Here is a 57,501-nt window from a genome sequence, read left to right as displayed (position 1 = left end):
TGGCGTGTCGCGCTTTTCTCGCGCACGTGTTCGGTGGCACTGCGCAGTACCGCGAATGCCGAGCGAATCGCCCGGTAGTACTCGCGGCCTTCTTCGGTCAGGCCCAGGTTGCGGCCTTTGCGCATCGTCAGCGGCTGTTGCAGGAAGCTCTCGAGTAAGTGCAACTGATGGCTGACAGCCGAGGGCGACACCCCAAGCTCGCGGGCGGCGGCATTGACACCACCGTGGCGGGCAAAGGCCTCGAAAGTACGCACGGCCCGTAGAGGCGGATCGTTGGCTAACTGTTCTAAATTATTCATGTATTGAATTAAATACTAAGTAAAAAGATAAATAAAGCGCAAAAAGATCCCGTGTATAGGGGGTTTTGTATTTGGTATAACCATATTCCCTTCAGATATTTGATAAAAACAGAATAAATAACTAGTGTTCCGCGCTCGGGCTTTTTAGTCGGCGCGCCTTGGCCACGACGTTTTTTGTAAAGGGAGTTGATGGTTCTCATGGATGCGTTTATCCAGCAACTGCTTAACGGCTTGCTGTCGGGCAGTCTCTACGCGCTGGTCGCCTTGGGTTACACCATGGTCTACGGCATTTTGCGCATCATCAACTTTGCCCATGGCGATGTGTTGATGATCGGCGCACTGGTGGGCCTGTCGGTGATCCGCGTGCTGCAGGCAGCCTGGCCGGATATGCCGCCGGTGCTGTTGCTGCTGACGGCGGCGATGATCGCCATGGCCTTTTGTGCGGTGCTGGCGGTGGTGATCGAGCGTGTTGCCTATCGGCGCTTGCGCAACGCGCCGCGCCTGGCACCGTTGATCAGTGGGATCGGCGTGTCGCTGTTGTTGCAGACCGTGGCGATGCTGGTCTGGACCCGTAACCCGCAGATGTTCCCGCAATTGCTGCCCCTGGAACCTATCGAAGTACTCGCTGGCGATGCCACCCACGCTGCCGTGACCAATGCCACCGCACTGACCACCATTGGCGTGGCGTTAAGCCTGATGCTCGGTTTGCTGCTGTTGGTAGAGCGCACGCGCTTTGGCCGGGCCATGCGCGCCGTGGCCGAGAACCCGCAAGTGGCGAGCCTGATGGGCATCAACCCGAACCGCATCATCGTCATGACCTTCGCCATCGGCGGCGCCCTGGCCGCGCTGGCGGGCATCATGATGGCCAGCAACTATGGCAGCGCGCATTTCTACATGGGCTTTTTGCCCGGGATCAAAGCGTTTACCGCGGCGGTGCTGGGCGGCATCGGCAACCTCAAGGGCGCGATGCTCGGCGGCCTGCTGCTGGGGCTGATCGAAGCCCTCGGCACCGGCTACCTGGGGGCTGCCACCAACGGTGTGTTCGGCAGCAACTACCAGGACGTGTTCGCGTTTATCGTGTTGATCGCGGTGCTGGTGTTGCGGCCCCAGGGGTTGTTGGGCGAACGATTGGCGACCCGCGCATGAGCCTGGCAACCGCTATGAGCCCTTCGAGCAAACGCGCCAGCCTGGGGCTGCTGCTGTTCGCCCTGGCCCTGGTCTTGGCCCCCTGGATTGTCGGGCATGCCGGCGGCAATACCTGGGTGCGCACCCTGGACTTTGCCCTGCTGTACATCATGTTGGCCCTGGGCCTGAATATCGTGGTGGGTTATGCCGGTTTGCTGGACATGGGCTTTATCGCTTTCTACGCGGTGGGCGCCTACCTGGCGGCCTTGCTGTCATCGCCCCATCTGGTGCAACAGTTCCCGGCCTTGCTGGCGCTGCTGCCGGAGGGCATGCACACCTCGATCTGGCTGATCTTGCCGCTGGCCGCGCTGCTGGCGGCCGGGTTCGGCGTGATTCTGGGGGCGCCGACCCTGCGCCTGCGCGGCGACTACCTGGCCATCGTCACCCTGGGGTTTGGCGAAATCATCCGCATCCTGCTGCGCAACCTCGACCGCCCGGTGAACCTCACCAATGGCCCCAAGGGCATCGCCCAGGTCGACCCGGTGACGCTACTGGGGGTCAACCTGGGGCGTACCCAGGAACTGTTCGGCCTGCGCTTGCCCTCGGTCTACCTCTATTACTACCTGTTCGCCGCGCTGGTGGTGCTGATCCTGTTTGCCTGCATTCGCCTTGAGCGCTCGCGCATCGGCCGCGCCTGGATGGCGATCCGCGAGGATGAAGAGGCGGCCCAGGCCATGGGCCTCAATACCTTGCGCCTGAAGCTGCTGGCATTTGCCATCGGCGCGGCGTTCGGCGGTATCAGCGGGGCGCTGTTTGCCTCGTTCCAAGGCTTTGTTTCACCGGAATCCTTCACCCTCAACGAGTCCATCGCCGTGCTGGCCATGGTGGTGCTCGGCGGCATGGGGCATATCCCCGGGGTGATTCTGGGCTGCGTGTTGCTCGCAGCCTTGCCCGAAGCGTTACGCGCCAGCATGGGCCCCTTGCAGCAGGCGCTGTTTGGCCAAGTGCTGGTGGACCCGGAGATTATTCGCCAGCTGTTTTACGGCCTGGCGCTGATTCTGGCGATGCTGTATCGACCCGCCGGCCTCTGGCCGAGCCGCACAGGAGGTGCACCTTGAATCATCCGTTATTGCAGATCGAGAAGGTCAATAAACAGTTTGGCGGCGTGGCTGCGCTCGATGACGTGAGCCTGAGTATCGAGGCCGGGGAAATCTACGGCCTGATCGGGCCCAATGGCGCCGGCAAGACCACCTTCTTTAATGTGATGACGGGGCTGTACACCCCGGATTCCGGGCGCTTTCAACTCGACGGCCAGGAGTACCAGCCCACGGCGGTGCACCAGGTGGCCCGCGCCGGCATTGCGCGTACGTTCCAGAATATCCGCCTGTTCAACGCCATGAGCGCCTTGGAAAACGTCATGGTCGGGCGCCATGTGCGCACCCATAACGGCGTGTGGGCGGCCTTGAGCGGGCACTCGCGTGGGCGCGAGGAAGAGGCGCAGACCCGCGCCCACGCCCACCGCTTGCTGGCCTATGTCGGCCTCGCCGGGTTTGCCCACTACCGCGCCGACAGCCTGTCCTACGGCCATCAGCGGCGCCTGGAAATTGCCCGCGCCCTGGCCACCGAGCCGCGCCTGTTGGCCCTCGACGAGCCGGCTGCCGGGATGAATGCCAGCGAGAAAGTGCAACTGCGCAGCCTGCTGGAAAAGATCCGCGACGACGGCCACACTCTGCTGCTGATTGAGCATGACGTGAAGCTGGTAATGGGCGTGTGCGACCGCATCAGCGTGCTGGACTACGGCCGCGTGATCGCCGTGGGCGCGCCTGCCGAAGTGCGCCGCCACCCGCAAGTGATCCAGGCTTACCTGGGAGCCGGCGCCCATGTCTGAAGCGTTGTTACAGATTGACGGCCTGAAGGTGCGCTACGGCGCCATCGAGGCGGTCAAGTCCCTGGACCTGCATATCAATGAAGGCGAACGGGTGACGCTGATCGGTGCCAATGGCGCCGGCAAAAGCTCCAGCCTCAAGGCCCTGACCGGGTTGCTGCCGGCCGCTGCGGGGCAGATCCGCTTTGCCGGGCGCTCGATCCTCAGCCTGGCGCCCCATGAGCGCCTGACCCTGGGCATCGCCATGGTGCCCGAAGGGCGCGGCATTTTTGCGCGCATGAGCGTGCTGGAAAACCTTCAGGCCGGGGCGTTCCTGCGCCGCGACCCGCACCAGGTGAACCTGGAAATCCGCCAGTTGTTCGAGCACTTCCCGCGCCTGGAGGAACGCTTGCAGCAATCGGCCGGCTTGCTCTCCGGGGGCGAGCAGCAGATGCTCGCCCTGGCCCGTGCGCTGCTGTCCAAGCCGCGGTTGCTGGTGCTCGACGAGCCATCCATGGGCCTGGCGCCGATCATGGTCGAAAAGCTGTTCCAGGTGATTGATGATGTCTGCCGCCAGGGCATGACCCTGCTGCTGGTGGAGCAGAATGCGCGCCTTGCGCTGCAAGTGACTGACCGCGCCTACGTGATGGACACCGGGCGCATCAGCCTCAGCGGCGCCAGCGCGCAATTGCTCGACCACCCCGAGGTGCGCAGTGCCTACCTCGGTGAATAACCCCATAACAAACGCCACCGGACGCCCGGCGTGTTTCGCCCACCCCACAGGCCATGAGGGCCTGATGAGAAACAGGAAAAACTGATGAACAAGACTGCCCCCTTCAAACGCGTACTGTTGTTGAGCCTGGCCCTGAGCGGTGTGGCCCAGGCCGATCAGACGGTCCTGATCGGCCTGGCCGGGCCCTTGACCGGCCCGTCGGCGCGGATCGGCAAAGACTTGGAAAACGGTGCGCAACTGGCGATTGACCAGGCCAACGCCAAGCATCCGAAAATCAACGGCGAAGCGGTCACGTACAAACTGGTTTCCGAAGACGACCAGTCCGACCCACGCACCGCCGTCACCGTGGCCCAGCGCCTGGTGGACGAAGGCGTAGTTGGCGTGGTCGGTCACTGGAACACCGGCACCAGCATCCCGGCCGCGCGGGTCTACCATGACGCCGGGATTGCCCAGGTCGCGCCAGTGGCCACCGGTCACGCCTATACCCAGCAAGGTTTCGACACCAGTTTCCGGATCATGGGCCATGACGATGACGGCGGCCAGGTCGCCGGCGACTACGCGCTCAAGACCCTCAAGGCGCAGCGTATCGCCGTGATCGACGACCGCACCGCATTCGGCCAGGGCCTGGCGGACCAGTTCGTCAAATCCATCGAGGCCGGTGGCGCCAAGGTGGTTGCCCGTGAATACGTGGACGACAAGACCATCGACTTCAGTGCGGTGCTGACCAATATCCGTGGGCAAAACCCCGACCTGATCTTCTTTGGCGGCGTCGACTCCCAGGCTGCACCGCTGGCCCGACGCATCAAGCAGTTGGGGATCAAGGCACCGTTGATGGGCGCGGGCGGCTTTGTCAGCCAGACCTTCCTGCAACTGGCGCAGAACGAAGGCGAGGGCGTAATCGCCCTGGAGCCGGGCCTGGCCGTGGCACAGATGCCGGGTGGCAAGGCCTTTGAAGACGCCTACAAGGCGCGTTTCAAGAGCAATATCGAGCTGCATGCGCCGTTTGCCTATGACGGTGTCGGCGTGCTGATCGCCGCCATCGAACAGGCCAACTCCACCGACCCGCAGAAGTACCTGCCGGTCCTACGCGCCATCAGCTATCCGGGCGTGACCGGGACCCTCGCGTTCGATGCCCAGGGCAATCTACAGAACCCGTCGTTCACCGTTTACCAGGTCAAGGCCAATCAATGGCAGCCGGTAAGCGTGGCTGGCGGCAAAAAGTAACGCGCTGGATCTAAGCGTAGGAGCGTCCCAAGTGGGAGCTGTCTCACCCGGCGAGACAGCTCCCCCATGTGGAGCACCAACATTGGATCTTCGTAGCCATTTGAATGAGGCACGCAATGAGCAAACTCGAAGGTGAACTGGGCATCCTGGCCCGCCGGCGCATCGAAGCCGAGATCATCAAGCCGATCTACGAAATCCTCGTGCGCGAGCAGGGCAAGGCCTTTGCCGCAGCGGTGATTGGCGAAGCGGTGGGCAACGCCGCGATCCAGGCCGGCAAGCATTTTGCCGCCCAGGAAGAGCAGGGCGCCGACCTCAAGAGCTTCGTTGAGCTGCAAGTGCTGTGGGAAAAGGACGACGCGCTGAAAGTCGAGGTCATCGCCAGCGACGCCGAGCATTACGACTATGACGTCAAGCGCTGCCGCTATGCCGAGATGTACCACGAGATGGGCCTGGGCGAGATCGGCCACCTGTTGTCGTGCAACCGCGACGAGCTGTTTATCGTCGGCTACAACCCCAATATTGAATTGACGCGCACCCAGACCATCATGGGCGGCGCGCCAAGCTGTGACTTCCGCTACCACGCCAAGCCCCGGGAGCCGCGCTCGTGAGCGCCCTGGCCCGGGTCAACGGCGAGCGCCTGTGGGACTCGCTGATGGAAATGGCGCAGATCGGCGGCACGCCCAAGGGCGGCGTCTCGCGCCTGGCCCTGACCGACGAAGACCGGCGCGGCCGCGACCTGTTCGTGGCCTGGTGCACGGCGGCCGGGTGCAGCATCCGTGTGGACGCCATGGGCAATATCTTCGCCCGCCGCGCCGGCCGGCATGACCACCTGGCCCCGGTGCTGACCGGCTCCCACGGTGACTCGCAACCGGCGGGCGGCAAGTTCGATGGCATCTACGGCGTACTCGCCGGCCTGGAAGTGCTGCGCACCTTGAACGACCTGGGCATCGAGACCGACCGGCCGATCGAGGTGGTCAACTGGACCAACGAAGAAGGCTCGCGCTTTGCCCCGGCGATGATTGCTTCGGGGGTGTATGCCGGGGTGTTCGACCTGGAGTACGGCTTGTCCCGCGAAGACAAGGCCGGTGTAAGCATCGGCCAGGCACTGCAACAGATCGGCTACGCCGGCCCGCACCCCGTGGGCGGCCAGGCGGTGCATGCGGCGTATGAACTGCATATTGAGCAAGGCCCGATCCTTGAGGCCCAGGACCTGACCATCGGTGTGGTCACCGGCGCCCAGGGCCAGCGCTGGTATGAAGTCGAGCTGAGCGGGCGCAGTGCCCATGCCGGCACCACGCCCATGGATCACCGCCTGGATGCTCTGCTGGGTTTTGCCCGGGTGGTGGAGGCGGTCAACCAGATCGGCCTGGCCCAAGGCGCCGAGGGGCGGGCGACGGTGGGCATGGCCAATATCTTCCCCAACTCGCGCAACGTGGTGCCGGGGCGGGTGTTTTTCAGCGTCGAGTTCCGCCATCCCGATGAAGCGGTGCTGGCCGTGCAGGATCAGCAACTGCACGCAGCAGTGGCGCGCATCGCCGAGGGGATTGGCTTGCAGGCCAGCGTCAAGCAGATCTTCCAGTACGCACCGATTGCCTTCGACAAAGACTGCGTGGACGTGGTGCAGGTTGCGGCCGAGGCCTTGGGCTATAGCCATCGGCGCATGATTTCCGGAGCCGGGCATGATGCCTGCTACCTGAACCAGGTCGCGCCGACGGCGATGATTTTTGTGCCGTGTGTGGATGGCTTGAGCCATAACGAGGCGGAAGAGATCCACCCGCACTGGTCCACAGCGGGGGCGGATGTGTTGTTGCAGGCGATTCTGGCTTCGTCAGGCGAATAGGCTGAAGACCTGATCCCACATTCAACCTGTGGGGTCTTGCCCTCACTCCCGCACAAACAGCCTGCTCATCACCTGCAACAGCTGATCATCCGCGCCAGCGGCGCCAATCACCTGCAACCCCACCGGCATGCCCCTCACGTGCCCCACCGGCAGGCTGAGCGCGGGGAGGCCGGTGAGGTTCCAGGCACTGGTATAGCTGAGCACGGCGGCGCGTACATCAATGTCCTGTTCGCCCACCCGCACCTTGCGTGCATTTACCTCAGTCGCGGTAATCGGCACGCTGGGCGAAACCAGCAAGTCATAGTGTTCGAACAGGCGCGCCATCGCCGCTTTGTACTGCGCCTGGCTGGCCTGTGCGCGAATGTATTGCCAGCCTCTGACTTCCTCCGATACCTCAAGACGCTCGCGTACCTCCTGTTCAAACTTATGCGGCGCATCCCGCATGCGTTCGGCATGCACCTCGAAGGCCTCGGCACGTTGCAGTGTCAGCAGGGTATCTTTCATGCCCGCCGCCAGGTGGTGCAGTTCGTCGGTCTCCTGCAGTGCGTCGCCAAACAGCTGCTGCGCCGCACCATAGATCTGCTGATGCACATCGGCGTCGACCGGGCCGAAGCTGGGGCAAGTCATCCAGCCAACCCGCAGCGGCTGCGGGTTGGTTGCAGGCGTACCGGCGCGTCCGGCCAACACCTCGAACAACAGGCGCGCATCTTCGACATGGTTGGCGATGGGGCCTACGTGGTCGAGACTCGATGACAGCGGGAACACCCCGTCCACCGGCACGCAGGCAAACGAGGGCTTGAAGCCGACCGTGCCGCACAAGGCCGAAGGGATCCGGATCGAGCCGCCGGTGTCGGTACCCAGGGCCAGCGGCACCATGCCGCTGGCCACCGCCGCGGCACTGCCGGCGCTGGAGCCGCCAGTGATGCAACGGGCATCCCACGGGTTGCGTGCAGCACCTTGCAACGAGCGGTCGCCGGTCGGGCCGTAGGCGAATTCGTGGGTCAGGGTCTTGCCGATAATCACCGCCCCGGCTTCGCGCACCCGGTGTACGCACAGGGCATCGCGGTCCGGCTGGAAACCCTCGAAATGCGCGGAGCCGTAGGTGGTGATGTAGTCAAACGTGTCGATGTTATCTTTGACCGCGACCGGCATGCCGTGCAGCGGGCCCAGGTCCAGGCCTTGGGCCAACAGCGCGTCGGCCTTGCGCGCCTGGGCCAGGGCGACGCAGGCATCGACTTGAACGAACGCATTTAATCGCGGATTCAAGCGCTCGATGCTGTCCAGGGCGGCTTGCGTCAGCTCGACACTGGTCACGCTGCCAGCCCGCAGGCGCTCGGCCAGCGTGATGATCGACTGACCGCAAAAATATCCAGCGTGGGTAGGCTTCACCAGGCTCATATAAACAACTCCATCAAACAGCTGCGGGTACAGAGGGTGGGGCGACCTGGCGACCGCCTGGGCGCACCATCAGCATTGCGCTCATGCCCAGCGCCGTGGCCACTGCGGCGGCCACGAACATCGACGAATAGCCGTAATGCACGGTCAGGTAGCCCGTGAGCATCGGGGCGATAAACGAAGCGGTGTTGGCGATAAAGTGCGTCATGCCGCTGTAGGCGCCAACCCGATTGGACGGCGCAGTGTCGATCACCACGGCCCAGTAGACGGAGTTGGGCAGGGCGTTTAAGGCGTTGGCCAACGTCATCAAGGCAATCACGCCCCAGACGGTCTGGGCCTGGGACACCATGATGAAACACAGGGTTGTCAGCAGCAGGCAGGTCGCGGCCAGCCAACTGCGGGCGACTTTCAGGTTGCCGGTGCGGCGCAGCAGCCAGTCCGATATTTTGCCGCCCAGCAGCACGGTGAAGCAGGCGCCGGTCCACGGGATCATGCCCATGTACCACAGCGACGATAGGTTGTAGTGGAACTCATCCTGCAGGTATTTGGGGGTCCAGGTCAGCAGCAGGAACGTCACGTACACAAACGAGAAGTAACCGATGGCATTGAGCAGCAGGTCCTTGTTCTTGAAGAAGTGCCAGACCGGCGCGACGCTGGTGGTGGGGGTCGAGGCATTGGCGGCTTCGGCGCGCTCTTTACGCAGGAAGTCGAGTTCGGCCTTGGACACCCGCGGGTTTTCATCCGGGGTGTTGGTGAAACGGGTCATGAAATAGATCAGTAGCGCCAGACTGGCCACGCCCAGCACCACGAACATGCTGCGCCAGCTGCCGGTCAGGGTTTGCAGGCCCACGGCCACTGGTGCGGTGAGCAGTGCCCCCAAGGGGGTGCTGAGCAGGCCGACCGAAACCACAAAACCGCGCTCCTTGGGCGTGGCCCAGTTGGCCACGCTCTTGTTGATCACCGAGTACGCCGGACCTTCGGCAAACCCGAACATTACGCGGATCGTGGCGAAACCGGCCATGGCCGAGCCGCCGAGGAACGCCAGCCCGAAGTCACCGGCAAAGGCCGTGGCAATTTCAAAGATCGACCACGTGGCGCCGGCGATCAGCCAGATGCGCTTGGCACCAAAACGGTCGGCCAGAATGCCACCGACCAATGCCCCCAGGATGTAGCCGTAGCCGAAGTAACCCAGCACGTTGCCCCAGTCGGCCTTGTCGAAACCGTACTCGGGCAGAATGCTCGCCGACGCATAGGCAATCGCGCCGCGGTCGATGTAGTTGAGCAGTGCCATCAGCATGATGAGGAAGAAAATCTGGTAGCGGAAAGACGGGATAGCGGGGCTGTTCATAGGGATCTGACTCTTCAAAATGATGGCAGAAGTCAAAAAGTCGGCCGCGTCCGGCGTATTTTTTATTGTTTGCCCAAACGTTTGGGTTGGCGAAATGTAAGGCGCGTAAAAATTTTAGTCAAACGTTTGGGTAAAAATTTACCTGCGGCTGCGACACGCCCGTTCGGGTAGAATCTGCGCGCTAAATATCAGACAGTTGGAAGCCTCTCCACCATGCCGAGCCCATCTCGCCCTGCCACCCTGAAATCCATGGCGACCGCACTGGGTGTGCATGTGTCCACGGTGTCCCGGGTACTCAATGGCGACCCGGCCGGGGTCGAGCGAGCGGCCTCGGCCGAAGTGGTGGCGCGCATTCGTGCATTGGCCAAAGAGCTGGATTACCGGCCGAACACCCAGGCATCGAGCCTGAAGTTGCGCAAAAGCCAGGAAATCTGTGTGCTCATGCCCAGGCTCACCGACCTGGTGATGGCGACCATTTATGACAGCATCGACAGTGCCGCCGAACAGGCCGGCTACCTCACCTTCGTTTCCAATACCGACGACCAGCAGCCACGCCAGATGGCGCGTGCCGAGCACGCCTTGCGCCGCTCGGTGGCCGGGCTGATCGTCGGCGACTCCCATGTGGGCGAAAGCCAGCCGCTGCTCGACCTGTTGGCGCGCAAGCACATCCCCTACGTGTTGGTCAGCCGGCAGATTGCCGGGCATCTGGCGGCGTGCAGTGACGATGAGTTGGGCGGTTGGTTGGCGGCCGAGCACTTGTACCAATTGGGCTGTCGCGATGTGGCCATTCTGGCGGGTGAGCGGCACGCCTCGACCGGGGCGGATCGCACCCGTGGGTTTACCCGCTATTACCGTGAGCAAGGCATCACGCTACGCCCGGAGTGGACGCTCAATGGTCCTTTCGACAGCCTGACCGGGCATCGCCAGGGCGAGTATCTGCTGAGCCTGAACCCACGGCCCCAGGCGTTTTTTGCGGTCAATGACTTCCTGGCCATCGGCCTGATGGGTGCTGCGCGTGACAAGGGCTTGATGCCGGGCAAGGACATTGCCGTGGTGGGCTTCAATGACATACCGCTGGCCAACGAACTGATGGTTCCCCTGACCAGCGTGCGCCTGCCCTTGGCAGAGATGGGCCGCCATGCGGTTGAACTGCTGCTCAAGCGCATCGAGGGCGAGGCTGTCGAGTCGATCAAGGTGGCGCCGCAGCTGCAGGTGCGTGCGAGCTCGTCTTTGTTGCGCTGACGTCAAAAATGTGGGAACGGGCTTGCCCGCGATTCAGCGGTGGTCCAGTCACTCTCTTTGATGACAGGTACACCGCCATCGCAGGCAAGCCAGCTCCCACATTTGATGGGTGGTGTGGCCAAAACGCTGTGCCCGGCCAAGATCCCCTGTGGGAGCGGGGCTTGCCCGCGATAGCGGTGGTCCAGTCACTCTCATTGATGACAGGTACACCGCCATCGCAGGCAAGCCAGCTCCCACATTTGATGGGGGGTGTGGCCAAAACGCTGTGCCCGGCCAAGATCCCCTGTGGGAGCGGGCTTGCCCGCGATAGCGGTGGTCCAGTCACTCTCATTGATGACAGGTACACCGCCATCGCAGGCAAGCCAGCTCCCACATTTGAAGGGGGGTGTGGCCAAAATACTGTGCCCGGCCAAGATCCCCTGTGGGAGCGGGCTTGCCCGCGAAGGCGGTGGTTCAGTCACTGAATTTATCGACTGACACACCGTCTTCGCGAGCAAGCCCGCTCCCACAGGGGGATTGTGGACGGTCAAAAGCCGCGGTATTCAATCAGCGAAAAAACTCCCCTGGCGTCGCATCAAACTGCTGGCGAAACGCCGCGATAAACGCCGAAACCGACTCATACCCACAGCCCAGCGCTACATCCGTCACCCGTTCCCCGCGTTCCAGGTCGGGCAGGGCGCTGAGCAGTCGCAGCCGTTGGCGCCAGGCGCGATAGGTCAGGCCGGTATCGCGCAAGAACAACCGGCTCAAGGTTTTCTCACTGACCCCCAACTTCTGGCTCCACTGCCCCAGGGTGGTTGCCTGTTCCGGGTGCAGGCTCAAGCTGCGATAGATCTGTCGCAGCCGGCTGTCCACAGGCAGGGGCAGCATCAGGTCAACCTGCGGCGCGGCGGCCAACTGGTCCAGCAGCACCAGGGCCAGGCGCCCGTCCGGGCCGTCTTCGGCATATTCCACCGGCAGTTCGCTGAAACGGCGGATCAACTCGCGCAGCAGGTCGCTTACCGCCAGGACCTGGCAACGTTCCACGGCCCAGCTCGTCACGCTGCAGTCCAGGTACAGGCTGCGCATTTCGGTGTGGGGCGAGCTGAACACGCGGTGGGGCACCCCCGCCGGGATCCACACCGCGCGCTGCGGCGGGGCGACAAAGCGCCCGGCACTGGTGTGGATCTCCAGCACCCCGCAAATCGCATACGACAACTGCACCCACGGGTGGCTATGGCGGCGGGTCAGGGCGCGGTTGGGCAGGGATTCGGTGCGGCCATACACCGGGCGCGGCAGGCTGGCGAGCCCGGGGATGCTGCGGCGAACGGCCTTTTCATGTCCTTTTGGCGGCATTTACTGGCTCATTGGCGTTAGTCGGTAGGCAGCCGTTACGTTAGAGTCGCCACGACGCCCTGGCAACCCCTGGAAGAACAGCTAATGAAACGCCCCCGGTTTTTACCCGATAACTTCACCATGATCCTGATTGCCACGGTGGTCCTCGCCTCCTTGTTGCCGGTCAGCGGCCAGGCCGCCGTGGCGTTTGGCTGGGTGACTAACCTGGCCATCGCGCTGCTGTTTTTCCTGCATGGCGCCAAGCTGTCGCGCCAGGCCATCGTCGCCGGTGCCGGGCACTGGCGTTTGCATCTGCTGGTGTTCAGCCTGACCTTCGTGCTGTTCCCGCTGCTGGGCCTGGCGCTCAAGCCGCTGTTGTCGCCGATGATCGGCAAAGACCTGTACATGGGCATGCTCTACTTATGTGCGTTGCCGGCCACGGTGCAGTCGGCGATTGCCTTTACTTCCCTGGCGCGGGGCAATATCCCGGCGGCGATTTGCAGCGCGGCGGCGTCCAGCCTGTTCGGTATCTTCCTTACGCCGTTGCTGGTGGCCTTGTTGCTCAATGTGCATGGCGACGGCGGCTCCACGGTGGATGCGATTCTCAAGATCAGCGTGCAATTGCTGCTGCCGTTTATTGCCGGGCAGATCGCCCGACGCTGGATCGGTGCGTGGGTGGGGCGCAATAAAAACTGGCTGAAATTCGTCGATCAGGGTTCGATCCTGCTGGTGGTCTACGGCGCCTTCAGCGAGGCGGTCAACGAAGGCATCTGGCACCAGATCCCCCTGTGGGAGCTGGGCGGCCTGGTGGTGGCCTGCTGCATCCTGCTGGCGCTGGTGCTGATGGCTTCCGCGCTCTTGGGCAAGGCGTTCGGTTTTAACCAGGAAGACCGCATCACCATCCTGTTCTGCGGCTCGAAAAAAAGCCTGGCCACCGGGGTGCCAATGGCCCAGGTGTTGTTTGCCGGCAGCACCATGGGCGTGTTGATCCTGCCGCTGATGCTGTTCCACCAGATCCAGTTGATGGTCTGCGCGGTACTGGCCCAGCGCTATGCCAAGCGCCCGGAGTCGATTCCCGAGATCATGGCGCAAGTCGATCCCTGAGCCATCGTGTTACTATTTTTCGGCGCCGCTCAAGGGCAGGCATCGGGCCGTCAGGATCGGCGCGCAACTGAGTAAAACGACCTGTCGATGAGTACTTCCACCACCACACCTCAAGCCAACTGGCAGCCGGTCATCGCCCTTGCGCTGGCGGCCTTTGTGTTCAACACCACTGAGTTCGTCCCGGTCGGCCTGCTCAGTGCCATCGGCGCCAGCTTCGACATGCCGATCGCCCGGGTCGGCCTGATGCTCACCATCTATGCCTGGGTGGTGTCATTGACGTCGCTGCCGGTGATGTTGCTGACCCGCAACGTCGAGCGGCGCAAGTTGCTGATTGTGCTGTTCGGCATGTTTATCGCCAGCCATATCCTCTCCAGCGTGGCCAACAGTTTTGGCTTGTTGATGGTCAGTCGCATCGGCATTGCCTTGTCCCATGCGCTGTTCTGGTCGATCACCGCCTCCCTGGCGGTACGCCTGGCGCCGCCGGGCAAGCAGGTGCAGGCGCTGGGCTTGTTGGCCACGGGCACCTCACTGGCGATGGTCCTGGGCATTCCTTTGGGCCGCCTGCTGGGCGAGGCCATGGGCTGGCGCACCACCTTTATTGTGATCGCCGGATTCGCCGCTGTGCTGGTGTTCTGGCTGGCGCGCACCTTGCCGCTGTTGCCGAGCCAGAACTCCGGCTCGCTGCGCAGCCTGCCGATGCTGTTCAAGCGCCCGGCGCTGGTGGCCCTGTACGTGTTGACGGCCATGGTGGTCACGGCCCAGTTCACCGCCTATAGCTATATCGAACCCTTCGTCGAACGCGTCGCGGGCCTGGGGGGCAATGCGGTGACCCTGGTGCTGCTGGTGTTTGGCGGGGCGGGCATCATGGGGTCGTTACTGTTCAGCTTGCTGCACCGTTTCAACCCTTACCGCTTTTTGCTGGTGGCCGTGTCGGTGCTGGCGCTGTGCCTGGGGCTGTTGTTGCCGTTGAGTGGTGACGTTTCGTACCTGGTGGTGCTGAGCGTGTTCTGGGGCATGGCGATCATGGCTTTTGGCTTGGCGCTGCAGTCCAAGGTCCTGGTGCTGGCACCGGACGCGACCGATGTGGCGATGGCGATGTTTTCCGGGATCTACAACATCGGCATCGGCGGCGGCGCGCTGTTGGGCAGTTGGGTCGGCGGGCATTTCGGCTTTGCCTGGATCGGCGCGGCGGGGGGCTTGCTGGCGGTGGCGGCGCTGGGGTTGTACTGCCTGTCGATCTATCGGTTTGGGCAGGGTGGACCACGCGAATAAGGTGAGCGGCGTTCGCAGCAGCCAGCTCGCCAGCGATGGCGTCCACAGGAGCGCCATCGCTGTTTCAGTCCATCAGAACTGCGGCGTGTACTTCACACTGAACATCACATTGCGCGGATCACCGTAGAAGTTGTTGCCATTCAACTGGTTGTACCCTGAGGCGTAGTAGGTCTTGTCGAACAGGTTGTTGGCATTGACCGCCAAGCCCACCTCCGGCGTCATTTGATACGCCAGCCGCGCGTTCCAGACCGTGTAGCCCGCCACGTCATAGTTGTACTCATACCCCAGGGTATGGCTCTGGGTGGTAAAGCCCAACCCGGCGCTGACCTTGCTCCAGTCGCCACTGAACTGGTAGTCGCCCCACACCCGCAACATATGCTTGGGCGTCCACTGGCTGAATACCTTGCCCTTGTTATCCCGGTCCTCAAGGTACTTGGTGGTGTTGTAGGTATAGCCGGCAAACAGTTGCAGGCCGCTCAACACTTCACCGCTGATTTCAGCTTCCAGGCCCTGGCTGCGGACTTTGCCTGAGCTGGTGGCGCAGTAACTGTTGCCGCAGGCAGGGACTTCGCCCAGCGCGAAGTCGGTGATCGCACGGTTTTCCTGGTCGTAGCGGAACAGCGCCAGGGAGGTATTGACCCGCCCGTCCAGCAATTCGCCCTTGAGCCCGACTTCGTAGTTGCTGCCAATCACCGGCTTGACCACCGCACCGCTGAGGTTGCGCTGGGTCTGTGGCTCGAACACGTCGGTGTAGCTGGCGTACACCGCCCACTCGCGGCTCAGGTCGTAGACGATCCCGGCGTAGGGCGTGACTTCGCCGGTTTCGTTGGTGGTGCTGGGGTCGTTGACGGTGGTGGCGTGGGTTACCGCCGCGATGCCCGAGGAGGTATAGCTGTAGTCATACCAACTGACACGGGCGCCGAGTACCAGGGTCAACGGGTCGATGGGCTTGACGCGCCAACTGCCATACAGGCCTTTTTGGCGGATGTCGTATTTGCTCGGTGTTGCACTGCCGCCGGGGGTGTTCATCAGACCCTCGTAGCTGATTTCGGGGCGGTTGTTGTCGATGTCGAAGATGTTGTCGGTGCTTTTGTTAAAGGTCCGGGCAATGATGTCGTTGGACGTGTATTTGGAATAGTTGCCGCCCAGCGTAATTTCCTGGGCCATGGACAGTGCTTCGAAACGCCCGGTGAGGTGGGTGTCCAGGCCGATCTTGGTGCCGTCGAAATCGGTGTACCAATCGGCATAGGTCAACCCGGTGCCGTCGGCGTTGATGCCGTTGCCGGTACTCTGCACGCGCTGGTGGGTGGAGGTGTTTTCTTCGCTCATGCGCACCGCGCCGACCTTGAACTTCCAGTCGTCGTTGAAGCGGTGCTCCAGGTCGGCATACAGGGTGGTGACGTCGATCTGCGAGTGGTTCCAGCGCGAGCCGCTGAAGGTGGAGCGTGACAGGTCAATCGACTTGCCCGTGCTGTAGCGCGGCAGGCCCCGCAGCATCGGCCGGGATTCGGCATTGGTGCGGCTGACGGCCAGGCCCAGGGTGGTGTCTTCCTGCAGGTCGAAGTCCAGGGCGCCGTACAGCGAGTGGGTCTTGCTCCATTCGTAGTCGATGAACGAATCGCTCTGGTCTTCATCGGCCACCATCCGCCCACGGATCGTGCCGCTCTGGTTCAGCGGGCCGCCGGCGTCCAGTTGCAGGCCGTAGTGGTCCCAACTGCCGGCCTTGGCGGTAAGGGCCACGGTGGGCGCCGTCTGCCCGCGCTTGCGCACCAGGTTGATTGCGCCACCGGGGCTGCCGGTGCCCTGCAGCAGGCCGGAGGCGCCGCGCAGTACTTCCAGGCGGTCGAAGAAAATCATGTCCTGGGTCGCCCAGTTGCCCAGGGCGTAGGTATTGCGCGGGATCGGCACGCCGTCGTACTGCCAGTCGTCGATCTGGAAGCCGCGGGAGGTGATGATCATGCCTTTGCCCACGCCTTGCACGCCCACCAGGCCGGTGGTGTGGTTGACGGCGTCCTTGAGGTCGACCAGGTCCTGGTCATCCATTTGCTTGCGGGTCATCACCGTGATCGACTGGGGGATTTCCTTGAGGGTGTGGGTGCCCTTGCCGATTGTCACCGCGCGTGCGGCGTAGGAACCGCTGCCTTCGGTGGTGGTGGGGTCGATGCTGTGCTCGACAATCGAGGTCACGCCCAATTGCAGCGCGCTGCCCGTGTCAGTGGCAGGCTCGACGCTGAAATTACCTTGCTCGGTGATGCGCAACTGCAAGCCGCTGCCCGACAACGCACGGTCCATGGCCTGTTCGGCCGGCATCTGGCCAATCACGGCATTGGCCTGCTTGCCCTGCACCAGCACCGGGTCCAGGGACACAATGCGCCCGCTCTGGCTGGCAATGGCGTTCAGCGTTTGCGCCAGCGGGCCGGCCGGCAGGTTGAAAGACAGGCTTTGCGCCTGCACCAGGGCAGGGCTCGCCAGGGTTGCCAGGGCAACGGCGACAGAAAGGGCGTGGGGCCAAGGGTTGAGCACAGCATTCTCCTGAAGGTGTGGACGTGTCAGGAGATAGGTGGGACGAAAAATGAAAACCGGACACAAATAAGAGTTATTTGCATAAAAAATGTTGCCCGGGTTATTTGGCGCGAATCAGGGTCAGCCACGGGCTGTAGTGATCGACCCGGATCGGCAGGGTTTCGGCCAGGGCGCCGAAGGCGCGGTGCGGGTCGTTGAGGGGGAACACCCCCTGCACACGCAAGTCGCGCACCTGAGGATCGACGCGCACAAAACCACGGCTGTACGGGCGCAGGGCGTTGACCACCTGTTCCAGGGAGTCGTCCAGCACACTCAGGTGCCCGGCGAGCCAGTCGGCCCGGAAGCCTTGGTTGCCGGCCAGCGGCTCGATCCGATCGGCCTGCAGCATTACGGCTTGGCCCTCCAGCACGGTGCGCTGCACGCCGTTGCGCAGGGTCGCCTGCACCGAGTGTTCCAGCACCACCAGCCGTGTAGCCTGCGGCTCCTGGCTCACCAGGAAGCGCGTGCCGAGGGCCTGGATGCTGCCCTGGGCAGTGCGCACGCGCAGCGGCCGTTGCGCATCGGCCGCCACCTGAATCACCAGTTCGCCGTGGCGCAGGATGATCAGGCGCTGGTGTTGGTCGAATTGCACATCCACCGCGCTCTGCGCATTCAGGCTCAGGCGGCTGCCATCGGCCAGGGTGAATGTCTGGCGCTGGCCGCGCGCGGTGTGCAGGTCGGCCAACAGGTTGTCGCCCAGCGGGCTGCGCGCCGCCAGCCACAGGCCGCCGCCCAGCAATCCCAGGCCGCCGATGGCGCGCAGCATGTCACGCCGCGAACCATGGGGCTGCAACAGCACTTGTCGCGCTTCACCGGGCAGGCGTTTTTCGAGGGTGCGCAGGGTGTTCCACGAGCCGCCCAGGCGCTCCTGCAAACGGGCCCAGGCTTGGGCGTGAGCCGGGTCCAGGGCCAGCCAGGCATTGAAGCGCTCCTGCATCCGCGCATCCGGTTTGCCGGCGCGCAGGCGCACCATCCAGTCGATGGCCTGCTCGCTGACCGGGTCCAGGCGCGCCTTGCTCACGGGGCCAGCTCGGCCAGGTAGCACTGGCGCAGGGCCTGTTTCATGTAGCGGCTGACGGTGCGCTCGGACAACTGCAACTTGTGCGCAATCGCCACGTAGCTCATGCCGTCCAGCTGGCTATAAAGGAACGTGGCCTTGACGATCAGCGGCAAGCCGTCGAGGGCACGGTCAATCGCCACCAGGGCCTGGATCAGTTGCAATTGGTCTTCGGGGGAGGGCGCCAAGGCTTCGGGGGCAGCGGCCAGGCGCTCCAGGTAGGCGGTTTCCAGACGGCTGCGGCGGTAGCGATCAAAAATCAGCCGGCGTGCAATGGTCGAGAGATAGGCCCGGGGTTGCTCGATGCTGTCGGGGTCGACCCGGGCGGCGAGCATCTGGCAGAAGGTATCGGCGGCGGTGTCTTCGGCATCGGCATGGTTACGCACGCGATGCTGGATATGTTGCAGCAGCCAACGGTGATGGTCGTTGAAAAAGAAGCCCAGCTTGCGGATTGGAGGTGACTGCACGGGTCGACTTTCTCAGGGTGGTATTGTAAATCGTTCTCAATACTACCTTTTGTGCGAGGGGGGGGCAACAACCGGTAATTGTAGGAGCGAGCTCGCTCCTACATAAAACGGCATTCCAGCTCTACAGGGCCGGTTGTGCGCAGCCATCCAGCGCCTGGTCGACCAGCAGCTGCACGCCTTCGAGCATCCGGCAAAGGCCCAGCGCCACGCTGCGGTGCGTACCGTCGACTTCAAAGGCCAGGTGCGTGGCGATCACGTTGATCGACGCCAGGTCTTGCGAGGCATTGATCAGCAGGGTTTCGGCGTCCAGGTCGGTGCGCACGGTAAATAATGCTGCTGACGCCGGGTCGCTGGGTTGAGCGGTTGGGGTGGGGGGCTCGGGGTGCAGATAGTGGTTGATCGCACGATCCGCCGCATCGCGCAGAAGACTGGCATCGTAGCTGGGTGGGGGGTTGGGGCTGTGTTTGATCATGGTGAAGCTCCTGGTAGGTGGAGCTGCCACCGTTCGCGGTCAAACGAGTAGGGTGGCAGCTGTACGCGGGTTGACCGACCGGAAACCAGTGATTCCGGCATACCCGAAGGTATCCCGCGCACAGCTGCCGCGACACGATACATCAGACATAAGAAAAACGCCTGAAATAGGTCTGGGGTGCTGTAGCGTACTGGTTTGGTCGGACGGTCAAATCCGGCCGCTGATTTGGCAGCGGCAACGGGAAGGTTAGTCAGCACCTTTCCGAGGGACAACCTGAAACGGATGTAGGAAGCATCTGGTGCGCCAGCGTTAAGGTGCGCAGATCCCACAAACACCGACAAACCTTGTGGGAGTTGTCGAGCTTTAGCGAGGCTACGATAGCGGTGGGTCAGCCAGCATCAATGCCAGCAGTACCGCCGCCATCGCAGCCTCGCTGGTGCTCGACAGCTCCCACATTAATTTGGGTCAGATGGCATTGCGTGTTCGCTGTAGGACGCCCGCGTTAAGGTGCGTAGATCTCGCAAACACCGATAAACCCTGTGGGAGTTGTCGAGCTTTAGCGAGGCTACGATAGCGGTGGGTCAGCCAATATCAATGCCAGCAATACTGCCGCCATCGCAGCCTCGCTGGGGCTCGACAGCTCCCACATTAATTTGGGCCAGTTGGCATTGCGTGTTCGCTGTAGGACGCCCACGTTAAGGTGCGCAGATCCTGCAAACACCGATAAACCCTGTGGGAGGTGTCGAGCTTTAGCGAGGCTACGATAGCGGTTGGTCAACCAATATCAATGCCAGCAGTACCGCCGCCATCGCAGCCTCGCTGGGGCTCGACAGCTCCCACATTATTTGGGCCAGATGGCATTGCGTGTTCGCTGTAGGACGCCAGCATTAAGGTGTGCAGATCCCACAAACACCGACAAACCTTGTGGGAGTTGTCGAGCTTTAGCGAGGCTACGATAGCGGTGGGTCAGCCAATATCAATGCCAGCAGTACCGCCGCCATCGCAGCCTCGCTGGGGCTCGACAGCTCCCACATTAATTTGGGCCAGCTGGCATAACGAGTTCGCTGTAGGACGCCCACGTTAAGGTGCGCAGATCCCGCAACCACCGATAAACCCTGTGGGAGCTGGCTTGCCTGCGATAGCTTAGGCACTGGCAACATTGATATCCGCCCATGCAACGATCCGGGCAATGTTTTTGATCGCTCCCACAGGACGTGGGAGCGATCCGTCAATCAAGACGCTATCAGGCGATAGCATCCCAGGCGCGGTCGCCTTTTTCGTCCTTGATACGGGTCGGCAGGCCCATCACGTCCAGTGCCTTGAGGAACGGCTCGGCTGGCAGTTCTTCAACGTTGGCCATGCGTTGCACGTCCCACTCGCCACGGGCCACCAGCAGCGCAGCGGCTACCGGTGGTACGCCGGCGGTGTAGGAGATGCCCTGGCTTTCGGTTTCGGCAAAGGCGTCTTCGTGGTCGGCCACGTTGTAGATGAACAGCTCGCGTGGCTGGCCATCCTTGGTGCCCTTGACCAGGTCGCCGATGCAGGTCTTGCCGGTGTAGCCCGGTGCCAGCGAGGACGGGTCAGGCAGCACGGCCTTGACCAGTTTCAAAGGCACCACTTCCAGGCCTTCGGCGGTGGTGACCGGTTTCTCGGAGAGCAGGCCGAGGTTGTTCAGTACGGTGAACACATTGATGTAGTGTTCGCCAAAGCTCATCCAGAACCGCACGTTGGGCACGTCGAGGTTTTTCGACAACGAGTGCACTTCATCGTGGCCGGTCAGGTACAGGTTCTGTGAACCCACTACCGGCAGGTCGTCGGTACGTTTTACTTCGAACATGGTGTTGCTGGTCCACTGGCTGTTCTGCCAGCTCCACACCTGCCCGGTGAATTCGCGGAAGTTGATTTCCGGGTCGAAATTGGTGGCGAAATATTTGCCGTGGCTGCCGGCATTGACGTCGAGAATGTCGATCGAATCAATGCGGTCAAAATGCTGTTGTTGCGCCAGCGCCGCATAGGCGTTGACCACACCTGGGTCAAAACCCACACCGAGGATCGCAGTGATGTTTTTCTGCTTGCATTCCTCCAGGTGGTTCCACTCGTAGTTGCCGTACCACGGCGGGGTCTCGCAGACCTTGCCCGGCTCTTCGTGGATGGCGGTGTCGAGGTAAGCCACGCCGGTATCGATGCAGGCACGCAGTACCGACATGTTGAGGAAGGCGGAGCCGACGTTGATGACGATCTGCGATTCGGTTTCGCGGATCAGTGCCTTGGTCGCTTCCACGTCCAGGGCGTTCAGGGCAAAGGCCTGGATCTGGGCGGGTACCTTGAGGCTACCCTTGGCCTTGACGCTGTCGATGATGGCCTGGCATTTGGAGATGTTGCGCGACGCGATAGCAATACGACCGAGTTCGTCGTTGTGCTGCGCGCACTTGTGGGCCACCACCTTGGCGACACCTCCTGCACCAATGATAAGAACGTTCTTTTTCAATTGCTTTATCTCTCCTTTATCTGTCCGCTTTACGAAAGGCTGGACAGGTAGTCGTCGTAACCAAATTCACGAACCACTTCGACTGTACCGTCGAGTTGTTTCACTACGATGGACGGCATTTTCAGGCCGTTGAACCAGTTTTTCTTGACCATGGTGTAGCCTGCCGTGTCGATGAACGACAGTCGATCGCCGATGGCCAGCGGCTGATCAAATTGATATTCGCCGAAGATATCACCGGCCAGGCACGACTTGCCGCACACCATGTAGGTGTGTTCGCCATCGCTCGGCGCCAGTTTGGCATTGAGGCGATAGATCAGCAGGTCCAGCAGGTGGGCTTCGATGGAGCTGTCGACCACGGCGAGGTTTTTGCCGTTGTACAGGGTGTCGAGCACGGTCACTTCCAGGGAGGCGCTGTTGGTGATCGCCGCTTCGCCGGGTTCCAGGTACACCTGCACGTCGTACTTCTGCGAGAACGCCTTGAGGCGCTGGCAGAACGCGTCGATGGCATAGCCTTCGCCGGTAAAGTGGATGCCGCCGCCGAGGCTGACCCAGTTGACCTTGTGCAGCAGTGCGCCGAAACGCTCTTCGATGGTGTTCAGCATCTGGTCGAACAGGTTGAAGTCACCGTTCTCGCAGTTGTTGTGGAACATGAAGCCGGAGATCTGCTCGATCACGCCTTCGATCTTCACCGGATCCCACTCGCCCAGACGGCTGAAGGGACGCGCCGGGTCGGCCAGCAGGTAGTCGGAGCTGCTCACTTGCGGGTTGACGCGCAGGCCGCGGGTCTTGCCCTCGCTGCGCTCGGCAAAGCGCTGCAGCTGGCTGATGGAGTTGAAGATGATCTTGTCGCAGTTGTCGAGCATCTCCTCGATCTCATCGTCGGCCCAGGCCACGCTATAGGCGTGGGCTTCACCTTCGAACTTCTGGCGACCGAGCTTGAGCTCGTACAGCGACGAGGACGTGGTGCCGTCCATGTATTCCTGCATCAGGTCGAACACCGACCAGGTGGCAAAGCACTTGAGCGCCAGCAGCGCCTTGGCGCCGGACTGCTCACGCACGTAGGCGATCTTCTGCATGTTGACCAGAAGCTTCTGTTTGTCGATGAGGTAATACGGGGTTTTGATCATTTTTCAGAGCCTGCGGCGGAGCCTGCCAAAAAAGGACAGGCATTGTGCCCGCACTTGCTCAGGATCGAAAGGTTAGTCAGCGGAATTTGCAGGCTTGGGCCTACAGGCCACTCAGGTATTGGTCATCAAATGGGTGCATAACCGTGTGGCCAGGCGGTCAGGCAGTGGTTTAGTCGCCAGGCGCACGCTTGATCGTCACGTGTAAACCCTTGTCATGGCCCCAGTGGAACCTATAGCGCCGAATTACGACGTAATGGGAAATACATCGCTGCTGGAGCTACGACTTTGACTGTCCAACTGAACGCTCACTCATCTGTCTATCCACCGAACTACCTGGCCAACGAGAACGCCGATCAAACTGCCAAGGGGGAGGTTGCTGCGTCTTCCAGGCAAAAGCGTGGGGTGGCGTCAGCTTCGGCGTTATGGCCACAACACTCAGTCATAAGAATTTCCCTGATGGGCATGAGTAAAGAGCAAGAAGAATTTACCAAAGCCAACATCAATAAATGGGCGCCTCACGTCAATCTGCACTTTGAGTTCACTGACGCCGCCGACGGGGATATCCGGATTGCCGCAGACAACGATATTTCCGGTGGGCATTCGTACTTGGGTACCCGCTCGCTCTATGTACCGCCCGACAAACCTACAATGGTCATCGGCCTCAAGGGTGGGCCGAATGCTTATAACGCCGGTACGATCCAGCATGAGTTCGGTCATGTTTTGGGGTTGCAACATGAACATCAGCACGAAAACAATGATTTGGATATCAATTGGTCCGAAGTCAAGAAAACCTACATGGATAAAGGTGGGGAGAAAGAACTAAAAGCGAATTTTGGGCCGTTGGTTTCCGATGTTGTGTCATCTGACTATGATCGTAAATCCATCATGCATTATGGTTTCAATTCATCCTGGCTCAACAGTGGAGATGCTATTGGGGACAACAATGAGCTCTCCGAGGGTGATATCCACGTTGTCCGCTCGCTCTATCCACCCGAGGTCAAGAAAAAACCAGTTTCTGCCAGTTGGTGGGACTTCCGTCACGTTCAGCCGTCTCCATAAAAAGCCTGGGGTAGGCCGATCATGAGCGAGATTCGTGATCATCTACAGTAAAATGAGTTTGTCTCATTATGACCCGCTGCCGACAATAGCTCCCATACCAACACATTGGAGTTTTTGTCATGGCTGTCGCTCATTCCCTTGGATTTCCGCGCATTGGACGCGATCGTGAACTGAAAAAAGCGCAGGAAGCGTTTTGGAAGGGTGAGCTGGACGAAGCCGGTCTGCGCGCCGTCGGCCGTGAATTGCGGAAGACCCACTGGGACTTGCAGAAACAGGCCGGCATCGAGTTGCTGCCGGCTGGGGATTTTGCCTGGTACGACCAGGTGCTGACCCACTCGCTGATGTTTGGTGTGATCCCCGAGCGTTTCCGCCCGGCTGACGGGCATGCCACCCTCAATACCCTGTTTGCCATGGCCCGTGGCGTCAGCGACAGCTGCTGCGGCGGTGCCCACGCCCAGGAAATGACCAAGTGGTTCGACACCAACTACCACTACCTGGTGCCTGAATTCAGCGCGGACCAGCAGTTCCACCTGGGTTGGGACCAATTGTTCGAAGAAGTCCAGGAGGCCCGCGACCTGGGGCACACCGTCAAGCCGGTGGTGATCGGGCCGCTGACGTACCTGTGGCTGGGCAAGGCCAAGGGCGGTGACTTCGACAAGCTCGACCTGCTTGACCGCCTGCTGCCGCTGTACGGGCAGATCTTTCAGCGCCTGGCGGACCTGGGCGTGGAATGGGTGCAGATCGACGAGCCGATCCTGGTGCTGGATCTGCCCCAGGACTGGAAAAACGCGTTTGAACGCGCCTACAACCTGATCCAGCGTGACCCGCTGAAAAAACTGGTCGCCACTTACTTTGGCGGGCTCGAAGAAAACCTCGGCCTGGCGGCCAACTTGCCGGTCGATGGCCTGCACATTGACCTGGTGCGCGCACCTGACCAATACCCGACGATTCTCGACCGTCTGCCGGCCTATAAGGTGCTGTCCTTGGGGGTGGTCAACGGGCGTAACGTCTGGCGCTGCGACCTGGAAAATGCCCTGGCTACCTTGCAGCACGCCCATGAACGCCTGGGTGATCGCCTGTGGGTTGCGCCGTCCTGTTCGCTGCTGCACAGCCCGGTGGATCTGGGGCGTGAAGACAAGCTCGACGCCGAGCTGAAAAGCTGGCTGGCCTTCGCCGTACAAAAGTGTGAAGAAGTCGCCGTGCTGACCCAGGCCATCAACCAGCCCGAAGCCCCGAAGGTGCTTGCTGCCTTGGCCCAAAGCCGCGCCGTGCAAGCGGCCCGCGGGGCCTCGCCGCGTATCCACAAACCGGCGGTACAAGCTCGCGTGGCGGCTATCACCGCCAAGGACAGCCAGCGCCAGTCGCGGTTTGCCCAGCGCATCGCCCAGCAGCGCGCCGGCCTCGACTTGCCGCTGTTCCCGACCACCACCATTGGTTCGTTCCCGCAGACCGCGTCGATCCGCCTGGCGCGCCAGTCGTTCAAGGCCGGCAAGTTAAGCGAGGCCGAATATGTCGAGGCGATGCACAGCGAGATCAAGCACGCCGTTGAAGTGCAGGAAAACCTTGGCCTGGACGTGCTGGTGCACGGTGAAGCCGAACGTAACGACATGGTCGAGTACTTTGCCGAACAGTTGGACGGCTATGTATTTACCCGCTTTGGCTGGGTGCAGAGCTACGGCTCCCGCTGCGTGAAACCGGCGGTGATCTTCGGCGACCTGAGCCGCCCGAAAGCCATGACCGTGGAGTGGATCCGCTATGCCCAAGGCCTGACCGACAAGGTCATGAAGGGCATGCTGACCGGCCCGGTGACCATGCTGATGTGGTCATTCCCCCGCGAAGACGTGAGCCGCGAAGTGCAGGCCCGGCAACTGGCGCTGGCGATCCGTGACGAAGTGGTGGACCTGGAAGCGGCGGGCATCAAGATCGTACAGATTGATGAAGCTGCGTTCCGTGAAGGCCTGCCCCTGCGCCGGGCCCAGTGGCAGCACTACCTGGACTGGGCCACCGAAGTGTTCCGCCTGTGCGCCTCGGGTGTGCGTGACGCAACCCAGATCCATACCCATATGTGCTACAGCGAATTCAACGACGTGATCGAGTCCATCGCGGCGATGGATGCCGACGTGATCACCATCGAGACTTCCCGTTCGGACATGGAACTGCTGGACGCGTTCGAAGCCTTCGCTTACCCGAACGACATTGGCCCGGGGGTCTACGACATCCACTCACCCCGGGTGCCCGACGCCTCGGAAATGGCCAACCTGCTGCGCAAAGCCGCCCAGCGCATCCCGGCCGAGCGCCTATGGGTCAACCCCGACTGCGGCCTGAAGACCCGCGCCTGGCCGGAGACGGAAGCGGCGTTGATTCACATGGTTACAGCTGCCCGGCAATTGCGCGCTGAATGGGCGTAGCTGCGGCTGACACAAATCCCATTGTGGGAGCGGGCTTGCCCGCGATAGCGGCAGTCCAGTGACTACTTCTGGCAACTGACCCACCGCCATCGCAGGCAAGCCAGCTCCCACATTTGATTTGTGGCGGCACCAAAACTCTCTGCCACGCGCAGCCCCCCTGTGGGAGCGGGCTTGCCCGCGATAGCGGCAGCCCAGTCACTACTTCTGACAACTGACCCACCGCCATCGCAGGCAAGCCAGCTCCCACATTTGAATTGTGGCGGCACCAAAACTCTCTGCCACGCGCAGCCCCCCTGTGGGAGCGGGCTTGCCCGCGATAGCGGCAGCCCATTCACTGCTTCTGACAACTGACCCACCGCCATCGCAGGCAAGCCAGCTCCCACATTTGATTTGTGGCGGCACCAAAACTCTATGCCACGCGCAACCCCCCTGTGGGAGCGGGCTTGCCCGCGATAGCGGCAGCCCATTCACTGCTTCTGGCAACTGACCCACCGCCATCGCAGGCAAGCCAGTTCCCACATGTGGATCTTTGTGCTCAGAGGTATTTGAGCCACGCTATATCCCGCCGCCGGGCCTTCAGCCGGGCAAACCAGCGCACGGGCAGGTACAACGCCAGCGGCAGTAACAACGCCACCAGCCACACCGCCCCCACGCTGTCGAACCCAAAGTGCGTCCCCTTGTTCAGGCCAAACAGCGCCACCCCCATCACGTACAACACCTTCAGCACATACAGGTGCAGCAAGTAGAAGAACATCGGCGCCGCGCCGAACACCGCCAGTATGTCGATCCAGCGCCGCTGCCCGGCGCGTTCAAAGGCCAGCAGCAACAGCAGCCCCACGCCCAGGGTCAGCGCCAGGAACAGCAATGACGGCGGATACTTGGTGATGTTGAAGAAGCTCATCCAGGTCTGCACCGGGCTGTCATGGCTGTGCCACGGTGCCTCACCGTAACCATTGATCGTGCGCAACACCCCAAAGCCCACCAGCGCGCAAATGCCCGCCAGCAACAGATACCGCTGACGCCGCGCCGCCGGCATCGCCCCGGTAAACCACGGGCCGAGGCTGTAACCCAGGCCAATCACCCCGATCCACGGCAACACCGGGTAGGTGGTGCGCAGGCGCAGGGTGTCGCTCACCTCGATCCAGCTGCGCTCATGCAGGATCGTCCAGGGAATATGCCACGCCGACCCCGCCGCGAAATGCACGCCATCAAGCAGGTTATGCCCGCCAATGATCACCAGCGCCAGGCCGATCAGCAGCGGGCGGGGCAGCCACACCAGTGCGGCGAGGGCGATCATGCTCACGCCGATGGCCCAGATCACCTGCATATAGATCACGCTGGGGGGCAGTTGGAAGGTCCAGGCGAAGTTCACCAGGGTAAATTCCAGCACCACCAGGAACAGCCCGCGCTTGAACAGAAACGCCGCAACATCGCCACGGCCTTGGTACTTTTCGCCGTACAGATACGCCGACAAGCCGGTCAGCAACACAAACACCGGCGCACACAAGTGGGCCAGGGTGCGGCTGATAAACAGCGCCGGCTCCGTGCTGTCGATGCTCATCGGGTCGCTGACCTGGCGGTGCAGCAGGAACGTCTCACGCACGTGGTCGAGCAACATGAACAGGATCACCAGGCCGCGCAGGGCGTCGATGGAGAGCAGGCGTTGGCGTAAACGGGCAGCGGGAACAGCGTCGGTCATGGTGCAGGGTCGCCGGCGGGAATGTAGGGGCGGTTATCTTATAACATTGGTCGGCAGCTGTGGATTTCTCAGTCGGAATCGGGCCCTGCAGGTGCTAGGGTAGGGCGCAGACTTTGACCACCCTGGAGTGACTTATGAGCGTCCCCGTTGATATCAAGGCTGTCGTGCAATTCTGGATGGCGGCGGGCCCATCACGCTGGTTCAAGAAAGATCCACAGTTCGATACCGAGTTTGGCGCCCGCTTCCACGAGGCGCACTTCCAGGCAGCCAGGGGCGAACTGGAACACTGGATGGACGAGCCCGAAGGCGCGCTGGCGCTGCTGATCCTGCTCGATCAATACCCGCGCAATACCTTCCGGGGTACCGCCCATATGTTCGCGACCGATCCACTGGCCAGGGCTTATGCCGCACGTATGATCGACGCCGGGATGGATCGGCTGATTGACCCGGCATTGCGGGCGTTTTGTTATTTGCCTTTCGAACATTCCGAAAGCCCTGAGGATCAACAACGGTCTTTGGCCTTGAACAAGCAGCTCGACGCCAGTACCTATCACTGGGCCAAGGAACACGCCGAGATCATCGAGCGATTCGGTCGCTTTCCGCACCGCAACGCGGCGTTGGGCCGGGTGACGACTGAGCAGGAGCAGGCGTTCCTCACGGGCGGCGGATTTTCTGGCTAGTATTCCTCGCGGGAATGGGCCGATAAAAAAGCGACATTGTATTTATCGCTGCACATCTCGTAGCGTGGCTGCTCACCCAAGGAGATGCCACCGTGACTGACCTGCCGATGCGCTTATATGTCGATGCCCTGTTCACCAGCCCGTATGCAATGTCGGTGTTTGTGACCCTGCGGGAAAAAGGCCTACCGTTCGAGGTGCGCCCCCTCGACCTTGACGCGCTGGAGCAGCAGTCTCCGGTGTTTACCGGGCTGTCCGTGACCCAGCGGGTGCCGACCCTGGAACAGGCTGGGTTTGCCTTGTCCGAGTCGTCGGCGATTACCGAGTACCTGGAGGATGTGTTCCCGCAGGTGCCGGTGTATCCCAGGGAGCCGCGCCAACGTGCGCGGGCACGGCAGATTCAGGCATGGTTGCGCAGCGACCTGCTGGCGATCCGCCAGGAACGCTCGACACTGGTGGTGTTTTGCGGGGTCCAGTATGGCCCGTTATCAACCCAGGCCCAGGTGGCGGCCGACAAGCTGATTGCGGCGGCGCAGCAATGGTTGGCCGAGGGCGACGACTACCTGTTTGGCCAATGGTCGATTGCCGATGTGGACCTGGCCGTGATGCTCAACCGGCTGATCCTCAATGGCGATCCGGTGCCCGCGCGGTTGGTGGCATATGCCCAGCGTCAGTGGCAGCGGCCATCGGTACAGGCCTGGGTCAACCAGGCACGTCCGGCGTTGTAGCGCCCAGCGGCCATTCCTGCGCGACTCGGCGGTCGAGGTCTTCCCAGTCTTCCATGCCGAGCACCCGGGTGGTGTTCAGGCCGCGTATGTAGCCGCGCAACTGCTGGGCGGCGGCGCTGGCCTGATCGGCATCGGCAGTCGGGTCCTGCAGGACGTTTTCGTACTCGATCAAATAGTCGGCAACGCGCTCGCGATACTCTGGCAGGACGGCGTTGCGGATGCGATCAAAGGTCTTCTGATGGGGTTTCATGGAGAGGTCCTTCTTATAGATTTTATTGTGTGCCGGTGTCGCAACCGTCAGTGTGGCATGGCTTCGCGGCTGAAAGCCTCCACTGCGGACACCAGGCCCTTGGCGGCCAGCACCACCAGTTCAGCGCCTTTCTCAGGCGTTGCCAGGGCCGGGTCGGAACCCATCCGGCCATCCGGGTGGCGGGCGCGGAAATCCTGGGCCTCGCGGATCGGGCCGGAAGACGCGATCTGCGGTGAATAGTCGGCGGTCTTGATCAAGTCCGGATAAGCCCATTGGGTAATCGCAATCTCGGAAGGGGTGGCATGGGTGCCATGCCCCGTCGGGAACTGCGCGCGCGCCAGTTCGCCAACACCTTCCAGGTCCCACCAGTTGCACAGCTTCAAGGCAAAGCCGGCAGGGCGACGGGCGAAGCTGGCCTCGGCGTACAGTTCGGAAAAGGCGGCTTCGATGGTGGCGATATTGCCGCCGTGGCCATTGAGAAACAGGATCTTCTCAAAGCCGTGGGCCGCCAGGGAGCGGGTCCAGTCACCGATGGCGGCGATAAACGTCGACGGGCGCAGGGAGATGGTGCCGGGGAACCCAAGGTGATGCTGGGCCATGCCGATATTGAAGGTCGGGCCGACCAGGATATCGGCGTCTTTTTGCGCGTGATGGGCAATGATTTCCGGGCACATCCAATCGGTGCCCAACAGGCCGGTGGGGCCATGTTGTTCATTGGAACCGATAGGAATCACCACGGTGCGGCTACGGTCGAGAAATTGGCTTATCTCGATCCACGTTGACTGGTGCAAAAGCATTGGAGGTTCTCTCTCTGGTCAGGCTCGGCCTTCCAGATACTACCTCAACCGGCGCTGGCGATCTGGCGCGGCTTGCAATTGAGGTAGGGCGAGGATTTCAGCCAGCGCTGGTCGGGGTACCAGGAAAACATGAACTGGCCATCCTTGAGTTTGTCCACCACCTGGCGCGCCACCTGCGGACGCACGGCGGGGCAGCCCTGGCTGCGGCCGATGCGGCCTTCACGCTTGCTCCACAAGGGGCTGACGTAGTCGGCGGCGTGGATCACGATGGCACGGTCGCGGGCCTGGTCATTGAACCCCGGCTCCAGGCCGTCCATGCGCAGCGAGTAGCCATGGGTGCCCTGGTAGCTTTCCTGGGTGCGGAACAACCCGAGGCTGGATTGATGGCTGCCTTCGCTGTTGGAGAACTGGGTGGCGAAGTTTTCCCCGGATTTTTGCCCATGGGCTACCAGGTCGCGTAGCACCAGCTTTTTTTGCCGCAGATCGAAAATCCACAGGCGACGGGCGGTCGAAGGTTGTGAGTAGTCGATCACGGCCAGGCGTTCAGAGCGTTCCTGGCCGTTATTGACAGCACATTGCATCGCGCTGAGGGCACTTTTAAGTACAGTGGGATTGAGTTCTGGAGCCGAGCGCGCCAGGCTGTTATACAAGGTATGAGGTTTGGCATTCTCTGCGAAGGCACCCGTACAGAACGCGCCCAGGGTGGCGGCGATCAGGCCGAGTCGGCAGTAAATATTCAGCATTTATCAAGCATCTCCGCCGTAGATTGGAGCTAAGCCATTGTTCAAAAAACACGCATGTTACTTGAGCCTTTGCTTGCTCGTAGCACCATTGGTCGCCATGGCCGATGAACTGCCAGTCGAGCCGCCAAACCCAGTACAGCTGGCACTTGGGCAGTTGTCGAGTGTTTGCCCCGATTTGGCGACCCAACTGGATATACCGGCCGAGCTGCGGCTGCAGGCTTTTTACCAGCAACAAGGCAATGCTGCCCTGTGGTCGGTGGACGATCGCCGAACGGCCCTGCAGGGCCAGTTGCTGTTGCTGGCCGACGACGGCCTCGATCCGGCGCACTACCGGCTGCCCGACGTGGCAACCACCAGCAATGTGCTGTGTACCGACTTCGCAACCAGCCAGCACTACCTGCAGGCCCTGCATGACTTGCACTATGGCCGTTTGCAGCAGGCCCATTACGAGCCGCTGTGGCATTCCCAGCCGCCAACTGAGGATCCGGCCGTTGCGGTGCTGGCCCTGGCCAACGCGGGGCTTGCGGATATGCCGGCGGCGTTCGACCAGGCCCGGCCCGCAGCCGGTCTGTATCGTAGCCTGCGCGCGGCCTATGCCACCCAACGCCTGCAACCCTTGCCGCAGTGGGGTGTGATTGCCGACGGCCCATTGCTGCGTCCCGGCGGCGAAGACCCACGGGTGCCGGCCCTGGCCCGACGCCTGGTCAGTGGCGGCCAGTTGGCGAGCGTGCCCAAGGGCAATCAATACGGCAATGAGCTGGTGGCGGCGGTGAAGCGCTTCCAGGCCAGCCATTCGTTGCAAGCCGACGGGGTGATCGGCCCGGGCACGGTGGCCGAGCTTAACGTCAGCCCGGCGGTGCGCCGCGAGCAACTGCGGGTCAACCTCGAACGTTTTCGCTGGCTGGCCCAGGACCTGGAGCCGGATGGCATTCTGGTCAACGTCGCGGCGGCCCAGTTGAGTGTCTACCAGGGTGGTGTGCCCGTGTGGCAGACCCGCCTGCAGGTGGGCCGCGCCGAACGGCAGACGCCGCTGCTCAAGTCGCGCATCACACGCTTGACCCTCAACCCTACCTGGACCATCCCGCCGACCATCATGCGCGAGGACAAACTGCCGGCCATCCGCCTGAACCCGGAGTACCTGCGCCAACAGAACCTCAAAGTGCTCGACAGTGAAGGCCGCGCCCTGTCGCCCGAGCAGGTGGACTGGTCGCACCCCGGCAACATCCTCCTGCGCCAGGACGCCGGCCCGCGCAACCCGCTGGGCAAGATCGTCATGCGCTTCCCCAATCCATTCTCCGTGTACCTGCACGATACGCCCAGCCAACCGTTGTTCAGCAAGGGGCCACGGGCGTTCAGCTCGGGGTGTGTGCGGGTGGAGCAGCCGATGCTGCTGCGCGATCTGCTGGTGAACCCGGCAGAAAAAGCGCGGACCGAGGAATTGCTGGCGACCGGGCTGACCCATGAGTTCCGCCTGGCTACGCCGGTCCCGGTGTTGCTGGGGTACTGGACGGTGCAGGTGGATAGCCAGGGGGCGTTGCTGTACGCGCCGGATATCTATGGCCGCGATGGCGTGCTGTTGAAGGCCCTGGGCGCGGTCCTGTAGGTGCGCAGCGAGGCGCAATATGAGACCCGGTTGGCATCCTTGAAAAATTAACCATCAGGCATTTCTCAAACACTCAAGAAACCGACCAAGCTTGCCGACGTGATGGGTACATACCCAGGAGCGTTCAATATGAGCAGTCAACGTTTGGCAGTCGGTATCAGCCTGTTTTTCGCGCTCGTCAGTGGCACTGCCCAGGCGGCGCCCGTGAGCCACGGCGTTATCCATTTCCGCGGCAGCATCGTCGAGGCAACATGCACTACGGGCGATGGGGCGGGGGCGACATTGGCCCTGAGTGGTTGCCCGCAGTTTGTACCCGCAAGCAACGTCAGCGCCCAGGGTGTCGAGCCGGTGCGTACCGTCAGTGCCTTGGACCACTCGGTGGTCAAGGTCAAGATGGTGACTGAAACGCGCGATGGTCGTTACTTCGATCGGCAATACAACTTGAGCGATGCGGCAGGCAAACCTTTGCGTTCAGGGGCTTACTTGGTGACGCTGAGTTATCCCTGACCCGACGACGTTGTCGCGATGTCGAAGGTCCGGCTCGTAGGGACGTGTTGCCACGAACTTTTCGCGTCAGCCTGGAGATTCAATGCGCGTTGATCAGGTAAAGTCGGCGTCTTCAGGATGAAACGTCAGGTAACAAACGATGGGGCAGTTTATACGGCAATCGGTCTTGGGCCTGCTGGTCATGGTGTTCACCACGTTGGCCGTGGCGCAAACGGCGCCTCCGGCATTGGAGAATGTGCCGCTGAACCAGCGGGTGATCGACCTGACCCATACCCTGGATACCTCGACCCAGCAGCGTCTGACTGAGCAACTGGCAGACCTCGAACAACGCAAAGGCGCGCAAATCGCCGTGATGCTGCTGCCGAGTACGGGCGACGCCGACCTCGAAACATTCACCACCCAACTGTTTCGCGCCTGGAAATTGGGGCGTAAGGGCATCGACGACGGTATTTTGCTGCTGGTGGTCAAGGACGACCGCACTGTGCGGATCGAAGTCGGTTACGGCCTGGAGGGGGTGGTCACGGACCTGTTGAGCCACCGGATTATCGAGGAGCAACTGAACCCGGCGTTTCGCCAGGGCGATTACGCTGGCGGTGTGCAGCGCGCCGTGGACGCCCTGACCGTGCTGGTCGAGGGGGGGGACTTGCCGGCAGTAGACCAGACCCGGGAAACAGTGGATGAAACTGCGGTGTTGCTGGCGCTGATTCTGGGGGCTGTCGGCGGGGTGCTGCTGGCCTCGGGCAAGCTGCATTGGCGCCGCGGCCTGATTGCCGGCCTGGTGCTGACCGTGTTGCTGACGGCACTGGCCGCGATCAATGGCAAGGCCTGGCCGATCTATGTGCTGGCGCTGCCGTTTTGTATGTCGATCAGCGCGGCCCTGTTCGGCGCGTTATGGCAGGCCAAGGCGGTTTTTTATTGCGTAGTGGGGCTGATGGCCTACAGCATCGGCCTGGGGTTGGTGGATCACTACCTGACTGAAGTGTCCTTTATGAACTGGCTGGCATGGCCGCTGGCCGCGCTGGCGGTGCTGGGCCTGTACCTGATCCTGTTCGCGGTGATGAAAGCCGCCTGGAAACACAGTCGGCTGGGTTTTTGCGTGCAATCGGTGATGGTGCTGGGGGTCTATGGCGCGGCGGGGTACATGCTGGAGATGGGGCTTGATGGCTGGTTGTTCGCCTGGCCCATCAGCTCGTTCGCGGCGTTGTTCATTTATGGTCAGGGCACGGGCGGGTCGAGCTCCGGTTCCAGTGACCGTTCAAGCTCCAGCTCCAGCTCAAGTTCAAGCTCCGGTGGCGGGTTTTCCGGTGGCGGCGGTTCCAGCGGCGGCGGTGGGGCCTCAGGGAGCTGGTGAGGCCCCGTGCCGGCTCAGAGCGTCATCACCATCTCATGCCAAGCCATCCCGCCGTGGTCTGACGCCGAGGGCTGCACATACTGGTAACCCATGCGCGTGTACAGCGGCACATGCTGCTCCTTGCACATCAAGTGGATGGTCTGTTTGCCCATCCCGCGCATGCGCTGCACAAAGGCTGTCATCAATTGCGTGGCGTAGCCCTTGCCCTGGTGCGCCGGGTCCACCACCACCGACATGATCACTACATTCGGCGCATCCGCTGAGTGCCCCACCAACTCCTTGAAGGCCTCATCCGACATCACCACATCATGGGCGCAACCGCCGTTGATGAAGCCCACTACCTGACCGTCCGCTTCCAGAATCAGGAAGCCTTGCGGGTACAGGGCGATACGCGTGGCGATTTTCTCCAGGGTCGCGGCTTCATCGCCCTCATAGGCGCTGATTTCGATCTCGTAGCAGCGGGGGGCGTCTGCCGGCGTGGCGTTGCGCAAGGTGAGGGCGGGCATGGGGATTCCTGGGCTGGGCGATTGAACGAGGGGCTGCATGATAGCGGGGTCGGTGCGCTGGCGAAAATCCCAGTGCCGGGCTTATTGCCGGTGCTTCTCCATCCGAATATCCCCGTCCGCCAATTGCTCCACCACCACCCACCCCAGGCGCTGGTAAAACCCACTGGCCCGGCTCGCTTGGGCGGTTTCCAGCCAGATCTGTCGATGGTGCTGGAACAACAAGGCTTCGGCCTGCTCCATCAGTTTGCGGCCCAGCCCGCGGCCTTCGAATTCGGGGCGGATGAAGGCGGCAAATACACAGCCGTCGTCGATATCGGCCATGGCAAACCCGACCGCTACACCTTGCACCTCGGCGACCCAGACGCAGGGCGCTTGCTGCATGGCTAGTTGGATGGCATCGGGGGTGATGCCCATTTCTGCCAACTGCTCGTGGGACAGGTGGTTTTCCCTGACGCTGGTGCGAATGTCGAAGATGGTGTCGATATCTGCCGGGGTGGCGACTCTGATAGGGCTGTTCATGCAGTTCTCGCTGTTATCCATGAATTCAACGTCGTAGATCCCGCGTGCCGCCAGGGCGGTGAAGGGGCGGGTGAGCGGCCGTACATCACTCAGTTCCCAGGCGAGCCAGCCTTCCTCGAAATAGCTGGCGCAGGCCGCTGGCACGTCCTCGGGGGTGAACGCACGCACTGCTTTTACCCGTACGATGGCGACGGCCACGCCGGTTTCATCTTCATCGCCATCGGTATGCAGGAAGCGCCCGTTCTCGACAATCAGCAGGTCCTGGGAAGGCTCCAGTTGTGGCTGCCAGCGGCGGATTTCCAGGGTTTTTTCGCCTGCGGCGATGCGGCTGCCGCTGGGGCGCACGATGGAGAGGGCTTTGATGGTGCTGCTCCTAAAGAGGGGTGTTGTACTTCACTGCCGCCGCTGCCCGCGATGGCACGTTCAGACTTCTCAACAACCCCGACACATGGATGCGTACGGTAAACGGCGAAATATCCAGGGCCTTGGCGATTTCCTTGTTGGTCTTGCCTTGGGCGATCAGTCGCAACACCTCCTGCTGGCGCGCGGTCAGGGTGTTGGTGTCCAGGGGCAACAGCCCCGAGGGGGCGAACTTGACCAGCACCTCGCCCTGACGGATGGCGAGCAGGGCCTGGCCGATTTCTTCGGGGGCGATGTTCTTGCCGATAAAACCATCGGCGCCCAGCGCCATCACCTGTTCGATCAACCCCGGGTCATCGACCATCGACACCACGATCAGCGTGGTGCGCCGCAGTTGCTGGCGCAGCTCGCCCAACTGGCTGATACAGGTCAGGCCGGGGAAGCGCAAATCGAGGATCAGAGTGTCGACTTCGCTGCCGCTCTTGAGCAGGTGCAGCACTGTATCCAGGTCGCCGGCCTGTTCCACGCGGGCCTCGGGCAGCAGGCGTTGCACGGTGCGCAGCATGCCTTCGCGAAACATGGGATGGTCGTCGGCGATGATGATCCGGCATGTCATGGTGTGCTCCTCCCTGGGGCCAGGTTCTGTGGCGTGCTACTTTACCACTCTGCTCAGCGCCTGCCTGCTGGGGGCACAGTTTAGACGATGACCGTACAAGGACGTTGCCCATGAAGTTCGTGAAAGACGCCGAACTGGACCAAGCCAACCTGCGTATTGTGGTGGCCGTCTGCGCCATTGTGTACATCAGCCTGCTGGGCTTTTTGCCGGGGCAGTCGATGGACCGCTATGTGCCGGTGATTATTTATATTTGCCTGTTTCTGCTGGTCTCGGTTGTGCTGCGTCAGGTGATTGCACGCTGGCCCGGGCATTACCCGGCGCGACGGGTTTTCGGGATGATCCACGACTACACCGGCACCTCGTTCGGCCTGGTAGTCGGCGGCGAGGCGGCATTGCCGCTGTATGCGGTGATGGTCTGGGTCAACCTGGGCAATGGCATGCGCTATGGCTCGCGCTACCTGGCGATTGCCACGGGCCTGGCGTTGCTGGCGCTGCTGATTGTGTATCGGCTGACCCCGTTGTGGCAGGCGCAGCCCTTTATGGTGCTGATGCTGATGATTACCAGCACGGTGATCCCGGTCTACGCCCACCTGCTGCTGGAGCGCACGCGCAAGGCGTCTGAAGAGGCCACCGCCGCCAACCTGGAAAAGTCGCGCTTCCTCGCCCAGGCCAGCCATGATCTGCGCCAGCCCATCCACTCCATCGGCCTGTTTACGGCGTGCCTGCGTGAAGCGCGGTTGGGCGATGAGGAGCGGCGGCTGGTGGACAATATCGACCGTTCGCTGCTCAACGTCTCGCAGTTGTTCCGCTCCATTCTCGATCTCTACACCCTGGATAACGGCCGGCTGCTGCCCAAATACCAGGTGGTGCACCTGGGTGAGTGGCTGGCCGACCTGCTGCGGCAAAACGCCGAAGCCGCACGCTGGGCCGGCGTAGAACTGCGCCTGCGCCCCTGCGCCCACTGGGTGCGGGTGGATCCGGCGCTGTTGGCAACGATGGTGCAGAACGTGCTCTCCAATTGCTTCAAGTACGGCGGCCAGCGCCCGGTACTGATCGGCGTGCGCCAGCGCGGCGGCGAGGTGCGGGTGGAGATTCACGACCAGGGCCGGGGGATTGCCGAGGAGCATCTGCCGCGGGTCTTCGAGGAGTTCTATCGCGTCCGCCACCTGCGCGACAAGGACGTCGAAGGGGTCGGCCTGGGCTTGTCCATCGTCAAGCGTCTGGGGCAGTTGATGGGCATGGACGTGGTGCTGCGCTCCCGGGTGGGCCATGGCACGTCCGTCAGCCTGCGCGGGTTGCACCTGGCGACCGCGTCCCATCAACCCCCGGTGCGCGACGATGCACGCCAGGCGGGGCTGTTGACCGGCTTGAAAGTGTGCCTGGTGGAAGATGACCACAACGTACTGCTGGCCACCCAGGCATTGCTGGAGCGTTGGGGCTGCCAGGTGCAGGCGGAGTCGAGCGGGCATAACCTGGTCAGCGATTGCGACATCATCGTCGCCGACTATGACCTGGGCAACCACGCCACCGGTATCGAGTGCATCGACCGGTTGCGCGCACAGCGTGGCGTGGCGGTGCCGGCGCTGATTCTGACCGGGCATGAGGTGGAGAAGATCCAGGCGGCGCTGCACGACCGGCAGATCGCCATTTTGTCCAAGCCAGTGCGCCCCGCTGAACTACGGGGCACCCTGCGCGACCTCAGCCAGGGGCCGGTTACTAGTTAAACGGCGTCAACCCGTTACCCCGGGCGCCCTTGGGTTGGCAGTAGGCGGCGGGTTTCATCATGCCAAAGCTGGCCACTGCAAACATCCCGCCGCTGGCACCGCTGGGCACGGAGCAGTTGTAGTCACCGGAGGCGGTGCTGGCGATGTAATAGGTGGTCATGGAGTCGCTGCGGACATTGGAGACACGCTTGACCGGTTCGCCGAGGTTGGTTTCCGAGAGGGTCTTGAGGTGGTCTTCGGTGGGCTTGATATTGCTGCAACCGGCAACACCGAGCATCAGGGCGCCCAACAGGGCAAGGCGGGCGACAGGGGAGTGCAGTTTCATGGCATGTCTTCCTTGGGGTTGTTTTAGTGTTTTCAACGCACAACGATCCCTTGCACGGCGGGTTCGACGTGCTGGCGGGGAGCATTGGAGTACCAGGGAATATAGCGCCGGGGGCCTGCGGGGTCGATTAGCACAAGTGTGCTAATGGCACCTTGAGGTCACGGCAAACAGAGTGAATTCAGGGAGATTCGCATGCTGCAAATCAGACGCGCCACCGACGACGATGGCCCCATCGCCTTCGACATTCGCCGTCAGGCGATCCGCAGCCAATGCATCGGCGCCTACACCGCCGAACAGATGCTGACCTGGACCCGTGGCGCGGCCGAGGACGGCTATACCGCGCTAATGGCCAAGCCGTTTTACCTGGGCTGCGTCGATGGCGAGCCGGTCGCCACGGGCATGCTTGACCCGGCGCACCGGGAAGTGGGAGCGCTGTTTGTGCTGCCCGGTTCTATCGGACGCGGTTTTGGCCGGCAGATGCTTGAGCACCTGGAGCAAGTGGCGCTGGAGTTGGGGATTGAGGAGGTGGTGCTGGACGCGACGTTGAATGCCGCGCAGTTCTATCGCAGCCGTGGTTATGAAGGCTGCGAACAGTCCATCTATCATTCGCCTTCGGGGCTGGAGCTGGCGTGTATCCCGATGGTCAAGCGCCTGACTGTTTGAACGCCGCCCGCAGCCGCTCGATCACGCCCGGCACCGTGAGCCCGGCCGTCGCGGGTGGCGTCGGGTTCTCACCGAACTCGCGCCAGATAAACAGGGTGAGTTCGGCCCCATCCGTCGCCGCTTGCCCGTTGCTGCCAGTGCCGAAGTCTTGCAGCACCCGGTAGCGCTCATCCTCCCAGAACAGCGTTTCGACCCAGTCATAGACCGGGATCAAATGAAAATGCAGCGGGAAGCCGGGCATATGCCCAAAGCGGCTGATGTATAGCCACTTGGGTTGGAGCTGTACTTCCATCACCCGCTGGGTTTTCGCCAGCAGGCCACCCATTTCCGCCAGGGCCGCGTCGGGCAGGTCAGCCAGCGAGCTGATTGGCGTCTTGGCCCCCAGCATCAAATAACCGGGCAGGGCCGAGGCCAGATGATGGTTGAGCAGCCAGTGTTCGGTTTCGTGGAGGATATGGGACGGAGCAATGTGCATGGCCGGGCACCTAGGTCGGGCCGGCAGGATACCAAAGGCAACCCCCTGTATCCCAGAAATGGGCGCGATCTGTGTCTTTCGACGGGCGGGTCTTGTGGGTACTGTCCTGCTCTTTGCTTTAACGCTGAGGCAATCATGGATCTACTGGCTACCCCTTTTGGCACCACCGACTGGTCGAGCGTCGAACCAGAGTTGCACCCTGGCGAAACCGGCAGCGCCCTATGGCGCACCTGCCATTTCGGCACCACCCGCGTGCGCATGGTCGAATACAGCCCTGGCTACCTGGCTGACCACTGGTGTTGGCGCGGGCATGTGTTGTTGTGCCTGGAGGGGGAGTTGCAGACCGAACTGGAGGATGGCCGCCAGTTCACCCTGACGGCGGGGATGAGTTATCAGGTGGGCAATGACAGGGACGGGCACCGGTCGAGCACAGCCACCGGGGCCAGGCTGTTTATTGTGGATTGATTAGTCGTCCATCGGCTGAGATGGATCCATCGTGGGGTTTTCAGAGTTTGGTGTCTCGGCACAACTCCCGTATTTGATGGGCGGTGTGGCACAAAGCTCTGCGCTCGGCAAAGATCCCTGTGGGAGTTGGATTGCTCGCGGTGGCCATAGGTATCTTCTTCTGGGTATGTGTACATATCCGTTGCTGCGGTTACGGCCACTTAGGGTTCCGCCCTTACGGCGGCTCACTTTGGAAGAGCCCCAAAGTAAGCAAAGGGCTCTTGCCCCACCACTCGGTGCCTCGCCTAGGCTCGGCATGCCCGCAGTCAGGCATTGCTCCGTGGGCCCGCCGCGATCGGCCATCCCTGGCCGTGTCGCGGCTACCCCGGCATCCATGCCGGGGTGCCCACTGCGCAATACCTGCCTGCGGCCATCGTGGTTTAACGGGGCGCCTAAGATCAAAAGCAGAGCAACAGCAACAGCAAAGCCGGGGCGCGAAGCTGCATTCCCCCCTGTGGGAGCTGGCTTGCCTGCGATGACGGTGTATCAGTCGATAAATGTATTGGCTGATACACCGTCATCGCAGGCAAGCCAGCTCCCACAGGTATAAGCGTACGCCTAGACGATCAGGTCGGCTGTCAGGCCGCCTCGCTTTGCTTTTTGATCTGAGGCGCCCCGTTAAACCACGCTGGCCGTCATCCGATTTTGATTTGGGGGGTAAACCGGCAGGACGCCGGTTTAGCCGCGCTGGGCCATGGATGGCCCATCGCGGCGGCCCCCCAAATCAATGTCGGATGACGGGCACACCGAGCCTAGGCGAGGTGCCGAGTGGTGGGGCAAGAGCCCTTTGCTTACTTTGGGGCTTTCCAAAGTGAGCCGCCGTAAGGGCGGAACCAATAGCCGCCGTGACCGCAGCAACGGATATGTACACACCCCCCAAGAATCACCAAAGAGTTGTGTAGATACCCATGCCGCGACCCAACAAGCCAGCTCCCACAGCAGTCCACGCATGCCCCAACGAATATGCCTGCGCCGAGCTCAATGTCGCTACAGCATGGCCAGTTACTTGGGATACAGCGGCGGCAAGCTGGTGCTGTCGGCCACCGGCGCCTGTTCGCGCTCGGCCATGGGAATGGCCTTGATCGCCCGCCACAGCTCCTCACCCTGCCAATACTGGCCGGTTTCGCTGTAGAGCGCGCCGTTCAGCCCATCCAGGGCATCGGACAAGGGCACAAACCGCGCCGCCATGTCCGCCAGGGTTTCCGGTTGTTGGCGTGCCCAGGCATCCAGCGCCTGGCGTGTGGCCTGGGGGTCATTGGCCTGGCTCGCACGCTTGAGGTCGTCGAGCAAGGTGCGGGGGCTGGGCCCGGTCTGGGCGGCGCGCTGGATTGCCGGGCGGGAGCGGGCCCGCCACCACAGGCCGAAGCCGAGCAGGGTGGTGCCGGCGAGGAGCAGGCTGGTAAGTTGCCAGATCCACAGGCGGCCATCGTCCGGTGCGGTGATTACGGTGGGGGTGGCCGGGGTGTCGACCACCAGGCTCGGGTTGACCGCCACTTGCAGGGTGCGGGCCGGCAGGCTGGTGCGTTCCAGATGGTCTTCATGGGTGTTCCACCACACCACCTCCACCGCCGGCAGCTCCAGGGCGCCGGCGCGGTTGGGCACCAGGGCCTCGCGGTCTTCGCGGCTGCCGATCACCCCGCGCTCGCTGCTCTGGTTGCTCAACACCGGCTGGTCGGGGTAACGCCGCAGGCCGGCGATTTCGGTGCTCGGCAGCGCCGGTAACTGGGCACTGGCCAAGCCTTCGGCCTTGAGGGTGAGGATGCGGGTCAGGGAGTCGCCGACCTGCACGTTCGTAGGTTCCGGGTTCCAGCTTTCACCCAGGCTCAGGCTGCGCGCCGGCAGCCAGGGGGCGTCTGCGGGGTACAGGGCCGGCTTGGGCTTGACCGTCAGGGGGATCTCGGTGGAATTGACATGCAACAGCTTGCCGGGCCTGGGTGCCTGGGGCGTGGTGCCCTGGGCCGGGCGCGGTTCGACTTGGGTGGCACTGAATATTTGCGCCGGGATCAGCAGTTGCCCGCTGTGTTGCGGGTAGATCCCATAGCGCATTTCGATCACGCCGTGGCGCACGCCGTTGATGACTTTTTCATAGGTGCGCGAATCGCCCACCTGCTCGACCCGTGCGTCAGACAACTGCAACGGCGTCAGGCTGCTGTCGTCATACAGCGCCACCGAGTGGTAGATGCGCACCGTCAGCAGGGCCTGGGCCTGTACATAGACGCTGCCCTCATCGAGGCTGGCTTCGATGAATACCGGTTCCAGTTGATTGTCACTGTCCTGGCCCAGGGTTTCGTCCACTTGCAGGCTGATCGCCTGGGTCTTGAGTTCGCCCAGTTGCAGCGGCGGGATCACCACGGTGCCGGTGGTCTTGGGCTGCAAGGTGATGATCCAGCGAGTGGTGGCGTGGTTGCTGCCGTCAAGGGTGGTGAGTTGGTTGATCTGGCGGGTGCCACGCACGTCGAACAGCGGGTCCAGGGGCGCCAGGTCCGGCTTGCCGAACTGGGTGACGTCGTTGGACTCGATTGTCAGCTCCACCGTTTCCCCGGAATTGACGCGGCTGCGGTCGATACTGGCGGCCAGGTCGGCCGCCTGGGCGTGACCGGCCCACAGCGCTAGCAATAAGACAAAGGGGGTGCAGCGGCTCATCGAGTCTTGTCCTGATGTTGTTGCTGTTCGTACCAGAATTTGCGTCGCAACAACTCGCCGGGGTTGTCCGGGATCTGTCGCAGCCACTGTTCCAGGGCCTGGCGGTGCTCCTCGTCGAGGTTGCTCTCGGTGGGGCGCAAGGGCGGCGTCGTGGTTTGTTCGTCGCCCAGTTCGCTGCCGGGTACTTCGTTGTTGCCGGCAACGGGCGGGGTGCCGGTTTGTGTGTCAGCCGTGCCTGCCTGGCCCGCGCCCTGGGGCGATTGCTCGCCGCCGTTGGCCTGTTGGCCGCTGTCGCCCGGTTGTGCAGTTTGGCCGGGTTGGGTGGATTCGTCATCCTCGTTTTTTTCCGGTGCGGGCGGCTCAGGTTCTGGCTCTTCCAGCAGCAGGCTCTCGACAAGGGCTTTGTTTTTCAGGGCAGGCTGCAAGTCCGGCTGGGCTTCCAGGGCTTGCTCATAGGCGTCTATCGCGGCTTCCAGCTCACCGGTGCGGGCCAGGGCATTGCCACGATTGTAGTGGGAATAGGCATCACTGCCTTCGGCAAAACGCCGGGCCGCCTCGGCATAGTTGCCCGCCTCGTACAGGGCGACACCCTGCCATTGCGGGTTTTCAAAGTGTTCGGCGGCTTCGGCCGGGCGTTTGTGCTTGAGCAGGTACTGGCCCTGTTGATCGGGGCGCAGCCATAGGTCGTCAAAGCTGAACGCGTAGCTCGGCTGCGGCGCGGCCAGGAGCAGCAACGGCAGGCAGAACAGCCAGCCACGGCGCCCGGCGCAGGCGGCAAGCAGCAGCAAGGGCAGCAATAGCCAGTAACCCTGGTCGGCCCAGGTGTCCAGTTGCAGGCGCTGACCGTCGTCGCGCAGGTTTTGCGGGCCGTCCAGCAGGCCCAGGCCGCGCAGGTCCTTGTCGTCCAGGCGGGCCTGGCGATAGCGGCCGCCCATTTCGCTGGCAAAGGCCTTGAGCGTCGGGCTGTCCAGGCGCGGGATAAGGATCGCGCCTTGTTCGTCCTTGAGGAACTCGCCACTTTCCTGGGTCACTGGCGTGCCTTCGCGGCTGCCGATGCCGAGGATCGACAGGCTCGGTGCCTGGCCTTGCAGCAGCAGGCGAATGCCCTGGCGTTCCTGCTTGGACAGCGACGAGCCAATCAACAACAGGCGACCCTGGCCCAGGCCGCCGTGCTTGAGCAGGCCCAGGGCTTTTTCTACTGCCAGGTCGGCACGATGGCCGGCCTCGGGCATGATCGACGGGCGCAGGGCTTCCAGCAGGTTGCGGCTGGTGGCCAGGTCGTCGGACAGCGGCACCAGCGTGTGGGCGCTGCCGGCATACACGACGATAGCGGTCTGCGCATCGCTGCGCGCCTGCAGCAGATCCACCAGCTTGCGCCGCGCCTGCTCCAGGCGGTTGGGCGGGCTGTCGGTGGCAAGCATCTCTGGGGTCAGCTCCAGCAGCACCACCAGCGGGTCGGCGGGCTTCTGGCTGATCTGTTCGACCCGTTGCCAGCCGGGGCCGAGCAAGGCCAGCACCGCCAGCAGCCAGGCCAGGCCCAGCAACAGCCATGGTGACTTGCTTTCCCGGCCATTGCCGCCACTGAGCAGGGCAGCGTGGAAGGCCGGCGGCAGGATCATCTGCCAGCGCCCGGCGCGTTTTTGCCGATGCCACAGTTGCCACAGCAACCAGCCGAGGACGGGCAGCAGCAACAGCCACCAAGGGCGGAACCAGTGCGGCCATAAAGCGATCATCGACGCCTCCGCAAGCGCAGGCGTTTAAGGCGTTGCCGCCATTGCGGGTGCTGTTGCAGGAAATGGCCCTTGGTCGAGAGTTTATTGAGCAGCCGTTGCAGGGCGTTGTCCGGCCAGCGTTCCTGGATCACCAGCAGCAGGCTGAGAAACAGCGCCAGGGCCAGCGGCCCGCTATACAGCGCCTGGGTCGGGCGGGCCTGGGTTGGTTGTTGCGCCACCGGCTCCAGCTGGTCGAGGGTTTGTTTGATCGCTTGCAGCTCGGCGCCGTCATGGGCGCGGAAATACTGCCCGCCGGTGGTCTGGGCGATGGCCTTGAGCGCCGGCTCGTCGAGGTCCAGGCTGGGGTTGAGGCCGAGCATGCCCAGGCTGCCGGTCTGTTCGGGGCTGGCGCCAATGCCGATGGGGTAGATTTTCACGCCTTCTTCGGCGGCCAGGCGGGCGGCGGTCAATGGGTCGATTTCGCCGCCATTGTTGGCCCCGTCGGTGACCAGGATCAGCACCCGGCTTTGTGCCGGGCGTTGCCGCAGGCGTTTGAGGGCCAGGCCAATGGCGTCGCCAATCGCGGTGTTTTTCCCGGCGATGCCGATGCGTGCCTCATCCAGCCAAGTGCGCACGGTGCGCCGGTCGAAGGTCAGCGGTGCCTGCAGGTAGGCCTGGCTGCCAAACAGGATCAGGCCAACACGGTCGCCCTCGCGGCTTTCGAGAAAGTCGCCAAGCAGGTGCTTGACCAGGTTCAGGCGGCTGACGTCTTCGTCCTGCCATTGCATATCGGGGAAGTCCATGGAGCCGGACACGTCCACCGCCACCAACAGGTCGCGGCCGCTGGCGGCAATCGGCAACGGTTCGCCAAGCCATTCCGGGCGGGCGGCGGCGGTCAGCAGCAACAACCACAGCACCACGAACGGCGCTTGTTGGCGCCAGCCCGGCAGGTTGATGCGCGCGCGGCGCCGGGCCAGCCCTTCGAGGTCGCCCAGAAAGCTGACTTTCAAGGCCGGCTCGCCGCTGTCGGCCACCGGCAGGATCAGCCGCATCAGCCAGGGCAGGGGCAGCAGGGCAAAGACCCACGGCCAGGCGAACTCAAACATGTTTGCGAATCCAGGTGTCGACCGCTTGCGTCAGGCCGGCGATGGCCTTGTCGTCGAGCTTGCATTCGGGTTTGTAGGCGCCCTCGACGAGGACCATCCAGCGCGTGAGGCCGGCGGCGGGGCAGCGGTTGTCGAGAAAGGCCAGCCATTTGCGCCCGTTGAGGGTGTGGCTCTGGCTGTAGGGGTAGTCGTTGCGGCACAGGCGCTTGAGCAGGCCGTTGAGCTGCTGCAGCCAGGCGCCGGCCGGTGCGCCGTCGTAGGGCTTGGGCATCAGCGCCAGTTCCGCGAGGGCGGCAATACGCAGTGGGTCCAGGGGTTGTTCGGCCCGGGCCAGGGGGCGTTTGCTCGGCAGGAAGCGCCGCAGCCACCACAAGCCCCAGCCCGCCAGGGGGATCAGCGCCAGCAACAGCCACCAGCCCGGCGCCGGCGGCCAGAAGCCAATGGCCGGTGGGGCGATCAGCGGTTGCAACTGGTCCAGGCTGCTCATGGCTTTTTCACCGGGCGTTGCGGGTTGAGGTATTCGCGCAGTTGCTCGACCATTTCGCTCTGGGTGCTCAATGGCATCAGCAGTACCCGCAGTTTTTGCGCGAGCAATTCCCAGCGGGCGATGCGTGCTTCGGCCTGGGCCTTGTAAGCCTGGCGCAGCTCGAAGTTCAAGGTGTCGATTTCCAATTGCGCGCCGCGCTCGGCGAAACGCAGCAGCCCGGCGGCGGGCAGTGCGTGGTCCAGCGGGTCTGAGACCGGCAGCAGCAACAGGTCGCAATGGCGCGACAACAGGCTCAGTTGCTGCTCGGCGCCCTCGGTCAGGGCGCGCTCGTCGCAAATCACAATCACCAGGCTGCCGGGGCGCAGCACTTCGCGGCCTCGGCGCAGGGCCATGCCCAGGGCGTCGGCTTCGGGGCGGCTCTCGGTGTTGAGGCTCTGGTTGACCCGTACCAGGCGGTTGAGCAGTTGCAGCAGGCTTTGCTTGCTGCGCCGGGGCTTGATTTCGTAGTGCTCGTTATCGCCGAACACCAGGCCGCCGACCCGATCGTTGTGGCCCAGCGCGGCCCAGCCGATGAGGCTGGCGGCCTGGGCGGCTAGGACCGACTTGAACATCAGTCCGGAGCCGAAAAACAGCCGGCAGCTTTGCTCCACCATGATAAAGATCGGCCGTTCGCGCTCTTCGTGGAACAGCTTGGTGTGGGGCTCCTGGGTACGGGCGGTGACGCGCCAGTCGATGGTGCGCACATCGTCGCCGGCCTGGTACACCCGCACCTGATCGAAGTCCACACCGCGCCCGCGCAGTTTGGAGTGGTGCAGGCCAATCAACGGGCTGCGCTGGCTGGGCGTGGAAAACAGCTGTACTTCGCGCACGCGATGGCGCATCTCGATCAATTCGCTGAGGCTGACATGGATCCCGTCGCCGGCATTCATGGAGATCAAGCGACGGCTACGACGTCGAGAATACGCTGCACCACGCGGTCCTGGTCGATGCCGGCCGCTTCGGCCTCGAACGACAGAATGATGCGGTGGCGCAGTACATCGAACAGCACCGCCTGGATATCTTCCGGGCTGACAAAGTCACGCCCGGCCAGCCAGGCGTGGGCGCGGGCGCAGCGATCAAGGGCAATCGAGCCCCGGGGGCTGGCGCCATAGGCAATCCACTCGGCCATTTCCGCGTCGAACTTGGCCGGGGTGCGCGTGGCCATGACCAGTTGCACCAGGTATTCCTCCACGGCGTCGGCCATGTACAGGCCGAGGATTTCCTTGCGCGCGGCAAAAATCGCCTGCTGGCTGACCCGCCGCTCGGGCTTTGTCTCGCCATTCAGCGCTTCGCCACGGGCCTGTTGCAGGATGCGCCGCTCCACGGCGGCATCGGGGAAGCCGATCTTGACGTGCATCAGGAAGCGGTCGAGCTGGGCTTCGGGCAGGGGATAGGTGCCTTCCTGCTCGATGGGGTTCTGCGTGGCCATTACCAAAAACAGCGGCGACAGCTCGTAGGTGCTGCGCCCGACGCTGACCTGGCGCTCGGCCATGGCTTCGAGCAGGGCCGACTGGACCTTGGCCGGAGCACGGTTGATCTCGTCCGCCAGCACCAGGTTGTGGAAGATCGGCCCTTGCTGGAACACGAAACTGCCGGTTTCCGGACGATAGATCTCGGTGCCGGTGATGTCGGCGGGCAACAGGTCGGGGGTGAACTGGATACGATGGAACTGTGCTTCGATCCCTTCGGCAAGCTCCTTGATGGCCTTGGTCTTGGCCAGGCCGGGAGCGCCCTCTACCAGCATATGGCCGTCGGCGAGCAGGGCAATGAGCAAACGCTCGATGAGTTTTTCCTGGCCGAGAATCTGCGTAGAAAGAAAGGTTCGCAGCGCGAGCAGCGCTTCACGATGTTCCATCAAAGACGGTTCCTGGAAAGATGAGCCTGGGGATTGGGAAAAATGCCAAGGCCTGGGGGGCCTACTTTAATGCATTGGAGGGGCTGGCGACTAATGAACCAGGGGGTATTTTTTTGCGATCTGTAGGAAAGGTCTGAGGTTTTTGGCGTTTATAAGGGTCTCATCGCGGACAAGCCCGGCCTCCCACAGGTGGGGGCGGGCTTGTCGGGTCGCCGCATCGCCGCGATGGCGATTTAGCAGGTGCCCATCAAGGCGTGCGGATGTAAGTGCCAGTGCCCTTGAGAATGTTCTGCAGGGTTTCTTCTACCTCGGCCAGGTCCGCCTCAGCGGTACCGTGATTGATCTGCAGGTGGTCGCTGCCGCCCAATGCGTCCTTGTCCGCCGCACCGATTTCCACCAGGAGGGTGGTCGCGCTCAGGGTGATCTTCAAGCCTTCCAGGGTCGAAGGCTCGTAGTCCCAGGTCAGTTCAACCTCGTCCTCATCTGGATAACGCGACAGCATGAACATCTCGCCATGGGTACCGTGGCAGCAGAGCATGGCCATGTTGTCTTCTTCGTCGTCGCAGGGGGTGGCGAGCAGGTGGGTGGTGGTCAGTTGCATGTAGAGTCCTGTCTGGAAAGGCGGCTTCAAGGCCGGCAGGCCTTGATTCTGCCATTGCATCGGGCTTTGTGTCGGCTTTTGTATCAAGCGGGCATCAGGTTTTGGAGGCCCAGGCACTGATTGCGCTGCTTAACGGTTTAAAGGCATTCCCCAAACCACTGGTGAACACAGGAAGAAGGGTTTTCACGGAACCTTCGCCAATGAGCTTGTCTGCCCCAGGGCGCCTGTGGATATAGCTGTCTATGCCAATGCCGAGTTGCGCGGTGCCCACCGCTGTGCTTGTGGCCGTCAGGGCAATGCCCAGCGGCGGGAAAGCGATTCCGAGTGGGGCTAAAAGAAGTAGCCCATATTTTGCCCAGTTCAAGTACTTGAACGCAGTCTTTGCGTTGACGTCGCGATTGAGGACGAATTGAAAACGAGTGGCGCTTTTCAGGTCTACCTCGGTGCGATGCTGGAGTTCCTCGAATGGACCTCCCTGGACAACCTGGCCATTGAATAGGCCACCCTCGTCAAAATAACCGAGCTTTTCTTGCGTGGAGGCAGGAAGGTCACCGTTAAGTACATTGCGGGTGTTGTCTACGAGTGCATCAATGCCTTTAGACAGGAATTCATTACCGAGGTCTTCGGGGCGGAAGTAAAGTTTGAAACTCTTGACGAATTGCGGATCTTTCATTTGCTCGGCCAGCCATTTATTCATTTCTTTCTTGGAGTCGAAGCCTTTCAACGGAGACGCCTGGCCAGGTAGATACAACAAGACCCGGCCCGTGGTCTTATCCTGGGTGTAAAAAGCGCGCATGGGGAAACCTTTGAACGTGAGGAATTTGGTTTCCAGATTCGGGTCAGCCTTGTAGGGCTGTGTCAGGTCATTTTGATTAAGGGATAGGTAACTTTTGTCGGCCGGCATGCCCGCGACACCCATGGCAATCTGGCGATCGTTTTCGGTAAGAGACTTGTCATGGTGTTGAACGTGTGACGCTTTCAAAAACGCGCCTCTCGCCGCTTCGGAGTAGGCATGGCGGGAGTTGCCGTTCCAGTAATTGTTAAGGTACTGGTCATAAGGGGATTTATAACTGTTATCCCATACCATCTGTTTGAACTCAGTTGCCGGGATATCGACTCTGTTGCTCGCATCATAGGTATTCGCAGACCCCTGCTGCGGCTCCGTGTAAATCCCTTGAAAGTGGCTGGTGAACCCCGTCTCATTTGGGCGCGGGAACCTACCAAAGGCGTCAGGCTTATCTGTATGTTTTGAACTTTTCCTTATTTCAAAAGGGCCGTCCTCTTTTGAACGTATCGCCCCGTGGAAGTCAGGCTCTTCCTGCTGGTTGAGCCTCGCTGCCTGAGTCAGGGATATTTTTTGAACAATGACCCCGCTGTAAGGTGGGGTATTGGTGCGGTGATCATACTGAATGCTCACTAAGTAGGTGTTATCGGGGTCAATATCTTTACCGAACTTTTCCTTTATCTGACGCTTTACTTCCATGGATGTAATTTCATCTGCCGTCTTGGGCTGCTTGTACTGGCTGATGAGTTGTTCGACGGCCTTGTTGCTGGATAGGGGCGCTTTGAAATAGGGCACCGGAAAGTGCGGCGTGGAGGCAACGGGGGCATTGTCCGAACTTGATCGTGCAGTGGGCTGGAAGAAAGAGCCACGGTTCCCACCGGGTGGGACGTTAAGGGCGGAAGAGTGTACGTTCAATTGAGCCTCGTTGAGTGGTAATAGGGCCTTTATGGGCATGACTGCCTACGCACACTAAGTGACTGAATTTTGAAATACGGTTCCTGCGTGGAGCTGGGAATTAGATTGTACGAGTGTATGAATATTTACCTGTCAGCACTCTCGCCGTGCCTGCATGGCCGCCCACTTTCAATCGCTAGCCACCCCTTGACTGGCGGGATGGGTTGCTCTTGGTGCAACCGCCCATTGCCGGGTGTTGACCGAATATGTCGCAGTGCAGTAAGCAGCCTGCTCGCCGCACTCGTTAAGCTGCGCAACGGGTGTACCTTTTACGTGACTCTGGCCTGCCCGTCGTGTCGTCATCCGCCGGTGGTGCATCCAGTGGACGTCGAATGTGACCTCAGGGTCTTGTCCAGCTTCACCCACCTGTCACCCTGATTCGTCTATGGTGCTTATCATCAGCACCTGCGAACAGACATGACGGCCTCCCCATCAGGGGACAACACGCGACGCTTCCATCAATAACAAGCCCAAGCGGAGTACCACAGATGGCGTTCTTCACCGCAGCCAGCAAAGCCGACTTCCAGCATCAACTGCAAGCGGCACTGGCGCAGCACATCAGTGAACAGGCACTGCCACAAGTGGCGCTGTTCGCTGAACAATTCTTCGGCATCATTTCCCTGGACGAGCTGACCCAGCGTCGCATGTCCGACCTGGCCGGTTGCACCCTGTCTGCCTGGCGCCTGCTTGAGCGCTTTGATCATACCCAGCCGCAAGTGCGGGTCTACAACCCCGACTACGAACGCCACGGCTGGCAGTCGACCCACACTGCGGTCGAGGTCTTGCACCATGACCTGCCGTTCCTCGTGGATTCGGTGCGCACTGAGCTGAACCGTCGCGGCTACAGCATCCATACCCTGCAAACCACCGTACTCAGCGTGCGCCGTGGCAAGAAGGGCGAGTTGCTGGAAATCCTGCCCAAGGGCACCCAGGGCGAAGACGTCCTGCAAGAATCCCTGATGTACCTGGAGATCGACCGCTGCGCCAACGCCGCCGAGCTGAACGTCCTGAGCAAGGAACTTGAGCAGGTATTGGGCGAAGTGCGGGTGGCCGTGGCTGATTTCGAGCCGATGAAAGCCAAGGTCCAGGAGCTGCTGGACAGCATCGACAACAGCCCGTTGACCATCGACGGTGAAGAAAAGGCCGAGATCAAAAGTTTCCTGGAATGGCTGGTGGGCAACCACTTCACCTTCCTCGGCTACGAAGAATTTGTGGTACGTGACGAGAAGGACGGCGGTCATCTGGAATATGACGCCAACTCCTTCCTCGGCCTGACCAAACTGCTGCGCGCCGGCCTCACCGCTGAAGACCTGCGCATCGAAGATTACGCCGTGGCCTACCTGCGCGAGCCGACCGTGTTGTCGTTCGCCAAGGCCGCGCACCCAAGCCGTGTACACCGTCCGGCTTACCCTGACTACGTGTCGATCCGCCAGATCGATGCTGATGGCAAGGTCGTCAAGGAATGCCGCTTCATGGGCCTTTACACCTCCTCGGTGTACGGCGAAAGCGTGCGGGTGATTCCTTATATCCGCCGCAAGGTCGCGGAAATCGAGCGCCGCTCGGGCTTCCAGGCCAAGGCGCACCTGGGCAAGGAGCTGGCCCAGGTGGTTGAAGTGCTGCCCCGCGACGACTTGTTCCAGACCCCGGTGGACGAGCTGTTCAGCACCGTGATGTCGATCGTGCAGATCCAGGAGCGCAACAAGATCCGCGTGTTCCTGCGCAAAGACCCGTACGGCCGTTTCTGCTACTGCCTGGCCTACGTGCCGCGCGATATCTACTCCACCGAAGTGCGCCAGAAGATCCAGCAAGTGCTGATGGATCGCCTGAAAGCCTCGGACTGCGAATTCTGGACGTTCTTCTCCGAGTCCGTACTGGCCCGTGTCCAGCTGATTCTGCGGGTCGATCCGAAGAACCGCCTGGATATCGACCCGCTGCTCCTGGAAAAAGAAGTGGTGCAGGCCTGCCGCAGCTGGCAGGACGACTACGCGAGCCTGGTGGTCGAGAGCTTCGGCGAAGCCCACGGCACCAACGTGCTGGCGGATTTCCCGAAAGGCTTCCCGGCAGGCTACCGCGAGCGCTTTGCCGCGCACTCGGCCGTGGTCGACATGCAGCACCTGTTGAACCTGACCGAAGCCAAGCCACTGGTGATGAGCTTCTACCAGCCTTTGGGCCACGTGACCGGTCAGCAGGAATTGCACTGCAAGCTGTACCACGCTGACACTCCGCTGGCGTTGTCGGATGTACTGCCGATCCTCGAGAACCTCGGCCTGCGCGTGCTCGGTGAGTTCCCGTACCGCCTGCGCCACGCCAATGGCCGCGAGTTCTGGATCCATGACTTTGCGTTCACCGCCGCCGAAGGCCTGAACCTCGATATCCAGCAGCTCAACGACACCCTGCAGGATGCGTTCGTGCACATCGTCAATGGCGATGCCGAGAACGATGCATTCAACCGCCTGGTACTGACTGCCGGCTTGCCATGGCGTGACGTGGCGCTGCTGCGTGCTTATGCCCGTTACCTGAAGCAGATCCGCCTGGGCTTCGACCTGGGTTACATCGCCAGCACCCTGAACAACCACACCGACATCGCCCGCGAGTTGACCCGGTTGTTCAAGACGCGCTTCTACCTGGCGCGCAAGCTCACTGCCGACGACCTGGAAGACAAGCAGCAGCGCCTGGAGCAAGCGATCCTCAACGCCCTGGACGATGTGCAGGTGCTTAACGAAGACCGGATCCTGCGGCGCTACCTGGACCTGATCAAGGCCACCCTGCGGACCAACTTCTACCAGGCGGATGCCAACGGCCAGAACAAGTCGTACTTCAGCTTCAAGTTCAACCCCCACGCTATTCCCGAGTTGCCCAAGCCAGTGCCGAAGTTTGAAATCTTCGTCTACTCGCCGCGGGTCGAAGGCGTGCACCTGCGCTTTGGTAACGTTGCCCGTGGCGGCCTGCGCTGGTCCGACCGTGAAGAAGACTTCCGCACCGAGGTGCTGGGCCTGGTAAAAGCCCAGCAGGTGAAGAACTCGGTGATCGTGCCGGTCGGCGCCAAGGGCGGCTTCCTGCCGCGTCGCCTGCCATTGGGCGGCAGCCGGGACGAGATCGCGGCCGAGGGCATCGCCTGCTACCGCATCTTCATTTCCGGTCTGTTGGACATTACCGACAACCTGAAAGACGGTGCCCTGGTGCCGCCGTTGAACGTGGTCCGCCACGACAACGACGACCCGTACCTGGTAGTGGCGGCCGACAAAGGCACCGCGACCTTCTCCGATATCGCCAACGGCATCGCCATCGACTACGGCTTCTGGCTGGGCGATGCGTTTGCCTCCGGTGGTTCGGCCGGTTACGACCACAAGAAAATGGGCATCACCGCCAAGGGCGCGTGGGTCGGTGTGCAGCGTCACTTCCGTGAGCGCGGCATCAATGTGCAGAAAGACAGCATTACCGTGGTCGGCGTCGGCGACATGGCCGGTGACGTGTTCGGTAACGGCTTGTTGATGTCCGACAAGCTGCAACTGGTCGCGGCCTTCAACCACTTGCATATCTTTATTGATCCAAACCCGAACCCGGAAACCAGCTTCATCGAGCGCCAGCGTATGTTCGAGCTGCCGCGTTCGGCCTGGTCGGACTACGATACCAGCATCATGTCCGAAGGCGGCGGGATCTTCTCGCGCAGCGCCAAAAGCATTGCCATCTCGCCCCAGATGAAAGAACGCTTCGACATCCAGGCCGACAAGCTGACCCCGACCGAGCTGCTGAACGCCTTGCTCAAGGCGCCGGTGGACCTGTTGTGGAACGGCGGTATCGGCACCTACGTCAAGGCCAGCACCGAAAGCCACGCCGATGTCGGCGACAAGGCCAACGACGCGCTGCGCGTCAACGGCAACGAGCTGCGCTGCAAAGTAGTGGGCGAGGGCGGTAACCTGGGCATGACCCAGCTGGGTCGCGTGGAATTCGGCCTCAATGGCGGCGGTTCCAACACCGACTTTATCGACAACGCCGGTGGTGTGGACTGCTCCGACCACGAAGTGAACATCAAGATCCTGCTCAACGAAGTGGTGCAGGCTGGCGACATGACCGACAAGCAACGCAACCAGTTGCTGGCGAGCATGACCGACGAAGTCGGCAGCCTGGTATTGGGCAACAACTACAAGCAGACCCAGGCCCTGTCCCTGGCGGCGCGCAAAGCCTACGAGCGTGCGGCCGAGTACAAGCGTCTGATGAGCGACCTGGAAGGCCGCGGCAAGCTGGACCGCGCCATCGAGTACCTGCCGACCGAGGAGCAGCTCGTCGAGCGCGCCGCGACCGGCAAGGGCCTGACCCGTCCGGAACTGTCGGTGCTGATTTCCTACAGTAAGATCGACCTCAAGGAAGCGCTGCTCAAGTCCCTGGTACCGGATGACGACTACCTGACCCGCGACATGGAGACCGCGTTCCCGCCGAGCCTGGTGGCCAAGTTCGGCGAGGCCATGCGTCGCCACCGCCTCAAGCGCGAGATCGTCAGCACCCAGATCGCCAACGACCTGGTCAACCACATGGGCATCACCTTCGTGCAACGCCTCAAAGAGTCGACCGGCATGAGCCCGGCGAACGTGGCGGGCGCCTATGTGATCGTGCGCGACATCTTCCACCTCCCGCACTGGTTCCGTCAGATCGAAGCCCTGGATCACCAGGTCTCGGCTGAAGTGCAACTGGCGCTGATGGACGAGCTGATGCGCCTGGGCCGTCGGGCTACCCGTTGGTTCCTGCGCAGCCGTCGCAACGAGCAGGATGCCGCGCGTGACGTGGCGCACTTCGGTCCGCACCTGGCGGCGTTGGGCCTCAAGCTCGACGAACTGCTGGAAGGCCCGACCCGCGAAGGCTGGCAGAACCGTTACCAGGCCTATGTCGAAGCCGGTGTGCCTGAGCTGTTGGCGCGCATGGTTGCTGGCACCACGCACCTGTACACCTTGCTGCCGATCATCGAGGCTGCTGACGTTACCGGTCAGAGCGCTGCCGATGTGGCCAAGGCCTACTTCGCCGTGGGCAGCGCCCTGGACTTGCCGTGGTACCTGCAGCAGATCAGCGATCTGCCGGTGGGCAACAACTGGCAGGCCCAGGCCCGCGAAGCCTTCCGCGATGACGTGGACTGGCAGCAACGGGCGATCACCATCAAGGTTCTGCAAATGGCCGATGCGCCAGAAGACATGGAAGCCCGCGTGGCCCTGTGGCTTGAGCAGAACGCGAGCATGGTCGAACGCTGGCGCGCGATGATGGTGGAAATCCGGGCTGCGGTCGGCACGGACTACGCCATGTACGCGGTGGCCAACCGGGAACTGCTGGACCTGGCCATGAGTGGTCAAGCGGTGCTGTAATCGGCTGCTAGCGCGTTAAAACAAAGCCCCGTCTCGCGAGAGACGGGGCTTTTTGTTTTCACTCGATTCAATGTGGGGTGTATGCAAAATTTGCTGCGCCTGGTGCCCCTTGTGGGAGCGGGCTTGCCCGCGATAGCGGCAGTCCAGTCACTACTTCTGGCAACTGATCGACCGCCATCGCAGGCAAGCCAGCTCCCACATTTGATTTGTGGTTGTACCAACATTCTCTGCCACACGAAGATCCCCTGTGGGAGCGGGCTTGCCCGCGATAGCGGCAGTCCAGTCACTACTTCTGGCAACTGACCCACCGCCATCGCAGGCAAGCCAGCTCCCACATTTGATTTGTGGTGGTACCAACATTCTCTGCCCCGCGCAGATCCCCTGTGGGAACGGGCTTGCTCGCGAAAGCGGCAGTCCAGTCACTACTTCTGGCAACTGATCTACCGCCATCGCAGGCAAGCCAGCTACTACATTTGATTTGTGGTGGTGCCAACATTCTCTGCCCCGCGCAGATCCCCTGTGGGAGCGGGCTTGCTCGCGATAGTGGCAGTCCAGTCACTACTTCTGGCAACTGATCGACCGCCATCGCAGGCAAGCCAGCTCCCACATTTGATTTGTGGTTGTACCAACATTCTCTGCGCCAGTGAGGTCCCCTGTGGGAGCGGGTTTGCCCGCGATAGCGGCTGTCCAGTCACTACTTCTGGCAACTGACCCACCGCCATCGCAGGCAAGCCAGCTCCCACATTTGATTTGTGGTGGTACCAACATTCTCTGCGCCAGTGAGGTCCCCTGTGGGAGCGGGCTTGCTCGCGATAGCGACAGTCCAGTCACTGTTGCTGGCAGCTGACCCACCGCCATCGCAGGCAAGCCAGCTCCCACATTTGATTTGTGGTGGTACCAACATTCTCTGCGCCGCGCAGATCCCCTGTGGGAGCGGGCTTGCCCGCGAAAGCGGCAGTCCAGTCACTGTTTCTGGCGGCTGATACACCGCCATCGCAGGCAAGCCAGCTCCCACATTTGATTTGTGGTGGGGCCAAAATTCTCTGCCCCGCGCAGATCCCCTGTGGGAGCGGGCTTGCTCGCGAAAGCGGCAGTCCAGTCACTGTTTCTGGCGGCTGATACACCGCCATCGCAGGCAAGCCAGCTCCCACATTTGATTTGTGGTTGTACCAACATTCTCTGCGCCAGTGAGGTCCCCTGTGGGAGCGGGCTTGCTCGCGAAAGCGGCAGTCCAGTCACTGTTGCTGGCGGCTGACCCACCGCGATCGCAGGCAAGCCAGCTCCCACATTTGATTTGTGGTGGTACCAACATTCTCTGCGCCGCGCAGATCCCCTGTGGGAGCGGGCTTGCCCGCGATAGAGGCAGTCCAGTCACTGTTGCTGGCAGCTGACCCACCGCCATCGCAGGCAAGCCAGCTTGTATGGTTAGACTTGTAGGGGTGGTGGGACTAAAAGCCAGCATCTGACTCTAGCCAGTACAGACCGTGGGAGACTTCGCCCCACCCCTTCACCAAAGCGCCGATAA

Annotated in this window: 48 protein-coding genes and 1 pseudogene (1 of these 49 only partly in view); 21 read left to right on the top strand and 28 right to left on the bottom strand. The window is 62.1% G+C overall.

Going from position 1 to position 57,501, the window contains the following annotated elements; genetic code table 11:
• Positions 1-299 carry the beginning of a LysR substrate-binding domain-containing protein gene (locus tag HBR93_RS23380; protein WP_169961187.1) on the bottom strand. Its footprint begins 607 nt before the window's first position, so only the first 299 of its 906 coding nucleotides appear in the window; it begins with the start codon at positions 297-299; the stop codon falls past the left edge of the window.
• A gap of 198 nt (positions 300-497) precedes the next feature.
• Here HBR93_RS23380 and HBR93_RS23375 point away from each other — a divergent pair, with 198 nt between their 5' ends.
• From HBR93_RS23375 to HBR93_RS23345, 7 genes are all read left to right on the top strand, one after another.
• Positions 498-1,445: a branched-chain amino acid ABC transporter permease gene (locus HBR93_RS23375; RefSeq protein WP_057438696.1), complete on the top strand. Its 948-nt coding sequence runs from the start codon at positions 498-500 to the stop codon at positions 1,443-1,445.
• The gene (locus tag HBR93_RS23370) at positions 1,442-2,542 is read left to right on the top strand and encodes an ABC transporter ATP-binding protein (protein ID WP_169961186.1); all 1,101 of its coding nucleotides are present in this window, start codon (positions 1,442-1,444) and stop codon (positions 2,540-2,542) included. The genes HBR93_RS23375 and HBR93_RS23370 overlap by 4 nt, the downstream gene beginning before the upstream one ends.
• Positions 2,539-3,312 carry an ABC transporter ATP-binding protein gene (locus HBR93_RS23365; protein WP_029292970.1) on the top strand — a complete coding sequence of 258 codons (774 nt, stop codon included), beginning with the start codon at positions 2,539-2,541 and terminating at the stop codon, positions 3,310-3,312. Before HBR93_RS23370 ends, HBR93_RS23365 begins: the two co-directional genes overlap by 4 nt.
• Positions 3,305-4,021, top strand: coding sequence for an ABC transporter ATP-binding protein (locus HBR93_RS23360; RefSeq protein ID WP_057438694.1), 717 nt, complete (start codon positions 3,305-3,307; stop codon positions 4,019-4,021). The genes HBR93_RS23365 and HBR93_RS23360 overlap by 8 nt, the downstream gene beginning before the upstream one ends.
• Positions 4,022-4,105: 84 nt before the next feature.
• On the top strand, positions 4,106-5,245 hold the full coding sequence (locus tag HBR93_RS23355; protein WP_115127991.1) for a branched-chain amino acid ABC transporter substrate-binding protein: 1,140 nt from the start codon (positions 4,106-4,108) through the stop codon (positions 5,243-5,245).
• A 116-nt stretch (positions 5,246-5,361) separates the two neighbouring features.
• Positions 5,362-5,853 carry an L-2-amino-thiazoline-4-carboxylic acid hydrolase gene (locus HBR93_RS23350; protein ID WP_169961185.1) on the top strand — a complete coding sequence of 164 codons (492 nt, stop codon included), beginning with the start codon at positions 5,362-5,364 and terminating at the stop codon, positions 5,851-5,853.
• Entirely contained in the window at positions 5,850-7,085 is a 1,236-nt protein-coding gene (locus HBR93_RS23345) for an allantoate amidohydrolase (RefSeq protein ID WP_169961184.1), read from the top strand. The genes HBR93_RS23350 and HBR93_RS23345 overlap by 4 nt, the downstream gene beginning before the upstream one ends.
• Before the next feature lie 42 nt (positions 7,086-7,127).
• Here the strand turns inward: HBR93_RS23345 and HBR93_RS23340 are convergent, their stop codons facing one another.
• Both HBR93_RS23340 and HBR93_RS23335 read right to left on the bottom strand, forming a co-directional pair.
• Positions 7,128-8,483: an amidase gene (locus HBR93_RS23340; RefSeq protein WP_169961183.1), complete on the bottom strand. Its 1,356-nt coding sequence runs from the start codon at positions 8,481-8,483 to the stop codon at positions 7,128-7,130.
• 13 nt (positions 8,484-8,496) lie between these two features.
• Positions 8,497-9,828 carry an MFS transporter gene (locus tag HBR93_RS23335; protein WP_169961182.1) on the bottom strand — a complete coding sequence of 444 codons (1,332 nt, stop codon included), beginning with the start codon at positions 9,826-9,828 and terminating at the stop codon, positions 8,497-8,499.
• A gap of 213 nt (positions 9,829-10,041) precedes the next feature.
• On the opposite strand from HBR93_RS23335, the gene HBR93_RS23330 reads away from it, so the two are divergent.
• Positions 10,042-11,070 carry a LacI family DNA-binding transcriptional regulator gene (locus HBR93_RS23330; protein ID WP_120732577.1) on the top strand — a complete coding sequence of 343 codons (1,029 nt, stop codon included), beginning with the start codon at positions 10,042-10,044 and terminating at the stop codon, positions 11,068-11,070.
• Between the two features lie 546 nt (positions 11,071-11,616).
• On the opposite strand, the gene HBR93_RS23325 is transcribed toward HBR93_RS23330, so the two are convergent.
• Positions 11,617-12,405 carry a helix-turn-helix transcriptional regulator gene (locus HBR93_RS23325; protein ID WP_115127996.1) on the bottom strand — a complete coding sequence of 263 codons (789 nt, stop codon included), beginning with the start codon at positions 12,403-12,405 and terminating at the stop codon, positions 11,617-11,619.
• 84 nt (positions 12,406-12,489) lie between these two features.
• On the opposite strand from HBR93_RS23325, the gene HBR93_RS23320 reads away from it, so the two are divergent.
• Together HBR93_RS23320 and HBR93_RS23315 are read left to right on the top strand one after the other, a co-directional pair.
• Positions 12,490-13,488 carry a bile acid:sodium symporter family protein gene (locus tag HBR93_RS23320; RefSeq protein WP_169961181.1) on the top strand — a complete coding sequence of 333 codons (999 nt, stop codon included), beginning with the start codon at positions 12,490-12,492 and terminating at the stop codon, positions 13,486-13,488.
• 87 nt (positions 13,489-13,575) lie between these two features.
• Entirely contained in the window at positions 13,576-14,760 is a 1,185-nt protein-coding gene (locus tag HBR93_RS23315; protein ID WP_057959876.1) for a sugar transporter, read from the top strand.
• Positions 14,761-14,832: 72 nt separating this feature from the next.
• Here HBR93_RS23315 and HBR93_RS23310 read toward each other — a convergent pair whose 3' ends face one another.
• The 6 genes from HBR93_RS23310 to HBR93_RS23285 all read right to left on the bottom strand — a co-directional run bounded on the left by HBR93_RS23310 (position 14,833) and on the right by HBR93_RS23285 (position 22,933).
• Positions 14,833-17,283 (bottom strand): TonB-dependent receptor, encoded by a 2,451-nt coding sequence (locus HBR93_RS23310; RefSeq protein ID WP_120732579.1) that lies wholly within the window; start codon positions 17,281-17,283, stop codon positions 14,833-14,835.
• A gap of 100 nt (positions 17,284-17,383) precedes the next feature.
• On the bottom strand, positions 17,384-18,343 hold the full coding sequence (locus HBR93_RS23305) for a FecR family protein (RefSeq protein ID WP_120732580.1): 960 nt from the start codon (positions 18,341-18,343) through the stop codon (positions 17,384-17,386).
• Complete coding sequence (locus HBR93_RS23300; RefSeq protein ID WP_120732581.1) at positions 18,340-18,846, bottom strand: sigma-70 family RNA polymerase sigma factor; 507 nt, start codon at positions 18,844-18,846, stop codon at positions 18,340-18,342. Before HBR93_RS23300 ends, HBR93_RS23305 begins: the two co-directional genes overlap by 4 nt.
• A 121-nt stretch (positions 18,847-18,967) precedes the next feature.
• Positions 18,968-19,318 (bottom strand): DUF6124 family protein, encoded by a 351-nt coding sequence (locus HBR93_RS23295; protein ID WP_115127998.1) that lies wholly within the window; start codon positions 19,316-19,318, stop codon positions 18,968-18,970.
• 1,243 nt (positions 19,319-20,561) lie between these two features.
• Entirely contained in the window at positions 20,562-21,806 is a 1,245-nt protein-coding gene (locus tag HBR93_RS23290) for a saccharopine dehydrogenase family protein (protein ID WP_057438684.1), read from the bottom strand.
• A 29-nt stretch (positions 21,807-21,835) separates the two neighbouring features.
• Positions 21,836-22,933, bottom strand: coding sequence for a carboxynorspermidine decarboxylase (locus HBR93_RS23285; RefSeq protein WP_057438683.1), 1,098 nt, complete (start codon positions 22,931-22,933; stop codon positions 21,836-21,838).
• A 285-nt stretch (positions 22,934-23,218) separates the two neighbouring features.
• Between HBR93_RS23285 and HBR93_RS23280 the strand changes: the two genes are divergently transcribed.
• Both HBR93_RS23280 and metE read left to right on the top strand, forming a co-directional pair.
• A complete protein-coding gene (locus tag HBR93_RS23280) occupies positions 23,219-23,992 on the top strand; it encodes a M12 family metallopeptidase (protein ID WP_169961180.1) in 774 nt (257 codons plus the stop codon).
• A 119-nt stretch (positions 23,993-24,111) separates the two neighbouring features.
• The gene (gene metE, locus HBR93_RS23275; RefSeq protein WP_169961179.1) at positions 24,112-26,400 is read left to right on the top strand and encodes a 5-methyltetrahydropteroyltriglutamate--homocysteine S-methyltransferase; all 2,289 of its coding nucleotides are present in this window, start codon (positions 24,112-24,114) and stop codon (positions 26,398-26,400) included.
• Between the two features lie 535 nt (positions 26,401-26,935).
• Here the strand turns inward: metE and HBR93_RS23270 are convergent.
• A complete protein-coding gene (locus HBR93_RS23270) occupies positions 26,936-28,099 on the bottom strand; it encodes a DUF1624 domain-containing protein (RefSeq protein ID WP_169961178.1) in 1,164 nt (387 codons plus the stop codon).
• A gap of 134 nt (positions 28,100-28,233) precedes the next feature.
• Here HBR93_RS23270 and HBR93_RS23265 point away from each other — a divergent pair, with 134 nt between their 5' ends.
• Together HBR93_RS23265 and yfcF are read left to right on the top strand one after the other, a co-directional pair.
• Positions 28,234-28,779, top strand: coding sequence for a DUF924 family protein (locus HBR93_RS23265; protein ID WP_169961177.1), 546 nt, complete (start codon positions 28,234-28,236; stop codon positions 28,777-28,779).
• Positions 28,780-28,871: 92 nt separating this feature from the next.
• Positions 28,872-29,504, top strand: coding sequence for a glutathione transferase (yfcF, locus tag HBR93_RS23260; protein WP_076964883.1), 633 nt, complete (start codon positions 28,872-28,874; stop codon positions 29,502-29,504).
• On the opposite strand, the gene HBR93_RS23255 is transcribed toward yfcF, so the two are convergent.
• From HBR93_RS23255 to HBR93_RS23245, 3 genes are read right to left on the bottom strand one after another with little or no spacing between them, the layout of a single operon-like run.
• Positions 29,479-29,754: a hypothetical protein gene (locus tag HBR93_RS23255; RefSeq protein ID WP_057438677.1), complete on the bottom strand. Its 276-nt coding sequence runs from the start codon at positions 29,752-29,754 to the stop codon at positions 29,479-29,481. The two genes, yfcF and HBR93_RS23255, sit on opposite strands and share 26 nt — an antisense overlap.
• 47 nt (positions 29,755-29,801) lie before the next feature.
• A complete protein-coding gene (locus HBR93_RS23250; protein WP_057959867.1) occupies positions 29,802-30,551 on the bottom strand; it encodes a creatininase family protein in 750 nt (249 codons plus the stop codon).
• Positions 30,552-30,595: 44 nt separating this feature from the next.
• Positions 30,596-31,294 (bottom strand): murein L,D-transpeptidase catalytic domain family protein, encoded by a 699-nt coding sequence (locus tag HBR93_RS23245; RefSeq protein ID WP_057438675.1) that lies wholly within the window; start codon positions 31,292-31,294, stop codon positions 30,596-30,598.
• Positions 31,295-31,331: 37 nt separating this feature from the next.
• Between HBR93_RS23245 and HBR93_RS23240 the strand changes: the two genes are divergently transcribed.
• The 3 genes from HBR93_RS23240 to HBR93_RS23230 all read left to right on the top strand — a co-directional run bounded on the left by HBR93_RS23240 (position 31,332) and on the right by HBR93_RS23230 (position 34,755).
• Positions 31,332-32,897: a L,D-transpeptidase family protein gene (locus tag HBR93_RS23240; RefSeq protein ID WP_169961176.1), complete on the top strand. Its 1,566-nt coding sequence runs from the start codon at positions 31,332-31,334 to the stop codon at positions 32,895-32,897.
• Between the two features lie 129 nt (positions 32,898-33,026).
• Positions 33,027-33,404, top strand: coding sequence for a type 1 fimbrial protein (locus HBR93_RS23235; protein WP_057959865.1), 378 nt, complete (start codon positions 33,027-33,029; stop codon positions 33,402-33,404).
• A gap of 139 nt (positions 33,405-33,543) precedes the next feature.
• Positions 33,544-34,755, top strand: coding sequence for a YgcG family protein (locus HBR93_RS23230; protein WP_169961175.1), 1,212 nt, complete (start codon positions 33,544-33,546; stop codon positions 34,753-34,755).
• 14 nt (positions 34,756-34,769) lie between these two features.
• On the opposite strand, the gene HBR93_RS23225 is transcribed toward HBR93_RS23230, so the two are convergent.
• The 4 genes and pseudogenes from HBR93_RS23225 to HBR93_RS23210 all read right to left on the bottom strand — a co-directional run bounded on the left by HBR93_RS23225 (position 34,770) and on the right by HBR93_RS23210 (position 36,756).
• Positions 34,770-35,261: a GNAT family N-acetyltransferase gene (locus HBR93_RS23225; RefSeq protein ID WP_169961174.1), complete on the bottom strand. Its 492-nt coding sequence runs from the start codon at positions 35,259-35,261 to the stop codon at positions 34,770-34,772.
• A gap of 81 nt (positions 35,262-35,342) precedes the next feature.
• Positions 35,343-35,780 (bottom strand): GNAT family N-acetyltransferase, encoded by a 438-nt coding sequence (locus tag HBR93_RS23220; protein WP_169961197.1) that lies wholly within the window; start codon positions 35,778-35,780, stop codon positions 35,343-35,345.
• Between the two features lie 117 nt (positions 35,781-35,897).
• Positions 35,898-36,125 (bottom strand): annotated as a pseudogene (locus HBR93_RS23215) (ASCH domain-containing protein); the annotation flags it as partial.
• Positions 36,126-36,153: 28 nt separating this feature from the next.
• Positions 36,154-36,756, bottom strand: coding sequence for a response regulator transcription factor (locus tag HBR93_RS23210; protein WP_057438671.1), 603 nt, complete (start codon positions 36,754-36,756; stop codon positions 36,154-36,156).
• A 110-nt stretch (positions 36,757-36,866) separates the two neighbouring features.
• Between HBR93_RS23210 and HBR93_RS23205 the strand changes: the two genes are divergently transcribed.
• Positions 36,867-38,480 carry a hybrid sensor histidine kinase/response regulator gene (locus HBR93_RS23205; protein ID WP_169961173.1) on the top strand — a complete coding sequence of 538 codons (1,614 nt, stop codon included), beginning with the start codon at positions 36,867-36,869 and terminating at the stop codon, positions 38,478-38,480.
• Here HBR93_RS23205 and HBR93_RS23200 read toward each other — a convergent pair.
• Positions 38,473-38,805, bottom strand: a complete 333-nt coding sequence (locus HBR93_RS23200) for a hypothetical protein (protein ID WP_057438669.1) — start codon at positions 38,803-38,805, stop codon at positions 38,473-38,475. The genes HBR93_RS23205 and HBR93_RS23200 overlap by 8 nt on opposite strands.
• Positions 38,806-38,997: 192 nt before the next feature.
• Between HBR93_RS23200 and HBR93_RS23195 the strand changes: the two genes are divergently transcribed.
• Complete coding sequence (locus HBR93_RS23195) at positions 38,998-39,468, top strand: GNAT family N-acetyltransferase (protein WP_169961172.1); 471 nt, start codon at positions 38,998-39,000, stop codon at positions 39,466-39,468.
• Here HBR93_RS23195 and HBR93_RS23190 read toward each other — a convergent pair.
• Positions 39,449-39,943 carry an HIT family protein gene (locus HBR93_RS23190; protein WP_115128011.1) on the bottom strand — a complete coding sequence of 165 codons (495 nt, stop codon included), beginning with the start codon at positions 39,941-39,943 and terminating at the stop codon, positions 39,449-39,451. The two genes, HBR93_RS23195 and HBR93_RS23190, sit on opposite strands and share 20 nt — an antisense overlap.
• Before the next feature lie 135 nt (positions 39,944-40,078).
• On the opposite strand from HBR93_RS23190, the gene HBR93_RS23185 reads away from it, so the two are divergent.
• Positions 40,079-40,408, top strand: a complete 330-nt coding sequence (locus HBR93_RS23185) for a DHCW motif cupin fold protein (RefSeq protein WP_076964891.1) — start codon at positions 40,079-40,081, stop codon at positions 40,406-40,408.
• A 1,041-nt stretch (positions 40,409-41,449) separates the two neighbouring features.
• On the opposite strand, the gene HBR93_RS23180 is transcribed toward HBR93_RS23185, so the two are convergent.
• From HBR93_RS23180 to HBR93_RS23145, 8 genes are all read right to left on the bottom strand, one after another.
• Positions 41,450-43,090, bottom strand: a complete 1,641-nt coding sequence (locus HBR93_RS23180; protein ID WP_057959835.1) for a BatD family protein — start codon at positions 43,088-43,090, stop codon at positions 41,450-41,452.
• Positions 43,087-44,823, bottom strand: a complete 1,737-nt coding sequence (locus HBR93_RS23175; RefSeq protein WP_057959834.1) for a tetratricopeptide repeat protein — start codon at positions 44,821-44,823, stop codon at positions 43,087-43,089. The genes HBR93_RS23180 and HBR93_RS23175 overlap by 4 nt, the downstream gene beginning before the upstream one ends.
• Positions 44,820-45,908: a VWA domain-containing protein gene (locus HBR93_RS23170; protein ID WP_057959833.1), complete on the bottom strand. Its 1,089-nt coding sequence runs from the start codon at positions 45,906-45,908 to the stop codon at positions 44,820-44,822. The genes HBR93_RS23175 and HBR93_RS23170 overlap by 4 nt, the downstream gene beginning before the upstream one ends.
• A complete protein-coding gene (locus HBR93_RS23165) occupies positions 45,901-46,395 on the bottom strand; it encodes a DUF4381 domain-containing protein (RefSeq protein ID WP_169961171.1) in 495 nt (164 codons plus the stop codon). The genes HBR93_RS23170 and HBR93_RS23165 overlap by 8 nt, the downstream gene beginning before the upstream one ends.
• Positions 46,392-47,324, bottom strand: coding sequence for a DUF58 domain-containing protein (locus HBR93_RS23160; RefSeq protein ID WP_057438643.1), 933 nt, complete (start codon positions 47,322-47,324; stop codon positions 46,392-46,394). The genes HBR93_RS23165 and HBR93_RS23160 overlap by 4 nt, the downstream gene beginning before the upstream one ends.
• A 5-nt stretch (positions 47,325-47,329) precedes the next feature.
• Positions 47,330-48,289, bottom strand: a complete 960-nt coding sequence (locus tag HBR93_RS23155; protein ID WP_057959832.1) for a MoxR family ATPase — start codon at positions 48,287-48,289, stop codon at positions 47,330-47,332.
• A gap of 247 nt (positions 48,290-48,536) precedes the next feature.
• Positions 48,537-48,890 (bottom strand): hypothetical protein, encoded by a 354-nt coding sequence (locus tag HBR93_RS23150; RefSeq protein ID WP_057959831.1) that lies wholly within the window; start codon positions 48,888-48,890, stop codon positions 48,537-48,539.
• 94 nt (positions 48,891-48,984) lie between these two features.
• The gene (locus HBR93_RS23145; protein ID WP_169961170.1) at positions 48,985-50,589 is read right to left on the bottom strand and encodes a DUF6543 domain-containing protein; all 1,605 of its coding nucleotides are present in this window, start codon (positions 50,587-50,589) and stop codon (positions 48,985-48,987) included.
• A 527-nt stretch (positions 50,590-51,116) separates the two neighbouring features.
• Between HBR93_RS23145 and HBR93_RS23140 the strand changes: the two genes are divergently transcribed.
• Positions 51,117-55,976 carry an NAD-glutamate dehydrogenase gene (locus tag HBR93_RS23140; protein ID WP_057439671.1) on the top strand — a complete coding sequence of 1,620 codons (4,860 nt, stop codon included), beginning with the start codon at positions 51,117-51,119 and terminating at the stop codon, positions 55,974-55,976.
• The last annotated feature ends 1,525 nt before the right edge of the window (positions 55,977-57,501 follow it).

Origin of the sequence: Pseudomonas sp. WS 5411, assembly GCF_012985595.1 — a bacterium.
GTDB classification, from domain to species: domain Bacteria; phylum Pseudomonadota; class Gammaproteobacteria; order Pseudomonadales; family Pseudomonadaceae; genus Aquipseudomonas; species Aquipseudomonas shahriarae.
Note: the sequence above shows the minus strand (reverse complement) of the source record. Positions and strands in the feature narration are given on the sequence as shown.

What these genes read in the sequence shown, in the direction of transcription:
- HBR93_RS23375 (WP_057438696.1), top strand. Translation starts at nt 498, where the DNA reads ATGGATGCGTTTATCCAGCAACTGCTTAACGGCTTGCTGTCGGGCAGT.
- HBR93_RS23370 (WP_169961186.1), top strand. Translation starts at nt 1,442, where the DNA reads ATGAGCCTGGCAACCGCTATGAGCCCTTCGAGCAAACGCGCCAGCCTG.
- HBR93_RS23360 (WP_057438694.1), top strand. Translation starts at nt 3,305, where the DNA reads ATGTCTGAAGCGTTGTTACAGATTGACGGCCTGAAGGTGCGCTACGGC.
- HBR93_RS23355 (WP_115127991.1), top strand. Translation starts at nt 4,106, where the DNA reads ATGAACAAGACTGCCCCCTTCAAACGCGTACTGTTGTTGAGCCTGGCC.
- HBR93_RS23350 (WP_169961185.1), top strand. Translation starts at nt 5,362, where the DNA reads ATGAGCAAACTCGAAGGTGAACTGGGCATCCTGGCCCGCCGGCGCATC.
- HBR93_RS23340 (WP_169961183.1), bottom strand. Translation starts at nt 8,483, where the DNA reads ATGAGCCTGGTGAAGCCTACCCACGCTGGATATTTTTGCGGTCAGTCG.
- HBR93_RS23335 (WP_169961182.1), bottom strand. Translation starts at nt 9,828, where the DNA reads ATGAACAGCCCCGCTATCCCGTCTTTCCGCTACCAGATTTTCTTCCTC.
- HBR93_RS23330 (WP_120732577.1), top strand. Translation starts at nt 10,042, where the DNA reads ATGCCGAGCCCATCTCGCCCTGCCACCCTGAAATCCATGGCGACCGCA.
- HBR93_RS23325 (WP_115127996.1), bottom strand. Translation starts at nt 12,405, where the DNA reads ATGCCGCCAAAAGGACATGAAAAGGCCGTTCGCCGCAGCATCCCCGGG.
- HBR93_RS23320 (WP_169961181.1), top strand. Translation starts at nt 12,490, where the DNA reads ATGAAACGCCCCCGGTTTTTACCCGATAACTTCACCATGATCCTGATT.
- HBR93_RS23315 (WP_057959876.1), top strand. Translation starts at nt 13,576, where the DNA reads ATGAGTACTTCCACCACCACACCTCAAGCCAACTGGCAGCCGGTCATC.
- HBR93_RS23295 (WP_115127998.1), bottom strand. Translation starts at nt 19,318, where the DNA reads ATGATCAAACACAGCCCCAACCCCCCACCCAGCTACGATGCCAGTCTT.
- HBR93_RS23285 (WP_057438683.1), bottom strand. Translation starts at nt 22,933, where the DNA reads ATGATCAAAACCCCGTATTACCTCATCGACAAACAGAAGCTTCTGGTC.
- metE (WP_169961179.1), top strand. Translation starts at nt 24,112, where the DNA reads ATGGCTGTCGCTCATTCCCTTGGATTTCCGCGCATTGGACGCGATCGT.
- HBR93_RS23270 (WP_169961178.1), bottom strand. Translation starts at nt 28,099, where the DNA reads ATGACCGACGCTGTTCCCGCTGCCCGTTTACGCCAACGCCTGCTCTCC.
- HBR93_RS23265 (WP_169961177.1), top strand. Translation starts at nt 28,234, where the DNA reads ATGAGCGTCCCCGTTGATATCAAGGCTGTCGTGCAATTCTGGATGGCG.
- HBR93_RS23255 (WP_057438677.1), bottom strand. Translation starts at nt 29,754, where the DNA reads ATGAAACCCCATCAGAAGACCTTTGATCGCATCCGCAACGCCGTCCTG.
- HBR93_RS23250 (WP_057959867.1), bottom strand. Translation starts at nt 30,551, where the DNA reads ATGCTTTTGCACCAGTCAACGTGGATCGAGATAAGCCAATTTCTCGAC.
- HBR93_RS23245 (WP_057438675.1), bottom strand. Translation starts at nt 31,294, where the DNA reads ATGCTGAATATTTACTGCCGACTCGGCCTGATCGCCGCCACCCTGGGC.
- HBR93_RS23235 (WP_057959865.1), top strand. Translation starts at nt 33,027, where the DNA reads ATGAGCAGTCAACGTTTGGCAGTCGGTATCAGCCTGTTTTTCGCGCTC.
- HBR93_RS23230 (WP_169961175.1), top strand. Translation starts at nt 33,544, where the DNA reads ATGGGGCAGTTTATACGGCAATCGGTCTTGGGCCTGCTGGTCATGGTG.
- HBR93_RS23225 (WP_169961174.1), bottom strand. Translation starts at nt 35,261, where the DNA reads ATGCCCGCCCTCACCTTGCGCAACGCCACGCCGGCAGACGCCCCCCGC.
- HBR93_RS23220 (WP_169961197.1), bottom strand. Translation starts at nt 35,780, where the DNA reads ATGAACAGCCCTATCAGAGTCGCCACCCCGGCAGATATCGACACCATC.
- HBR93_RS23210 (WP_057438671.1), bottom strand. Translation starts at nt 36,756, where the DNA reads ATGACATGCCGGATCATCATCGCCGACGACCATCCCATGTTTCGCGAA.
- HBR93_RS23205 (WP_169961173.1), top strand. Translation starts at nt 36,867, where the DNA reads ATGAAGTTCGTGAAAGACGCCGAACTGGACCAAGCCAACCTGCGTATT.
- HBR93_RS23200 (WP_057438669.1), bottom strand. Translation starts at nt 38,805, where the DNA reads ATGAAACTGCACTCCCCTGTCGCCCGCCTTGCCCTGTTGGGCGCCCTG.
- HBR93_RS23195 (WP_169961172.1), top strand. Translation starts at nt 38,998, where the DNA reads ATGCTGCAAATCAGACGCGCCACCGACGACGATGGCCCCATCGCCTTC.
- HBR93_RS23190 (WP_115128011.1), bottom strand. Translation starts at nt 39,943, where the DNA reads ATGCACATTGCTCCGTCCCATATCCTCCACGAAACCGAACACTGGCTG.
- HBR93_RS23185 (WP_076964891.1), top strand. Translation starts at nt 40,079, where the DNA reads ATGGATCTACTGGCTACCCCTTTTGGCACCACCGACTGGTCGAGCGTC.
- HBR93_RS23180 (WP_057959835.1), bottom strand. Translation starts at nt 43,090, where the DNA reads ATGAGCCGCTGCACCCCCTTTGTCTTATTGCTAGCGCTGTGGGCCGGT.
- HBR93_RS23175 (WP_057959834.1), bottom strand. Translation starts at nt 44,823, where the DNA reads ATGATCGCTTTATGGCCGCACTGGTTCCGCCCTTGGTGGCTGTTGCTG.
- HBR93_RS23170 (WP_057959833.1), bottom strand. Translation starts at nt 45,908, where the DNA reads ATGTTTGAGTTCGCCTGGCCGTGGGTCTTTGCCCTGCTGCCCCTGCCC.
- HBR93_RS23165 (WP_169961171.1), bottom strand. Translation starts at nt 46,395, where the DNA reads ATGAGCAGCCTGGACCAGTTGCAACCGCTGATCGCCCCACCGGCCATT.
- HBR93_RS23160 (WP_057438643.1), bottom strand. Translation starts at nt 47,324, where the DNA reads ATGAATGCCGGCGACGGGATCCATGTCAGCCTCAGCGAATTGATCGAG.
- HBR93_RS23155 (WP_057959832.1), bottom strand. Translation starts at nt 48,289, where the DNA reads ATGGAACATCGTGAAGCGCTGCTCGCGCTGCGAACCTTTCTTTCTACG.
- HBR93_RS23150 (WP_057959831.1), bottom strand. Translation starts at nt 48,890, where the DNA reads ATGCAACTGACCACCACCCACCTGCTCGCCACCCCCTGCGACGACGAA.
- HBR93_RS23140 (WP_057439671.1), top strand. Translation starts at nt 51,117, where the DNA reads ATGGCGTTCTTCACCGCAGCCAGCAAAGCCGACTTCCAGCATCAACTG.